General features: G+C 59.3%; 53 protein-coding genes (1 of these 53 cut by a window edge). 32 read left to right on the forward strand and 21 right to left on the reverse strand.

Annotated features, from left to right (window positions below; translation table 11 throughout):
• The 5 genes from dnaA (at position 1) to dinD (ending at position 7251) form a co-directional block, all read left to right on the forward strand.
• Complete coding sequence (dnaA, locus tag QOM10_RS00005) at positions 1-1527, forward strand: chromosomal replication initiator protein DnaA (RefSeq protein ID WP_127925272.1); 1527 nt, start codon at positions 1-3, stop codon at positions 1525-1527.
• A gap of 39 nt (positions 1528-1566) precedes the next feature.
• Positions 1567-2670, forward strand: coding sequence for a DNA polymerase III subunit beta (gene dnaN, locus QOM10_RS00010; protein WP_007911887.1), 1104 nt, complete (start codon positions 1567-1569; stop codon positions 2668-2670).
• A 14-nt stretch (positions 2671-2684) separates the two neighbouring features.
• On the forward strand, positions 2685-3788 hold the full coding sequence (gene recF / locus QOM10_RS00015; protein ID WP_150749918.1) for a DNA replication/repair protein RecF: 1104 nt from the start codon (positions 2685-2687) through the stop codon (positions 3786-3788).
• Between the two features lie 5 nt (positions 3789-3793).
• Positions 3794-6211, forward strand: coding sequence for a DNA topoisomerase (ATP-hydrolyzing) subunit B (gyrB, locus tag QOM10_RS00020; protein ID WP_007911885.1), 2418 nt, complete (start codon positions 3794-3796; stop codon positions 6209-6211).
• A 203-nt stretch (positions 6212-6414) separates the two neighbouring features.
• Positions 6415-7251 (forward strand): DNA damage-inducible protein D, encoded by an 837-nt coding sequence (gene dinD / locus QOM10_RS00025; protein ID WP_150647479.1) that lies wholly within the window; start codon positions 6415-6417, stop codon positions 7249-7251.
• A gap of 14 nt (positions 7252-7265) precedes the next feature.
• Here dinD and QOM10_RS00030 read toward each other — a convergent pair whose 3' ends face one another.
• Positions 7266-7985, reverse strand: coding sequence for a response regulator transcription factor (locus QOM10_RS00030; RefSeq protein ID WP_127925274.1), 720 nt, complete (start codon positions 7983-7985; stop codon positions 7266-7268).
• Positions 7986-8154: 169 nt separating this feature from the next.
• On the opposite strand from QOM10_RS00030, the gene QOM10_RS00035 reads away from it, so the two are divergent.
• The gene (locus tag QOM10_RS00035) at positions 8155-9687 is read left to right on the forward strand and encodes a sensor histidine kinase (RefSeq protein WP_127925275.1); all 1533 of its coding nucleotides are present in this window, start codon (positions 8155-8157) and stop codon (positions 9685-9687) included.
• Between the two features lie 168 nt (positions 9688-9855).
• Here QOM10_RS00035 and QOM10_RS00040 read toward each other — a convergent pair whose 3' ends face one another.
• The 4 genes from QOM10_RS00040 to glyQ all read right to left on the reverse strand — a co-directional run bounded on the left by QOM10_RS00040 (position 9856) and on the right by glyQ (position 14267).
• Positions 9856-10635, reverse strand: a complete 780-nt coding sequence (locus QOM10_RS00040) for a lysophospholipid acyltransferase family protein (protein ID WP_150749920.1) — start codon at positions 10633-10635, stop codon at positions 9856-9858.
• Between the two features lie 83 nt (positions 10636-10718).
• Positions 10719-11258: a D-glycero-beta-D-manno-heptose 1,7-bisphosphate 7-phosphatase gene (gene gmhB, locus QOM10_RS00045; protein ID WP_163004678.1), complete on the reverse strand. Its 540-nt coding sequence runs from the start codon at positions 11256-11258 to the stop codon at positions 10719-10721.
• Between the two features lie 4 nt (positions 11259-11262).
• Positions 11263-13317 carry a glycine--tRNA ligase subunit beta gene (gene glyS / locus QOM10_RS00050; protein WP_316917367.1) on the reverse strand — a complete coding sequence of 685 codons (2055 nt, stop codon included), beginning with the start codon at positions 13315-13317 and terminating at the stop codon, positions 11263-11265.
• Positions 13314-14267, reverse strand: a complete 954-nt coding sequence (gene glyQ / locus QOM10_RS00055) for a glycine--tRNA ligase subunit alpha (RefSeq protein ID WP_025112261.1) — start codon at positions 14265-14267, stop codon at positions 13314-13316. The genes glyS and glyQ overlap by 4 nt, the downstream gene beginning before the upstream one ends.
• Before the next feature lie 81 nt (positions 14268-14348).
• Here glyQ and QOM10_RS00060 point away from each other — a divergent pair, with 81 nt between their 5' ends.
• The 3 genes from QOM10_RS00060 (at position 14349) to QOM10_RS00070 (ending at position 16147) form a co-directional block, all read left to right on the forward strand.
• Positions 14349-14906, forward strand: a complete 558-nt coding sequence (locus QOM10_RS00060) for a DNA-3-methyladenine glycosylase I (RefSeq protein ID WP_064389686.1) — start codon at positions 14349-14351, stop codon at positions 14904-14906.
• A gap of 40 nt (positions 14907-14946) precedes the next feature.
• Positions 14947-15834, forward strand: a complete 888-nt coding sequence (locus tag QOM10_RS00065; RefSeq protein WP_008084359.1) for a lysophospholipid acyltransferase — start codon at positions 14947-14949, stop codon at positions 15832-15834.
• Between the two features lie 73 nt (positions 15835-15907).
• Positions 15908-16147 carry a PilZ domain-containing protein gene (locus QOM10_RS00070; RefSeq protein ID WP_127925277.1) on the forward strand — a complete coding sequence of 80 codons (240 nt, stop codon included), beginning with the start codon at positions 15908-15910 and terminating at the stop codon, positions 16145-16147.
• Between the two features lies 1 nt (position 16148).
• Here QOM10_RS00070 and QOM10_RS00075 read toward each other — a convergent pair whose 3' ends face one another.
• The 5 genes from QOM10_RS00075 to def all read right to left on the reverse strand — a co-directional run bounded on the left by QOM10_RS00075 (position 16149) and on the right by def (position 20825).
• Positions 16149-16463, reverse strand: a complete 315-nt coding sequence (locus tag QOM10_RS00075; protein WP_127925278.1) for a tetratricopeptide repeat protein — start codon at positions 16461-16463, stop codon at positions 16149-16151.
• A 132-nt stretch (positions 16464-16595) separates the two neighbouring features.
• Entirely contained in the window at positions 16596-17972 is a 1377-nt protein-coding gene (trkA, locus tag QOM10_RS00080) for a Trk system potassium transporter TrkA (RefSeq protein WP_034152201.1), read from the reverse strand.
• 22 nt (positions 17973-17994) lie between these two features.
• Entirely contained in the window at positions 17995-19305 is a 1311-nt protein-coding gene (gene rsmB, locus QOM10_RS00085) for a 16S rRNA (cytosine(967)-C(5))-methyltransferase RsmB (protein ID WP_316917368.1), read from the reverse strand.
• Entirely contained in the window at positions 19302-20261 is a 960-nt protein-coding gene (fmt, locus tag QOM10_RS00090; protein WP_150749924.1) for a methionyl-tRNA formyltransferase, read from the reverse strand. The genes rsmB and fmt overlap by 4 nt, the downstream gene beginning before the upstream one ends.
• 57 nt (positions 20262-20318) lie before the next feature.
• Positions 20319-20825 (reverse strand): peptide deformylase, encoded by a 507-nt coding sequence (gene def / locus QOM10_RS00095; protein WP_007911858.1) that lies wholly within the window; start codon positions 20823-20825, stop codon positions 20319-20321.
• 160 nt (positions 20826-20985) lie between these two features.
• On the opposite strand from def, the gene QOM10_RS00100 reads away from it, so the two are divergent.
• The 8 genes from QOM10_RS00100 (at position 20986) to QOM10_RS00135 (ending at position 29147) form a co-directional block, all read left to right on the forward strand.
• Positions 20986-22011 carry a LysM domain-containing protein gene (locus QOM10_RS00100; protein WP_316917369.1) on the forward strand — a complete coding sequence of 342 codons (1026 nt, stop codon included), beginning with the start codon at positions 20986-20988 and terminating at the stop codon, positions 22009-22011.
• Positions 22012-22091: 80 nt separating this feature from the next.
• Positions 22092-23192 (forward strand): DNA-processing protein DprA, encoded by a 1101-nt coding sequence (dprA, locus tag QOM10_RS00105; protein ID WP_150749926.1) that lies wholly within the window; start codon positions 22092-22094, stop codon positions 23190-23192.
• Between the two features lie 55 nt (positions 23193-23247).
• Positions 23248-23805 carry an L-threonylcarbamoyladenylate synthase gene (locus tag QOM10_RS00110; protein ID WP_127925283.1) on the forward strand — a complete coding sequence of 186 codons (558 nt, stop codon included), beginning with the start codon at positions 23248-23250 and terminating at the stop codon, positions 23803-23805.
• A gap of 283 nt (positions 23806-24088) precedes the next feature.
• A complete protein-coding gene (locus tag QOM10_RS00115; protein WP_316917370.1) occupies positions 24089-24742 on the forward strand; it encodes a hypothetical protein in 654 nt (217 codons plus the stop codon).
• A complete protein-coding gene (locus tag QOM10_RS00120) occupies positions 24720-25454 on the forward strand; it encodes an iron-containing redox enzyme family protein (protein ID WP_316917371.1) in 735 nt (244 codons plus the stop codon). Before QOM10_RS00115 ends, QOM10_RS00120 begins: the two co-directional genes overlap by 23 nt.
• Positions 25455-25496: 42 nt before the next feature.
• Positions 25497-26591: a DUF3419 family protein gene (locus tag QOM10_RS00125; RefSeq protein ID WP_150749928.1), complete on the forward strand. Its 1095-nt coding sequence runs from the start codon at positions 25497-25499 to the stop codon at positions 26589-26591.
• A complete protein-coding gene (locus QOM10_RS00130) occupies positions 26588-27856 on the forward strand; it encodes an aminotransferase class I/II-fold pyridoxal phosphate-dependent enzyme (protein WP_160037644.1) in 1269 nt (422 codons plus the stop codon). The genes QOM10_RS00125 and QOM10_RS00130 overlap by 4 nt, the downstream gene beginning before the upstream one ends.
• A complete protein-coding gene (locus QOM10_RS00135) occupies positions 27846-29147 on the forward strand; it encodes a phenylacetate--CoA ligase family protein (RefSeq protein WP_238786312.1) in 1302 nt (433 codons plus the stop codon). The genes QOM10_RS00130 and QOM10_RS00135 overlap by 11 nt, the downstream gene beginning before the upstream one ends.
• Positions 29148-29202: 55 nt before the next feature.
• On the opposite strand, the gene QOM10_RS00140 is transcribed toward QOM10_RS00135, so the two are convergent.
• A complete protein-coding gene (locus QOM10_RS00140; protein ID WP_160037646.1) occupies positions 29203-30180 on the reverse strand; it encodes an NADPH:quinone reductase in 978 nt (325 codons plus the stop codon).
• A gap of 149 nt (positions 30181-30329) precedes the next feature.
• Between QOM10_RS00140 and hemF the strand changes: the two genes are divergently transcribed.
• The gene (gene hemF, locus QOM10_RS00145) at positions 30330-31244 is read left to right on the forward strand and encodes an oxygen-dependent coproporphyrinogen oxidase (RefSeq protein WP_127925289.1); all 915 of its coding nucleotides are present in this window, start codon (positions 30330-30332) and stop codon (positions 31242-31244) included.
• Positions 31245-31253: 9 nt separating this feature from the next.
• Positions 31254-32075, forward strand: coding sequence for a shikimate dehydrogenase (gene aroE, locus QOM10_RS00150; protein WP_316917372.1), 822 nt, complete (start codon positions 31254-31256; stop codon positions 32073-32075).
• 116 nt (positions 32076-32191) lie between these two features.
• On the opposite strand, the gene QOM10_RS00155 is transcribed toward aroE, so the two are convergent.
• The 3 genes from QOM10_RS00155 to betC all read right to left on the reverse strand — a co-directional run bounded on the left by QOM10_RS00155 (position 32192) and on the right by betC (position 36468).
• The gene (locus tag QOM10_RS00155) at positions 32192-33760 is read right to left on the reverse strand and encodes a SulP family inorganic anion transporter (protein WP_316917373.1); all 1569 of its coding nucleotides are present in this window, start codon (positions 33758-33760) and stop codon (positions 32192-32194) included.
• A gap of 256 nt (positions 33761-34016) precedes the next feature.
• Positions 34017-34937 carry a choline ABC transporter substrate-binding protein gene (gene choX / locus QOM10_RS00160; protein WP_316917374.1) on the reverse strand — a complete coding sequence of 307 codons (921 nt, stop codon included), beginning with the start codon at positions 34935-34937 and terminating at the stop codon, positions 34017-34019.
• A 16-nt stretch (positions 34938-34953) separates the two neighbouring features.
• Positions 34954-36468 carry a choline-sulfatase gene (gene betC, locus QOM10_RS00165; RefSeq protein ID WP_316917375.1) on the reverse strand — a complete coding sequence of 505 codons (1515 nt, stop codon included), beginning with the start codon at positions 36466-36468 and terminating at the stop codon, positions 34954-34956.
• Positions 36469-36582: 114 nt separating this feature from the next.
• Between betC and QOM10_RS00170 the strand changes: the two genes are divergently transcribed.
• Positions 36583-37533, forward strand: coding sequence for a choline sulfate utilization transcriptional regulator (locus QOM10_RS00170; protein ID WP_316917376.1), 951 nt, complete (start codon positions 36583-36585; stop codon positions 37531-37533).
• 4 nt (positions 37534-37537) lie between these two features.
• On the opposite strand, the gene QOM10_RS00175 is transcribed toward QOM10_RS00170, so the two are convergent.
• On the reverse strand, positions 37538-38200 hold the full coding sequence (locus QOM10_RS00175; protein WP_316917377.1) for an NAD(P)-dependent oxidoreductase: 663 nt from the start codon (positions 38198-38200) through the stop codon (positions 37538-37540).
• 83 nt (positions 38201-38283) lie between these two features.
• Here QOM10_RS00175 and QOM10_RS00180 point away from each other — a divergent pair, with 83 nt between their 5' ends.
• Positions 38284-38610 (forward strand): DOPA 4,5-dioxygenase family protein, encoded by a 327-nt coding sequence (locus QOM10_RS00180; protein ID WP_316917378.1) that lies wholly within the window; start codon positions 38284-38286, stop codon positions 38608-38610.
• Between the two features lie 15 nt (positions 38611-38625).
• Here QOM10_RS00180 and QOM10_RS00185 read toward each other — a convergent pair whose 3' ends face one another.
• Positions 38626-39027: a GFA family protein gene (locus QOM10_RS00185; protein ID WP_316917379.1), complete on the reverse strand. Its 402-nt coding sequence runs from the start codon at positions 39025-39027 to the stop codon at positions 38626-38628.
• Positions 39028-39350: 323 nt separating this feature from the next.
• Here QOM10_RS00185 and QOM10_RS00190 point away from each other — a divergent pair, with 323 nt between their 5' ends.
• The 9 genes from QOM10_RS00190 to QOM10_RS00230 all read left to right on the forward strand — a co-directional run bounded on the left by QOM10_RS00190 (position 39351) and on the right by QOM10_RS00230 (position 49833).
• Positions 39351-40658, forward strand: coding sequence for a CitMHS family transporter (locus QOM10_RS00190; RefSeq protein WP_095119664.1), 1308 nt, complete (start codon positions 39351-39353; stop codon positions 40656-40658).
• 85 nt (positions 40659-40743) lie between these two features.
• Positions 40744-41511 (forward strand): TerC family protein, encoded by a 768-nt coding sequence (locus QOM10_RS00195; RefSeq protein WP_007911817.1) that lies wholly within the window; start codon positions 40744-40746, stop codon positions 41509-41511.
• A 304-nt stretch (positions 41512-41815) separates the two neighbouring features.
• Complete coding sequence (locus tag QOM10_RS00200) at positions 41816-43474, forward strand: Na/Pi cotransporter family protein (protein WP_316917380.1); 1659 nt, start codon at positions 41816-41818, stop codon at positions 43472-43474.
• Between the two features lie 181 nt (positions 43475-43655).
• Positions 43656-45047, forward strand: coding sequence for a M16 family metallopeptidase (locus tag QOM10_RS00205; protein WP_150776548.1), 1392 nt, complete (start codon positions 43656-43658; stop codon positions 45045-45047).
• Positions 45048-45238: 191 nt separating this feature from the next.
• Positions 45239-46267: a DUF5924 family protein gene (locus QOM10_RS00210; protein WP_127925300.1), complete on the forward strand. Its 1029-nt coding sequence runs from the start codon at positions 45239-45241 to the stop codon at positions 46265-46267.
• Positions 46268-46321: 54 nt separating this feature from the next.
• Positions 46322-47470 (forward strand): ABC transporter permease, encoded by a 1149-nt coding sequence (locus QOM10_RS00215; RefSeq protein WP_127925301.1) that lies wholly within the window; start codon positions 46322-46324, stop codon positions 47468-47470.
• Entirely contained in the window at positions 47467-48270 is an 804-nt protein-coding gene (locus tag QOM10_RS00220; protein WP_007911797.1) for an ABC transporter ATP-binding protein, read from the forward strand. Before QOM10_RS00215 ends, QOM10_RS00220 begins: the two co-directional genes overlap by 4 nt.
• Position 48271: 1 nt before the next feature.
• Positions 48272-49210 carry an MlaD family protein gene (locus QOM10_RS00225; protein ID WP_127925302.1) on the forward strand — a complete coding sequence of 313 codons (939 nt, stop codon included), beginning with the start codon at positions 48272-48274 and terminating at the stop codon, positions 49208-49210.
• On the forward strand, positions 49207-49833 hold the full coding sequence (locus tag QOM10_RS00230; RefSeq protein WP_150749939.1) for an ABC-type transport auxiliary lipoprotein family protein: 627 nt from the start codon (positions 49207-49209) through the stop codon (positions 49831-49833). The genes QOM10_RS00225 and QOM10_RS00230 overlap by 4 nt, the downstream gene beginning before the upstream one ends.
• 117 nt (positions 49834-49950) lie before the next feature.
• Here the strand turns inward: QOM10_RS00230 and QOM10_RS00235 are convergent, their stop codons facing one another.
• From QOM10_RS00235 to QOM10_RS00255, 5 genes are all read right to left on the reverse strand, one after another.
• On the reverse strand, positions 49951-51180 hold the full coding sequence (locus QOM10_RS00235; protein WP_007911793.1) for a nucleoside recognition domain-containing protein: 1230 nt from the start codon (positions 51178-51180) through the stop codon (positions 49951-49953).
• A 198-nt stretch (positions 51181-51378) separates the two neighbouring features.
• The gene (gltP, locus tag QOM10_RS00240) at positions 51379-52710 is read right to left on the reverse strand and encodes a glutamate/aspartate:proton symporter GltP (protein WP_007911792.1); all 1332 of its coding nucleotides are present in this window, start codon (positions 52708-52710) and stop codon (positions 51379-51381) included.
• A gap of 702 nt (positions 52711-53412) precedes the next feature.
• Positions 53413-53877 (reverse strand): inhibitor of vertebrate lysozyme family protein, encoded by a 465-nt coding sequence (locus QOM10_RS00245; RefSeq protein WP_016986435.1) that lies wholly within the window; start codon positions 53875-53877, stop codon positions 53413-53415.
• 2 nt (positions 53878-53879) lie between these two features.
• Positions 53880-54044 carry a DUF1328 domain-containing protein gene (locus tag QOM10_RS00250; RefSeq protein WP_003177151.1) on the reverse strand — a complete coding sequence of 55 codons (165 nt, stop codon included), beginning with the start codon at positions 54042-54044 and terminating at the stop codon, positions 53880-53882.
• A 73-nt stretch (positions 54045-54117) separates the two neighbouring features.
• Complete coding sequence (locus QOM10_RS00255; protein WP_127925304.1) at positions 54118-54402, reverse strand: hypothetical protein; 285 nt, start codon at positions 54400-54402, stop codon at positions 54118-54120.
• Between the two features lie 427 nt (positions 54403-54829).
• On the opposite strand from QOM10_RS00255, the gene algB reads away from it, so the two are divergent.
• Together algB and QOM10_RS00265 are read left to right on the forward strand one after the other, a co-directional pair.
• The gene (gene algB / locus QOM10_RS00260; RefSeq protein ID WP_025112294.1) at positions 54830-56176 is read left to right on the forward strand and encodes a sigma-54-dependent response regulator transcription factor AlgB; all 1347 of its coding nucleotides are present in this window, start codon (positions 54830-54832) and stop codon (positions 56174-56176) included.
• Between the two features lie 10 nt (positions 56177-56186).
• Positions 56187-57325, forward strand: the 5' portion of a protein-coding gene (locus QOM10_RS00265; RefSeq protein WP_316917381.1) for an ATP-binding protein. The gene runs 652 nt beyond the window's last position; 1139 of the gene's 1791 nt are visible here — the first part of the coding sequence; the start codon lies at positions 56187-56189; its stop codon lies off the right edge, out of view.

A 57325-nucleotide genomic window follows, 5' to 3' on the forward strand; every position in this document is an offset into this window, starting at 1 on the left:
GTGTCAGTGGAACTTTGGCAGCAGTGCGTGGAGCTTTTGCGCGAGGAGCTGCCTGCCCAACAATTCAACACCTGGATCCGTCCACTACAGGTCGAAGCCGAAGGCGACGAGTTGCGCGTCTACGCACCGAACCGCTTTGTGCTGGACTGGGTCAACGAAAAGTACCTGGGCCGCGTCCTTGAACTGCTGGATGAGCATGGCAACGGCATGGCGCCGGCGCTTTCCTTATTAATAGGCAGCAAACGCAGTTCGGCACCGCGTGCGGCACCGAATGCACCGCTGGCTGCCGCGCAGGTTTCCCAGGCCCAGGCAAATGCCGCGTCTGTGAGCGCGCCGGCACCTACGCAAGCGCCAGCACCGGCGGCCAAGCGCTCGACACAAAAAAGCCCCGAAGTCAGTGACGAGCCGTCTCGCGACAGTTTCGACCCGATGTCCGGCGCTGCTTCGCAACAGGCCCCGGTCCGTGCCGAACAGCGCACCGTGCAGGTCGAAGGTGCGCTCAAGCACACGAGCTATCTGAACCGCACCTTTACCTTTGAAAACTTCGTCGAAGGTAAATCCAACCAGCTCGCCCGCGCGGCGGCCTGGCAAGTGGCGGACAACCCCAAGCACGGCTACAACCCACTGTTCCTTTATGGTGGTGTCGGCCTGGGTAAAACCCACTTGATGCACGCGGTGGGTAACCACCTATTAAAGAAGAACCCGAATGCCAAGGTCGTGTACCTGCATTCCGAGCGTTTCGTCGCCGACATGGTCAAGGCGCTGCAACTGAACGCGATCAACGAGTTCAAGCGTTTCTACCGTTCGGTGGACGCTTTGCTGATCGACGACATTCAGTTCTTCGCCCGTAAAGAACGTTCCCAGGAAGAGTTTTTCCACACCTTCAACGCCCTGCTTGAAGGTGGCCAGCAGGTAATTCTCACCAGTGACCGCTACCCGAAAGAAATCGAAGGCCTTGAAGAGCGCCTCAAATCCCGCTTCGGTTGGGGCCTGACGGTAGCCGTCGAGCCGCCGGAACTGGAAACCCGCGTCGCGATCTTGATGAAGAAGGCCGACCAGGCCAAAGTCGAGTTGCCGCATGACGCTGCGTTCTTCATCGCCCAGCGCATTCGCTCCAACGTCCGTGAGCTGGAAGGCGCGCTGAAACGCGTGATCGCCCACTCGCACTTCATGGGCCGCGACATCACCATCGAGCTGATTCGCGAATCCCTGAAAGACCTGTTGGCGTTGCAGGACAAACTGGTCTCTGTGGATAACATTCAGCGCACTGTCGCCGAGTACTACAAGATCAAGATTTCCGACTTGTTGTCCAAGCGCCGTTCGCGCTCGGTCGCTCGTCCGCGTCAGGTAGCCATGGCGTTGTCCAAGGAACTGACCAACCACAGCCTGCCGGAAATCGGCGATGTGTTTGGCGGCCGCGATCACACCACCGTGTTGCACGCTTGCCGCAAGATCAACGAACTTAAGGAATCCGACGCGGACATCCGCGAGGACTACAAGAACCTGCTGCGTACACTGACCACTTGATGAACACCAGCGCAGCTTAATAAGGCAAGGGACTAGACCATGCATTTCACCATTCAACGCGAAGCCCTGTTGAAACCCCTGCAACTGGTCGCAGGCGTCGTCGAGCGTCGACAGACCTTGCCGGTACTGTCCAACGTGCTGCTGGTTGTCGAAGGCCAGCAACTGTCGCTGACCGGTACCGACCTGGAAGTCGAGCTGGTCGGTCGTGTGCAACTTGAAGAGCCGGCAGAAACAGGTTCCATCACCGTGCCTGCGCGCAAGCTGATGGATATCTGCAAAAGCCTGCCCAACGATGCGCTGATCGACATCAAGGTCGACGAGCAGAAGCTGGTAGTAAAAGCCGGCCGTAGCCGTTTCACCCTGTCGACCTTGCCGGCCAACGATTTCCCGACCGTTGAAGAAGGCCCGGGCTCGCTGACCTGCAGCCTCGAGCAAAGCAAACTGCGTCGTTTGATCGAACGCACCAGCTTCGCCATGGCTCAGCAGGACGTGCGTTACTACCTAAACGGTATGCTGCTGGAAGTGTCCGAAGGCATCATCCGCGCCGTGGCCACCGACGGTCACCGTCTGGCCATGTGCTCGATGAAAGCCGATATCGGCCAGCCTGATCGCCACCAGGTGATCGTGCCGCGCAAAGGTATTCTTGAACTGGCACGCCTGCTCACCGAGCCGGACGGTAACGTCAGCATCGTTCTGGGTCAGCACCACATCCGCGCGACCACCGGCGAATTCACCTTCACCTCGAAACTGGTCGACGGCAAGTTCCCGGATTACGAGCGCGTGCTGCCGAAGGGCGGCGACAAACTGGTACTGGGCGATCGCCAGGCGCTGCGTGAAGCGTTCAGCCGTACCGCGATTCTGTCCAACGAGAAGTACCGTGGTATCCGTCTGCAACTGGCCAGCGGTCAGTTGAAGATCCAGGCCAACAACCCGGAGCAGGAAGAAGCGGAAGAAGAAGTGGGTGTTGAATACAACGGCGGTTCGCTGGAAATCGGCTTCAACGTGAGCTACTTGCTCGACGTGCTGGGCGTGATGACCACCGAGCAGGTTCGCCTGATCCTGTCCGACTCCAACAGCAGTGCGCTGGTGCAGGAGTCCGACAACGACGATTCGGCTTACGTTGTCATGCCGATGCGTCTGTAATCAGCTGACTCTGGATGTCCTTAAGTCGTGTTTCGGTCACCGCGGTGCGCAATCTGCACCCGGTGACCTTCTCCCCCTCCCCCCGCATCAACATCCTTTACGGCGCCAACGGCAGCGGCAAAACCAGTGTTCTGGAAGCCATTCATCTGCTGGGGCTTGCCCGTTCGTTTCGTAGCACGCGGCTGTTGCCGGTCATCCAGTATGAGCAGCTCGCCTGTACGGTGTTCGGTCAGGTTGAATTGGCCGAGGGTGGCCACAGTGCGCTGGGGATATCGCGTGATCGTCAGGGCGAGTTTCAGATCCGTATCGACGGACAGAATGCCCGCAGCGCCGCGCAACTGGCGGAGATCCTGCCACTGCAGTTGATCAACCCCGACAGCTTCCGCCTGCTTGAAGGTGCGCCGAAGATTCGCCGGCAGTTTCTCGACTGGGGCGTGTTCCACGTCGAACCACGGTTCATGGCCACCTGGCAGCGCTTGCAGAAGGCCCTGCGCCAGAGAAACTCTTGGCTGCGGCATGGTACACTTGACGCCGTTTCGCAAGCGGTTTGGGACAGGGAACTGTGTCAGGCCAGCGCTGAAATCGATGAATACCGCCGCGCTTACATCAAAGCCTTGAAACCAGTCTTTGAACAAACCTTGAGCGAACTGGTTGAGCTCGAAGGTTTGACGCTCAGCTATTACCGAGGCTGGGACAAAGACCGGGAATTGAGCGCCGTACTGGCTGGATCCGTGCAACGGGACCAGCAAATGGGTCATACCCAGGCCGGACCGCAACGGGCTGATTTGCGTCTTAGATTGGGCGCACACAACGCCGCGGATATTTTGTCCCGGGGTCAGCAGAAGTTGGTGGTCTGTGCATTGCGGATTGCCCAGGGGCATCTGGTCAGCCAGGCCCGCCGCGGTCAGTGTATTTATCTGGTGGATGACTTGCCGTCCGAGCTGGACGAGAGCCACCGTCGCGCACTATGCCGCTTACTGGAAGACTTACGCTGCCAGGTGTTCATCACCTGTGTAGATCACAAATTATTGAGGGAAGGCTGGCAGACGGAAACGCCAGTCGCTCTGTTCCACGTGGAACAGGGCCGTATCACCCAGACCCACGACCATCGGGAGTGAAGGCATTGAGCGAAGAAAATACGTACGACTCAACGAGCATTAAAGTGCTGAAAGGCCTGGATGCCGTACGCAAACGTCCCGGTATGTACATTGGTGACACCGACGATGGCAGCGGTCTGCACCACATGGTGTTCGAGGTGGTCGACAACTCGATCGACGAAGCCCTCGCCGGCCACTGCGACGACATCAGCATCATCATCCACCCGGATGAGTCCATCACCGTTAAAGATAACGGCCGTGGCATCCCGGTAGACGTGCACAAAGAGGAAGGCGTTTCCGCCGCCGAGGTCATCATGACCGTCCTCCACGCTGGCGGTAAGTTCGACGACAACTCCTACAAAGTATCCGGCGGTCTGCACGGTGTGGGTGTGTCGGTAGTGAACGCACTGTCCGAAGAACTGGTTCTGACTGTTCGCCGCAGCGGCAAGATCTGGGAACAGACCTACGTCCACGGCGTACCTCAGGCACCGATGGCCATCGTTGGTGACAGCGAAACCACCGGCACCCAGATCCACTTCAAGGCTTCCAGCGAAACCTTCAAGAACATTCACTTCAGCTGGGACATCCTCGCCAAGCGCATTCGTGAACTGTCCTTCCTCAACTCCGGTGTTGGCATCGTCCTCAAGGATGAGCGCAGCGGCAAGGAAGAGCTGTTCAAGTACGAAGGCGGTTTGCGTGCGTTCGTTGAGTACCTGAACACCAACAAGACCGCGGTCAACCAGGTGTTCCACTTCAACATTCAGCGTGAAGACGGCATCGGCGTGGAAATCGCCCTGCAGTGGAACGACAGCTTCAACGAGAACCTGTTGTGCTTCACCAACAACATTCCGCAGCGCGACGGCGGTACTCACCTTGTGGGCTTCCGTTCGGCACTGACGCGTAACCTGAACAACTACATCGAGCAGGAAGGTCTGGCGAAGAAGCACAAAGTCGCCACCACCGGTGACGATGCCCGTGAAGGCCTGACCGCGATCATCTCGGTGAAAGTGCCGGATCCGAAGTTCAGCTCGCAGACCAAAGACAAGCTGGTCTCCTCCGAAGTGAAGACTGCGGTCGAGCAGGAGATGGGCAAGTACTTCTCCGACTTCCTTCTGGAAAACCCGAACGAAGCCAAGCTGGTCGTCGGCAAGATGATCGACGCGGCGCGTGCCCGTGAAGCGGCACGCAAGGCCCGTGAGATGACCCGCCGCAAAGGCGCGCTGGACATCGCCGGTTTGCCGGGCAAACTCGCTGACTGCCAGGAAAAAGACCCGGCACTCTCCGAACTGTACCTCGTGGAAGGTGACTCCGCGGGCGGCTCTGCCAAGCAGGGACGTAACCGCAAGACCCAGGCGATCCTGCCGTTGAAGGGCAAGATCCTCAACGTCGAGAAAGCACGTTTCGACAAGATGATCTCTTCCCAGGAAGTGGGCACCTTGATCACCGCACTGGGCTGCGGTATCGGTCGCGACGAGTACAACATCGACAAGCTGCGTTATCACAACATCATCATCATGACCGATGCTGACGTTGACGGTTCGCACATCCGTACCCTGCTGCTGACCTTCTTCTTCCGTCAGTTGCCGGAGCTGATCGAGCGTGGCTACATCTACATCGCCCAGCCGCCGCTGTACAAGGTCAAGAAAGGCAAGCAAGAGCAATACATCAAAGACGACGACGCCATGGAAGAGTACATGACGCAGTCGGCCCTGGAAGATGCGAGCCTGCACCTGAACGAAGAAGCCCCGGGCATTTCCGGTGAAGCGCTCGAGCGTCTGGTGAACGACTTCCGCATGGTGATGAAGACCCTCAAGCGTCTGTCGCGCCTGTACCCGCAGGAACTGACCGAGCACTTCATTTACCTGCCGGCCGTGAGCCTGGAAAAGCTCGGCGACCACGCAGCAATGCAGGAGTGGCTGGCCCAGTACGAAGCGCGTCTGCGTACCGTTGAAAAATCCGGTCTGGTCTACAAGGCCAGCCTGCGTGAAGATCGTGAACGTGGCGTGTGGCTGCCAGAGGTCGAACTGATCTCCCACGGCCTGTCGAACTACGTCACCTTCAACCGCGACTTCTTCGGCAGCAACGACTACAAAACCGTCGTCACCCTCGGCGCTCAACTGAGCACCCTGCTCGACGAAGGCGCGTACATCCAGCGTGGCGAGCGCAAGAAAGCAGTCACCGAGTTCAAGGAAGCACTGGACTGGCTGATGGCTGAAAGCACCAAGCGCCACACCATTCAGCGATACAAAGGTCTGGGCGAAATGAACCCGGATCAGCTGTGGGAAACCACCATGGACCCAAGCGTGCGCCGCATGCTGAAAGTCACCATCGAAGACGCCATTGGCGCAGACCAGATCTTCAACACCCTGATGGGTGATGCGGTCGAACCTCGCCGTGACTTCATCGAGAGCAATGCGTTGGCGGTTTCGAACCTGGATTTCTAACGAATTCTGTTCGGACTTGAAGTAAAAAATAAACCCCGGTGAGTTTTGGCTCATCGGGGTTTATACGTTTCAAGCATCCCTCCATGCATACAAGTCTGCGTCATGATTTGTATGTACATGTTTTCCGGATTGATAACTCCTCGCGTCAGTGCAACGCTCTGTCTGGCTACTTTCGACTTATTCATTCAGCAGAGGATTTACCGTTGAGCGAACAGCATCAGACGTTTGAAGGCCTCAAATACCGAACCGACAGTGGAGTGGAGTATTGGTCTGCCCGAGACCTTGCTCCGCTGCTGGAATACAGAACGTGGCGTAACTTCGAGAACGTTATCGCCAAGGCTATACAAGCTTGTGAACACGGTGATCATTCGGTATCCGACCATTTTGTTGAAGCCAGCAAAATGGTCTCCTTGGGGTCTGGTTCTCTGCGAGAACTGAAGGATATCCACCTCTCCCGCTATGCCTGCTATCTGGTTGTCCAGAACGGAGATCCATCCAAGCCCGTCATCGCCGCAGGGCAAACCTACTTTGCGATTCAGACCCGACGTCAGGAGCTGACAGACGATTCCGAATTTCAGAGTCTAAGGGACGATCAGAAGCGTTTGCTGCTGCGCAATGAGTTACGCGAGCACAACAAACTTCTGGTTGAAACGGCACAGCAGGCAGGCGTTGAGACAGAATTGGATTTCGCCGTTTTCCAGAATCATGGATATCAAGGGCTCTACGGAGGACTTGATCAGAAAGCGATCCACCAGCGCAAAGGCCTCAAAAAAAGCCAAAAAATTCTTGATCACATGGGCTCGACTGAACTGGCCGCCAATTTATTTCGGGCGACTCAGGCTGAAGATAAATTACGTCGCGACAGTGTTCAGGGCAAGCAACAAGCTAACGACGTTCACCTGCAGGTTGGTCGAAAAGTCAGAGAGACCATTTCCGAACTTGGCGGCACCATGCCCGAGGATCTTCCAATGCCGGCTACCAGCATCAAGCAGTTGGAATCTGCGATCAAAAAATTGAAGGGTCGAGCCGGAGAAGAGTGAAACAGCCAGAAACATTAGTGCGAGTTCGACACCACACTCTCCAACCGATACCCATACCCATAAATCGTCAACAACTGCCACCCTCGATCCGCCGTCAGCCCGAGCTTGTTCCGCAGGCGATAAATATGCGTATCCAGCGGCCGCGACGACGCCATCTCCTCATGCGGCCAAAACCGTTCATACAGATAATCCCGCGACAACGGTCGACCCAGATTGCTGAACAGACACCGCGCCAGCCGGTACTCGCGCTCGGTCATGACAATCGGCTTTCCCTCGCGGGTAACGGTCAATTCAGCGTCATCAAACGTCAGATCATTAAAGCTCAGCACTTCCGTCGCCGCCGCACGTTGCTGGCTGTGCCGCCGCAATACCGCAGCCACCCGCGCCTTCAGTTCATTTGGCCGAAAGGGCTTGCTCACATAATCATCCGCCCCTGCATTCAACGCCTGAACGATATCGCTCTCGCCATCACGGCTGGTGAGCATGATCGCTGCCGGTGGCGCTTCCATGTGTTCGCGGGTCCAGCGCAGCAGGGCCAGGCCGGTGAGGTCGGGCAATTGCCAGTCGAGGATCAGCAGGTCGAAGGTCTCCCGGCGTAGCTGTCGCAACAGGTCTTCACCACGCTCGAAGCTGTGCAGTGACCACGGCTGTTCGCCGGCATCGGCCATTTGCTGCAAGGTTTGCTCGACCCGACGCAGTTCGGCGGGTTCGTCGTCCAGTATCGCAACGCGCATACGCGGTGGTTCCTTGTTGCTTGGGCAGTTGGCGGACAACCATAGTCGCTCGGCCCTCGCAGTGAAAGTAAGCAGCCCGCCGTTGGTCGACGTCCGCTATGATTCTTCGGGTCTACGTCTCAGACCTGTGGCCCATGAAACCATTCACCCTGCCCTGGCGTTTTTCCAAATGAACACTAATCGCCGGCGTGAAAGCCGTGAGCCCAGCCAGGTGCAGCGCCTGTTCCGACAGCTGGTGCGCGAGTGGTTGTGGATAAGTCTAGTGCTGTTGCCGCTGACTGCGCTGTTGTCGTATCGCGCGCAGATCAACCTGCACGGTGCGGCTCCCGTCATGGGAGCCATGCTTTCGGTGGGCCTGGTCGCGTGCGTACTTGGTTTGCTGTTGTGGCGTCCGCGCTGGGCATTGTGGATAACGCTGGTTGGTATGGCCGGCGTGCTGCTGACCAGCGCCGGGCTGGCGGAGATGCGTCGCTGGTGGTCGCCGACGCCGGCGGTGTTGGGCATGTTGTTCGGCTATCTGATCTGGAATTGGCGGCGCCTGAGTGTGGTGCTGACTTATTTCGGCTGGGAGCTGACGCGGCTGGATGGAGAGCCGAAGGTTTTCCCCGAACGCCGTCGTACGCAATTCACCGGCGCCGATCGTTTGCAAGGGCAGATCATGGCCCTCGAGCAAGCCATGAGCCGCACCCGCGATACTCGACGCTTCATCGCAGACGGTTTGGAATACTTGCCGGTCGCCACACTGATCAGCGATCCCAAGGGGCAGATCCTGCTGGGCAATCGCAAGGCCCGCGCGTTGTTCGATACTGCATTAGTGGGCGACGACGTCCGCGATCAACTCGCCCGCCTCGGCTATCCGGAATTATCCACAGAGCCACGTCCAGCGTTATCCGCCCTGCCGCTGCTGGAATTCCGTGACCACAAGGAACGCAGCCTGCGCTTGGAACGTGCCGCCCTGCTGCCGGTGGACGGTGACACGCCGATCGGCTGGCTGCTGAGCCTCACCGACCTTAGCGCGGAACGCGCGGCGGAAGAACAACGCAGCGTATTGCTGCGCTTTCTATCCCACGACCTGCGCGCGCCACACTCGGCGATCCTCGCTTTGCTGGATGTGCATCGCCATCAGGCCGGGGCTGATGCGCCGTTGTTCGAACAAATCGAACGTCAGGTGCGCCGCGCGCTGGATCTGACCGACGGTTTTGTTCTGCTGGCGCGAGCCGAGTCTGAGACTTACCAATTTCAACCGACGTTGTTCGCGATGCTGGTGCTCGACGTGCTGGATCAAGCGTTGCCCATTGCCCAGCAGAAACGCATCGAGTTGCTGCATGACATGGATGAAGAGTCGCAGGAACGTCTGATCAATGCCGATCAAGGCTTGCTGACCCGCGCGCTGTTCAACCTGCTGGAAAACGCGATCAAGTACAGCCCGGCCGACACCACGATCACCCTGCGGGTCCGTTGCCGTGAGGAATGGTTGCACTGTGAATTGATTGATCAAGGCAAAGGCATCGCCGCCGATGAATTGCCGGATCTGTTCAGTCAGTACCGCCGTTTTTCCTCCGCCCAAGGCATCGATGGCGTGGGGCTGGGCCTGTCGATGGTCAAAGCGGTGGTTGATCACCATGGCGGTAAAATCGAATGCCGCAGCGTGGTCGATCAAGGCACCACGTTCCTACTGGAGTTACCGCTGATTCACGAATGATCAGCCACAAAAAAACCGGCTATATCAGCCGGTTTTTTTACATCCGAAAAAAACTTATGCACCTTTTACGGTGTTTTATGAGCTTGAGAAATATATAAGTAAATCAATCACTTATTATCAATATTCAAGCGTTTTCAACAAAACCGTACACAGGTTATCCACAAAATCTCAGACAGCTACCTGATCGCTTGCAGCCGGTGCTTGCGGGGCCGGTGGCAGCGAGCCCATTTCGCGCTGGGTCTTCTCGTTCCAGGCTTGCACGCGGTCGTTCAGCTCGGCGATGGCGCGCGGGCCCGTGCCTTCGGCATACATCGGCTCGCCGATGACTACGGTGATCACCCCGGACTTCTTGCCCCAACCGATTTTCGGCCAGAACTTGCCGGCATTGTGTGCAATCGGCAGCACAGGAAGCGCCGCATTCACCGCCAACGCGCTACCACTGCGAGAGAACTTGCCGACAGTGCCAAACGGCACACGTGTGCCTTCCGGAAAGATCAGCACCCAAACGTTGTCCTTGAGCAGTTCATCACCCTTGGCCGCGACTTGCTTCAGCGCCGCTTTCGGGTTGTCGCGGTCAATCGCGATCGGTCGCAGCATGGCCATGGCCCAGCCGAAAAACGGCACGTAGAGCAGTTCGCGCTTGAGCACCTGGCTCAACGGCGAGAAATAAGCAGAGAGAAAGAATGTCTCCCAAGTGCTCTGGTGGTTCGACTGAATCACGCAGGGCCGGTCAGGCACGTTTTCCGCGCCTTTGATTTCGTAACGGATACCGAGAAACACCTTGGTCAACCACAAGGCGCAACGGCACCAGTACACGTTGATAAAACGATAGCGCGCCTTGAACGGCAGAAACGGCGCGATAAAAAAACTCAAGCTGCACCACAGCAGGGAAGTGGTGCCCAGCAGCAGGTAAAAGAGAAAAATTCTGATGGCCCGCAGTATCGACATAGTGACGTTTACCGTTACAGGGCAATGCCCGAGTGTTCAAGCGCACTCCCGATCAATCCCTGGTCAGGAACTTCAGAAGTACTCTAGTTGTGGATAAGTTCTGCGGCAATCGCCGCCAGATCGTCAAAAATCAGAGTGCCAACCGGCAGGGTTTTGCCCTGAGTCTTTGCGCCTTTTCCGGTCTTTACCAAAACTGGCTGTGAATCGACGGCTTTGGCGGCCTCCAGGTCACCAAGGCTGTCGCCGACGAACCAGACATTGGCCAGCTCGACGTTGTAATGCGCCGCGATGGTTTTCAACATCCCGGGTTTCGGCTTGCGGCAATCGCAGCCTTCGTCCGGCCCGTGCGGGCAATACACGATCAGCCCGACTTCACCGCCCTGCTCCGCCACCAGCTCGCGCAACCGCGCGTGCATGGCATCCAGGGTGGCGAGGTCGTAATAGCCGCGAGCAATGCCCGACTGGTTGGTGGCCACCGCCACCGTCCAGCCGGCCTTGCTCAACTGCGCAATCGCCTCGATCGAGCCGGGCAACGGAATCCACTCCGCCACTGACTTGATGTAAGCGTCGGAGTCGTAATTGATCACTCCGTCCCGATCGAGAATCAGCAGTTTCAACAGCAATCCCTCAACCCAGCAGTGAAATGTCGGCAACACCGAGGAACAGGCCACGCAGACGCGCCAGCAGCGCGTAACGGTTGGCCCGCACATTGGCGTCGTCGGCATTGACCATCACTGCGTCGAAGAACGCATCCACCGGCTCACGCAATGCCGCCAGGCGTGCCAGCGATTCGTTGTACTGACGCGCCGCGGCCATTGGCTGTACGGCCTGATCCGCTTGTTGAATCGCTGAGTACAGCGAGAACTCGTTGGCGTTGTCGAAATACTTGGCTTGCACCTCGGTCGGTACCGCGCCTTCGAGTTTGCTCAACAGGTTCGACACACGCTTGTTCACCGCCGCCAGCGCTGCCGCTTCCGGCAGTTTGCGGAAGGCCTGCACCGCTTGCACACGCTGATCGAAGTCCAGCGCCGAACCCGGCTTCAGGGCACGTACCGACAGGTAAGTGGCGACTTCAACGCCTTCGTCTTCGTAACGTGCACGCAGACGGTCGAAGATGAATTCCAGCACGGACTCGTTGAGGCCGGCAGCCTTGACCTTGGCACCGAACGCGGCCACGGCGAAAGCCACGGCGTCGTTCAGATCCAGATCGAGTTTTTTCTCGATGAGGATACGTAGCACGCCGAGTGCCGCACGGCGCAGGGCATACGGGTCTTTGCTGCCGGTTGGCAGCATGCCGATACCGAAGATACCGACCAGGGTGTCGAGCTTGTCAGCGATCGCGACGGCCGCACCGGTCAGGGTGGCCGGCAGTTCTGCACCGGCACCGCGTGGCATGTACTGCTCGTTCAGCGCCAGTGCGACATCTTCTGGCTCGCCATCATTGAGGGCGTAGTAGTAACCGGCGACACCTTGCATCTCCGGGAACTCGCCGACCATCTCGGTGGCCAGGTCGCACTTCGACAGCAGGCCAGCGCGGGCAGCCCACGAAGCGTTGCCGCCGATGCGAGCGGCGATGTACGCAGCCAGTTTCGATACGCGCTCGGCCTTGTCGTAGACGCTGCCGAGTTTTTCCTGGAACACCACGTTCTTCAGGCGATCATTGAAGGCTTCGAGTTTCTGCTTCTTGTCCTGCTTGAAGAAGAACTCGGCGTCGGTCAGGCGTGGTCGAACCACTTTCTCGTTACCGGCGATGATCTGCTGCGGGTCTTTGCTTTCGATGTTGGCCACAGTGATGAAACGTGGCAGCAACTTGCCGTCGGCATCCAGCAGGCAGAAGTACTTCTGGTTGTCCTGCATGGTGGTGATCAGCGCTTCTTGCGGCACGTCGAGGAAGCGTTCCTCGAACGAACACACCAGCGGCACCGGCCATTCAACCAGTGCGGTCACTTCGTCGAGCAGCGCCGGCGGAACGATTGCCGTGCCTTCCTGACGGGTCGCCAGCTCTTCGGTGCGCTTGCTGATGATCTCGCGACGCTCGTTGGCGTCGGCCAATACATAAGCGGCACGCAGGTCGGCGAGGTAGCTCGACGGCGAACCGATGCGCACGCTTTGCGGGTGATGGAAGCGGTGACCACGGGAATCACGGCCAGCCTTTTGCGCGAGGATGGTGCAGTCGATGACCTGGTCACCGAGCAGCATCACCAGCCATTGGGTCGGACGCACGAACTCTTCCTTGCGCGCACCCCAACGCATGCGTTTCGGGATCGGCAGGTCGTTCAGCGAATCTTCGACGATGGTCGGCAGCAGGCTCGCGGTCGGCTTGCCGGCGATGCTCTGGCTGTAGCGCAGTTTCGGGCCGCTCTGGTCGATTTCGCTCAGATCAACGCCGCATTTCTTGGCGAAACCCAAAGCTGCCTGAGTCGGATTGCCTTCAGCGTCGAACGCCGCCTGACGTGGCGGGCCGTCGAGGTTGATGCTGCGATCCGGTTGCTGGGTGGCCAGCGCGGTGATCAGCACAGCCAGACGACGCGGCGCGGCGTAGACGGTTTTAGTCTCGTAGCTCAGGCCAGCGGCTTGCAGGCCCTTGTCGATACCGGCGAGGAACGCCTCAGCCAAAGTGTTCAGGGCTTTCGGTGGCAGTTCTTCGGTGCCCAGTTCAACCAGAAAATCTTGCGCACTCATTGTGCTGCCTCCAGCTTGGCCAGTACTTCGTCACGCAGGTCCGGGGTCGCCATCGGGAAGCCCAGCTTGGCGCGTGCCAGCAGGTAGGCTTGCGCAACGGAACGCGCCAGGGTGCGTACGCGCAGAATGTATTGCTGACGCGCGGTCACCGAGATCGCCCGGCGCGCATCCAGCAGGTTGAAGGTGTGCGAGGCCTTCAACACCATTTCGTAGCTCGGCAACGGCAGCGGCTGGTCGAGTTCGATCAGGCGCTTGGCTTCGCTTTCATAGAAGTCGAACAGTTCGAACAGTTTGTCGACGTTGGCGTGTTCGAAGTTGTAAGTGGACTGCTCCACTTCGTTCTGGTGGAACACGTCGCCGTAGGTGACTTTGCCCATCGGGCCGTCAGCCCAGACCAGGTCGTAGACCGAATCCACGCCTTGCAGGTACATGGCCAGACGCTCGAGACCGTAAGTGATCTCGCCGGTCACCGGGTAGCACTCGATGCCGCCCGCCTGCTGGAAGTAAGTGAACTGGGTCACTTCCATGCCGTTCAGCCAGACTTCCCAGCCCAGACCCCAGGCGCCGAGGGTCGGCGATTCCCAGTTGTCTTCGACGAAGCGAATGTCGTGAACCAATGGGTCCAGACCGACATGCTTGAGCGAGCCCAGGTACAGTTCCTGGAAGTTGTCCGGGTTCGGCTTCAGGACGACCTGGAACTGATAGTAATGCTGCAGACGGTTCGGGTTTTCACCGTAACGGCCGTCAGTCGGACGGCGGCTTGGCTGCACGTAAGCGGCGTTCCAGGTTTCCGGGCCGATGGCGCGGAGGAAGGTCGCGGTGTGGAAAGTGCCGGCGCCTACTTCCATATCGTAGGGCTGAAGTACCACGCAACCTTGCTCGGCCCAGTATTGCTGGAGCGCGAGGATCAAGTCTTGGAAGGTACGCACGGCTGGCGTAGGCTGGCTCACGAAATTCACCTGTTTCTTGGGCTGCGATTTAAAGAGCGGGAGTATACCCGATTCATTGCTGCGCACGCCCCCTGGAGCCTTATGCCACGCTGCTTTTGGTGTACCGAAGATCCGCTGTACATGGCTTATCACGACCAGGAGTGGGGCACGCCGCTACGCGATGCGCAGGGTTTGTTCGAGTTGCTTTTGCTCGAAGGGTTCCAGGCCGGGCTGTCCTGGATCACCGTGCTGCGCAAACGTGAGCGTTATCGCGAGGTGTTGTTCGGCTTCGACGTGCAGCGTGTGGCGCAGATGAGCGACGCTGAAATCGACGAGTTGATGCTCGATCCGGGGATCATCCGCAACCGCCTCAAACTCAATGCCGCCCGCCGTAATGCCCAGGCCTGGCTGGCGCTGGAGGATCCGGTGGGGTTCCTCTGGTCGTTTGTTAACGACCAACCGATCATCAATCATTTCAAGGATCGCAGCGAAGTCCCGGCGATCACCCCCGAAGCGCTGGCGATGAGCAAAGGCCTGAAAAAGGCCGGGTTCACGTTCGTCGGCCCGACCATTTGCTATGCGCTGATGCAGGCCTCGGGGATGGTCATGGACCACACCCAGGACTGCGACCGCTACGCGCAGCTCGTCAACGGCGGTTAGAATGGCCGCCTCGCGCACCGCACAAAATCAGGAGTGACCTGTGGAAAAGTTTAAAGGCGCCTTGCTGGTAGGCGCTCTGCGGCTGTTTGCCCTGCTGCCATGGCGGGCCGTGCAGGCCGTGGGTTCGGCGATCGGCTGGATCATGTGGAAAACCCCCAACCGCTCCCGCGACGTGGTGCGGATCAACCTTGCGAAATGTTTTCCACAGATGGACCCGGCCGAGCGTGAGCGTCTGGTCGGTCAGAGTCTTAAAGACATCGGCAAGTCGTTGACCGAAAGCGCCTGCGCGTGGATCTGGCCGGCGCAGCGCTCGATCGATCTGGTGCGCGAAGTCGAAGGCCTCGATGTGCTGAAAGACGCCTTGGCCTCGGGCAAAGGCGTGGTCGGCATCACCAGCCACCTCGGTAACTGGGAAGTGCTCAACCACTTCTATTGCAGCCAGTGCAAACCGATCATTTTCTACCGTCCGCCGAAGCTCAAGGCTGTGGATGAATTATTGCGTAAACAGCGCGTGCAACTGGGCAACAAGGTCGCTGCTTCCACCAAGGAAGGCATCCTCAGCGTCATCAAGGAAGTGCGCAAAGGTGGTGCAGTGGGCATTCCCGCTGACCCGGAACCGGCCGAATCCGCCGGGATCTTCGTACCATTCTTCGCCACGCAAGCGCTGACCAGCAAATTCGTGCCGAACATGCTCGCCGGTGGCAAAGCCGTTGGCGTGTTCCTGCATGCGCTGCGCCTGCCTGACGGTTCTGGCTACAAAGTGATCCTCGAAGCCGCGCCCGAAGCCATGTACAGCACCGATACCGCCGAATCCTGCGCCGCCATGAGCAAAGTGGTCGAGCGTTATGTGGCGGCGTATCCGAGCCAGTACATGTGGAGCATGAAGCGCTTCAAGAAGCGTCCGCCGGGCGAAGAACGCTGGTACTGAGCTGATTGGCATGATCTGTGGATAACCTCACTGGCAAGGTTATCCACAACCGTTCATCAAAGGGCGCAACAAGATGTCCGAACAACGCAAATCCTTCCGCATCAAGATTACCCACGACAGCTTTGGCGAATGCCTCGGGCAGACGCGCAACCTGTCGCCTACCGGGGTGTTTGTGCAGCATCCGGTTTTGGCTTCTTTGCCCAAAGGCGCGGTGGTTTACGGCCAGGTGCAGGATTTACCCACAGGCGCGCCACGGGTGCGGATGGAGGTGGTGACGGTAGATGCCGACGGTATCGGTCTTCGCTACCTTTGACTTATTGCGCCTGACGATCGAGCTTCTTCAGAAACACCGTCATTTCCTTCTCGGCCTGCTTGTCGCCGTGGGCGCGGGCCGCTTCCAGACCTTGTTCCCACGCCTGACGTGCGGCGGCGCTATCGCCCAGCGCCAACTGCGCCTTGCCCAACAGCTTCCAGGCTGCCGAATACTTCGGATCAAAACCGACACAGCGCTGGAAATGCTCGGCAGCCTTGGCGTTTTCGCCCAGATCCAGATAACCCTTGCCCAGGCCGAAGCGCAGCAATGAGTTATCCACACCCTTGGCGAGCATTTTTTCCAGGGATTCGAGCATTTTTGCACCCTCGTTAATGTGATCGTTCCCACGCTCCGCGTGGGAATGTAGCCCGGGACGCTCTGCGTCCCAATAGCGGGACGCAGAGCGTCCATTGAGGCATTCCCACGCGGAGCGTGGGAACGATCAACCTCAGAAGAAGCTCAACCCCACATGGAACAGCTTCTCCACATCGCGAATATGTTTTTTATCCACAAGGAACAGAATCACATGGTCGCCCGCCTCGATCACCGTGTCATCGTGGGCAATGATCACTTGTTCATTGCGGATCACCGCACCAATCGTGGTGCCCGGCGGCAGGCCGATCTTCTCGATCGGTTTGCCGATTACCTTGCTCGACTTCGCATCACCGTGAGCAATCGCCTCGATCGCTTCGGCGGCACCGCGACGCAATGAATGCACGCTGACGATATCGCCACGGCGCACGTGGGCCAGCAGCGTGCCGATGGTCGCCAGTTGCGGGCTGATGGCGATGTCGATATCGCCGCCCTGAATCAGATCGACGTAGGCCGGGTTGTTGATGATCGTCATGACCTTCTTCGCCCCCAGCCGTTTGGCCAGCAACGACGACATGATGTTGGCTTCGTCATCGTTGGTCAGCGCGAGGAAAATGTCGGCATCGGCGATGTTCTCCTCCAGCAGCAAATCACGGTCAGAAGCGCTGCCCTGCAAGACTACGGTGCTGTCGAGGGTGTCGGAGAGATAACGGCAGCGCGCCGGACTCATCTCGATGATCTTCACCTGATAACGGCTTTCGATGGCCTCGGCCAAACGCTCGCCAATTTGCCCGCCGCCAGCAATGACGATGCGTTTGTAGGTTTCGTCGAGGCGGCGCATTTCGCTCATCACTGCACGAATATTCTCACGGGCAGCGATGAAGAAGACTTCGTCATCGGCCTCGATCACCGTATCGCCTTGCGGCAGGATCGGCCGATCGCGGCGGAAAATCGCGGCGACGCGGGTTTCGACATTCGGCATGTGCTCGCGCAACTGACGCAATTGCTGACCCACCAGCGGCCCGCCGTAATAGGCACGCACCGCCACCAGTTGCGCCGCGCCTTCAGCGAAGTCGATCACCTGCAAGGCGCCCGGATGCTGGATCAGGCGCTTGATGTAGTTGGTCACCACTTGCTCGGGGCTGATCAGCACGTCGACCGGAATCGCTTCGTTCTGGAACAGCTGTTCCTCGCGATTCAGATAAGACGCTTCGCGCACCCGGGCGATCTTGGTCGGGGTATGGAACAGGGTGTGGGCGACCTGGCAGGCGACCATGTTGGTCTCGTCGCTGTTGGTCACCGCCACCAGCATATCGGCGTCGTCGGCGCCGGCCTGACGCAGCACCGACGGCAGCGAGCCACGGCCTTGAATGGTGCGGATGTCGAGACGGTCGCCGAGGTCGCGCAGGCGCTCGCCGTCGGTGTCGACCACCGTAATGTCGTTGGCCTCGCTGGCCAAATGCTCGGCCAGCGAACCGCCGACCTGTCCCGCACCGAGGATGATGATTTTCATCCAGTCACTCCGTTGAATCCGTTTAGCCGCGCGCGGCAGCGATCTTGATCAGCTTGGCGTAGTAGAACCCGTCATGCCCGCCCTGCTGGGCCAGCAATTGGCGACCATGGGGCTGCTTGATCCCGGCGCTGGTGGCCAGATCCAGTTCGCGGGCACCCGGCGTACGCTCGAGGAACGCGGCGATGACTTCGGTGTTCTCGGTCGGCAGCGTCGAGCAGGTGGCGTACAGCAGGATGCCGCCGACTTCGAGGGTTTTCCACATCGCATCGAGCAGCTCGCCTTGCAGTTGCGCGAGGGCGACGATGTCGTCCGGCTGACGGGTCAGCTTGATGTCCGGATGACGGCGGATCACCCCAGTGGCCGAGCACGGGGCATCGAGCAGGATGCGCTGGAACGGTTTGCCATCCCACCACATCTCGATATCGCGACCGTCAGCGGCGATCAGTTCAGCGTTCAAGCCGAGGCGTTCGAGGTTTTCCTTAACGCGGACCAGACGCTTGGCTTCCAGATCCACCGCGACTACGCCGGCCAGCGCCGGTTCGGCTTCGAGGATGTGACAGGTCTTGCCACCGGGCGCGCAGCAGGCGTCGAGCACACGTTGACCCGGCGCCAGATCGAGCAGGTCGGCAGCCAGTTGAGCGGCCTCGTCCTGCACACTGATCCAGCCTTCGGCGAAACCCGGCAGGCTGCGTACGTCGGCAGCGGCCTCGAGAATGATGCCGTCGCGACTGTAAACACACGGCGTCGCGGCAATTCCGGCTTCAGTCAGCAAGCCGAGGTAAGCGTCACGGCTGTGATGACGGCGGTTGACCCGCAGAATCATTGGCGGATGCGCGTTGTTCGCTTCGCAGATGGCTTCCCACTGTTCCGGCCAGAAGGCTTTCAGGGATTTCTGCAGCCAGCGCGGGTGAGCGGTGCGCACCACCGGATCACGTTCCAGTTCGGCGAAAATCGTTTCGCTCTCGCGTTGGGCATTGCGCAGCACGGCGTTGAGCAGGCCTTTGGCCCATGGCTTTTTCAGCTTGTCGGCGCAACCGACGGTTTCGCCGATGGCGGCGTGGGCCGGCACGCGGGTGTAGAGCAATTGGTAGAGACCGACCAGCAGCAGCGCTTCAACATCGGCGTCGGCAGCCTTGAACGGTTTCTGCAGCAGTTTCTCGGCCAATGCCGAAAGACGTGGCTGCCAGCGCGCGGTGCCGAAGGCCAGATCCTGAGTGAAACCGCGATCGCGATCCTCGACCTTGTCCAGTTGCGTCGGCAGTGAGCTGTTCAGCGAGGCCTTGCCGCTGAGCACGGCGGCGAGTGCCTTGGCGGCGGCCAGACGCGGATTCATTGCGCGTCCACCGCTGCGCCGAGCACGGTGCCAACCGCGAACTTCTCACGACGGCTGTTGAACAGGTCGCTGAAGTTCAGCGCTTTGCCGCCGGGCAGTTGCAGGCGGGTCAGGCACAGGGCTTGTTCGCCGCAGGCGACGACCAAACCGTCCTTGCTGGCGCTGAGGATTTCACCCGGGGCGCCTTTGCCGTCGGCGAGCGTCGCCGCCAGCACTTTCAGCGCTTCACCGTTAAGGGTGCTGTGGGTGATCGGCCATGGATTGAAGGCGCGTACCAGTCGCTCCAACTCAACCGCCGGACGGCTCCAGTCGATGCGTGCTTCGTCTTTGTTAAGCTTGTGCGCGTAGGTGGCGAGTTCGTCGTTCTGCACTTCGCCTTCCAGCGTGCCTGCGGCCAGACCGGCAATCGCTTGCACCACGGCCGGCGGGCCCATTTCGGCGAGGCGGTCATGCAGGCTGCCGCCAGTGTCTTCAGCGCTGATCGGCGTGACGACCTTAAGCAGCATCGGCCCGGTGTCGAGGCCGGCCTCCATGCGCATCACCGTGACGCCGCTCTCGGCATCACCGTGTTCCACGGCGCGTTGAATCGGCGCCGCACCGCGCCAGCGTGGCAGCAACGAGGCGTGACTGTTGATGCAGCCCAGACGCGGAATATCCAGCACCACTTGCGGCAGGATCAGGCCGTAGGCGACCACCACCATCAAGTCTGGTTTCAGCGCAGCCAGTTCAGCCTGGGCGTCGGCGTTACGCAAAGTCGGTGGCTGCAACACCTGGATATTATTTTCCAGGGCCAGCTGTTTGACCGGGCTCGGCATCAGTTTTTGCCCGCGACCGGCCGGACGATCCGGTTGGGTGTAGACCGCAACGATCTCGTAAGGGCTGTTCAGCAGGGCCTTGAGGTGTTCGGCGGCGAATTCCGGGGTGCCGGCAAAAACGATGCGCAGTGGCTCAGTCATGAAGGGCGTCTCATAAAAAGAAAAAGGCTTGCCGCAGCAAGCCTTTGAAGAGGGGCATCAAGCGTTCTGGCGGTGCTGCTTTTCCAGTTTCTTCTTGATCCGGTCGCGTTTGAGCGTGGACAGGTAATCGACGAACAATTTGCCGTTGAGGTGGTCGCATTCGTGCTGGATGCACACGGCGAGCAGGCCTTCGGCGATCAGCTCATAAGGCTTGCCGTCGCGGTCCAGCGCCTTGATCCTGACCTTTTGCGGGCGATCGACGTTTTCGTAGAAACCCGGTACCGAGAGGCAGCCTTCCTGGTATTGGTCCATTTCTTCGGTCAGCGATTCGAACTCGGGGTTGATGAACACCCGCGGCTCGGTGCGGTCTTCGGAAAGGTCCATCACGACGATACGTTTGTGCACGTTGACCTGGGTCGCGGCAAGGCCGATGCCCGGCGCTTCATACATTGTTTCAAACATGTCATCGACCAACTGACGCACTTCGTCGTCCACTACAGCCACAGGCTTGGCGATAGTGCGCAGACGCGGGTCCGGGAATTCGAGGATGTTTAAAATGGCCATAGGCTTTGATTGCTGCACACGTTGAGTAAAGTCGGGCGATGGCCTGGCAGGTCCGAAGATGCAGGCTACCGTTGTGAAGCGTAGCTTGTGCATTTTGCACAAGCGAGCCACGGGGGCTCTGACGGTTCACGCGAATGCACATGATAAAGGGATTCACCGCATGAGGAAAACACTACTCGCCCTGCTGCTGTTGGCTTCGGCCGGCGTGGTGCAAGGGCAAGTGCAACTCAGGGATGGTTTTCCACAGCAATACACGGTGGTTTCGGGGGACACGCTCTGGGACATTTCCGGCAAATATCTGCGCGAGCCCTGGCAGTGGCCACAACTGTGGCGGGCCAATCCGCAGATCGAAAACCCCAACCTGATCTATCCCGGCGACACGCTGACCCTCAGTTATGTCGATGGCCAGCCACGTCTGACCCTCAATCGCGGCGAGTCGCGTGGCACCATCAAACTGTCGCCACGGATCCGCACCAGTCCGGTGGCCGAAGCGATTCCAAGTATTCCACTCAAGTCCATCAACAGCTTTCTGCTGAGTAACCGCATCGTCGACAAGGTCGAAGATTTCGACAAGGCGCCGTACATTGTCGCCGGCGATGCCGAACGCGTGCTCAGCGGCACCGGTGACCGTATCTTCGCACGTGGCCATTTCGACCCGAATCAGCCGGTTTACGGGATCTTCCGTCAGGGCAAGGTCTACACCGATCCTGAGACCAAGGAGTTTCTCGGGATCAACGCCGATGACATTGGCGGCGGTGAAATCGTCGCCACCGAAGGCGACGTCGCCACCCTCGCCCTGCAACGCACCACCCAGGAAGTGCGCCTCGGCGATCGTTTGTTCAGTGGCGAAGAACGCTCGATCAATTCGACCTTCATGCCCAGCGCGCCCACCAGCAGCATCAACGGCGTGATCATCGACGTGCCGCGCGGCGTCACCCAGATCGGCGTGATGGACGTGGTCACGTTGAACAAGGGCAAGCGCGACGGTCTGGCCGAAGGCAATGTGCTGGTGGTGATGAAGACCGGGGAAACCGTGCGCGACCGTGTCACCGGTCAACCGCTAAAGATCCCCGACGAACGCGCCGGGTTGCTGATGGTGTTTCGCACCTACGACAAACTCAGCTACGGCCTCGTTCTCAACGCATCGCGCTCGCTGGCGGTGCTCGACAAGGTACGAAATCCGTAAGCAAGCTTCACAAGTTACCAACAGAGTTATCCACAGCTTGTTCCGAATGGTTCGGGGCTTATAACGATCAAGGATGATCCATGATGATGTCTGCCTCCACGCCGGTTTCCCCGGCGGAACTGGAAGCGCGCCTGCGCCTGCACCGCTTGCCGGATGTCGGCCCGAAGCGCTTTGCCAAATTGCTTGAAGCCTTCGGCTCGGCCTCCAAAGCCATCAGCGCTCCGGCCAGTGCGTGGCGTTCGTTGGGTTTGCCGGCGACGTGCGCCGAAGCGCGGCGCTGTCCAGACGTTCGCGACGGTGCCAGCCATGCAATGCGCTGGCTAGAGCGGCCAGAGCATCATTTGCTGATGTGGGATCAAGCCGATTACCCGGCGCTGCTGGCGCAGATTCCTGATCCGCCGCCAATGTTGTTCGTTGCCGGTGATCCGCTGATTCTTGAGAAACCGCAACTGGCGATGGTGGGTAGCCGTCGCGCGTCGCGTCCGGGAATGGACACCGCCGCAGCGTTTTCTCGCAGCCTCGCCGGGGCCGGTTTTGTCATCACCAGCGGGTTGGCGTTGGGTATCGATGCCGCTGCGCATCAGGCCGCTCTGGATGTTGGCGGGCTGACCGTGGGCGTACTCGGCACGGGGCTGGAAAACTTTTATCCACAGCGCAATCGACGCTTGGCTGATGCGATGATTGCGTCCGGTAGCGCGGTGCTTTCGGAGTTTCCCCTGGACGCCGGGCCGACCGCGAGCAACTTCCCGCGCCGCAATCGCATCATCAGCGGTTTGTCTCTCGGCGTGCTGGTGGTCGAGGCCAGCGTTGCCAGCGGATCATTGATAACGGCAAGGCTGGCGGCGGAACAGGGGCGCGAGGTTTATGCAATTCCCGGCTCCATCCACCACCCCGGCGCGCGGGGTTGTCATCAGTTGATTCGTGATGGCGCGGTATTGGTGGAAACCATCGAACACATCCTCGAAGCACTGCGCGGCTGGCAGCATTTGCCGTTGTCCACAGACGCTCCGAAAGTCGATCATCCGTTACTCGCCTTGCTCCATGCCGCGCCGCATACCAGCGAGGGATTGGCTGACAGCAGCGGCTGGGCTTTACCCAAAGTCCTGGCCGCTCTGACCGAACTGGAAATGGATGGCCGTGCGGTGTGCGAAAACGGTCGCTGGTTGGCCAGGACGCGCTAGGTTTTACAAGGAAGATCGGTAAACTGCGCGAAACCTGTTTGCGGAGAGTTTTTTCATGGTTAACAGTTGGCGTGTGCAACAAGCCGCACGAGAGATTCGCGCCGGGGCGGTGATTGCCTATCCAACCGAAGCCGTCTGGGGGCTGGGTTGCGACCCGTGGAACGAAGAGGCAGTGGATCGGTTGCTGGCGATCAAGAATCGTTCGGTGGTCAAAGGGCTGATCCTGGTCGCCGACAACATTCGCCAGTTCGATTTCCTGTTCGAAGACTTCCCGCAAGAATGGATCGACCGCATGGCCAGCACCTGGCCAGGGCCGAACACCTGGCTGGTGCCGCATCAGGGCTTGTTGCCGGAATGGGTCACCGGCGTGCACGACACCGTGGCACTGCGGGTCAGCGATCACCCGCAAGTGCGCGATCTGTGCTCGATGGTCGGGCCATTGATTTCGACCTCTGCCAACCCGCAGGGTCGCCCGGCAGCGCGTACGCGTTTACGGGTTGAGCAATATTTCCGTGGCCAGGTCGATCTGGTGCTGGGTGGCAGTCTCGGCGGGCGGAAAAACCCTAGCGTCATTCGCGATCTGGCGACGGGTAAGGTCATTCGTCCCGACTGACCTGTTTTTCTGCCTTCTGCTCTTGAACTCCTCGACTGTTTAGGCGAGGAGTTTTTTCTGTCTGCGATTTATCCTTGGTCAATCTCCATAACTTAAACAATCTGTTGTTTATGTTGTACTGCTTCGTGTCAGATAAATCGATAAGTTAGAAGTTTCAGTAACTTTTCCCACGTCATTATCAGAAGTCGCGCAGTGGCGATATTTCTAAAAGCATCCATTATTTCAATGCGCTCAGAAACTTCGATAAGTTAACGTCTGCGGAGAAGGAATGGATACTACGAACTTGCAACTCAAGGATTATCTGCAGGGGCTTCAAGAGACATTAACCAGGCAGCATGCCGATTATCGTATTGTTATTCTCGATGCGGGGTCAGATGCCAGCGAGTTTGAACGATTCATCGGCCGGCAGTTTCGTCTGCGACTAAAGCATTACATGCTGACGTCCAGAGCCCGGGCACTTGAAACAAGGCTGGCGATTTCATCGCGCAGTACGCATTTTCTGTTGTATCAGCGCGATCAACTGACGGCGGTTTTGCGAGTGACCCCTTCGCCGTTCGAATGGGCTTCGCTGGCGCACCAGTATGTTTCTCCGACCGTGGCGCTGGCGCGCCATGTCGAGTTCAGTCGCTTGATCACGCATTCGCAACAGCACCGGCCGGTGCCGACCAATGCGTTGCTTGCAGCCGCCACCGAATGGGCGATCGATCGTGGCTATCAAGGTGTGACGGCCTTGTGTCGATTGCCACAACGGCGACTGTTCCAGCGCTTTGGCCTGACCCCGATCACTTCCAACTCACTGCATATCGAACACCGCGCACGCGGCGATTACTGGCTGCTGTCTGCGCAGTGGCGGCAAATCCTCACAGCGCTGCAACAACCTTTCCCCATGAACGGCACCTACCCGGAGAATCGCGATGAATGCGTCCGTCAGTTTTGAACAACAGCTGATTCTGCTCGATCAGCGCATCGAAAAAGCGTGGGCCGATATTCTGGATAACTCCCGGCTGGTCAAGGCTATCCGCGAGGGCGGTGTTTCCAGAGCGTTATATGCGATCTACATGATCGAAACCTTTCATTACACCGCACACAATGCCCGGAATCAGGGGTTGGTCGGTGTGCGACATGCCGATAATCCTGTTTATGCGAAGTTCTGTTTTGAACATGCAGCACAAGAAGTCGGTCATGAAAAAATGGCCCTGCACGATGTCATGAGTCTGGGATTGAAGAATGAAGTATTTGATATGCCACAGGCACTTCCAGCGACGGAAGTATTGATCGCTTATTTGTACTGGATTTCTTTTACCGGTAATCCGTTACAACGGCTGGGATACAGTTACTGGGCGGAAAACGCTTATCACTTTATTACTCCGCTGATCGACAAGCTGAGTGAAACGCTGGCGCTGAAACCCGCTCAACTGACGTTCTTCATTGCTCATTCGGACATCGATGTCGAGCACTTCAATGAGATCAAACTCATCCTGCAGCGAACCTGCAAGCGTCAGGCTGACTGGGATGCCATTGCCACCGTGATGGAAACCAGTCTGCGCCTGACCGGCAACATGCTCGAAGCCGTTTATGAGCAGTATGAAGCCTGGCAAAACGGCCTCGCGCCCCGTTACGAATTCCTCCATGCCCTGGATAAATCATGACGCCTTCACGTTTATTTTCACGTTGGTCAGGCGGAGGTCAGGATGGCTGATTATTTCGAACGGCTGAACTACGCGTTGGGGGATGAAGACACGGCGCTCGAGTACGCCATTCTGCCCGAGCATGCCAGGCACGTGTTGGGCGTTGCCGGCTGCGGCGGTCGGCTTCTACCGTTGCTGGCCCGCCACCCGGCCCGCATGACTTGCGCTGATATCAGTGGGCCGCAGCTGGCCTTTACCCGCTTGCGTTTAGCTTTGCTTGAGCAGACCGATCGCCAGTCGTTCATGGATTTCATGGGCTACCGGCCGGAAACGTCGGTGACTCGGCGCAAATCCATATTTCGCCTTCTGGATCTGCCTCCGCTTGATCGCCGCTGGCTGGCGGACTTGCTTCATTCCCGTCATTGGCAGGCACCGATTTACCAAGGGGCCTTCGAGCAGACTCTGCAGCGGTTGGCGAAGGTCAATGGATTGTTCACCGGCAAGGCGGGGCGAGCGATTTTCCAGTTTCGTGATCTGGGAGAGCAATCGGCTTATTACCAAAGCCGGTTTCCCCTCAAGCGCTGGAAGGCTGTGATCGCCTTGTTGGGCAACGCAGCGGTGCTCAATTCGCTGTTGTACAAAGGGGCGTTTCCCCGCAACAACCTGGGTATCAGTTCCCGCGAGGTGTATCTGGATATCTTCCATACCTTGTTTACCACCCAGGTGGTGCGCGAAAGCTTTTTCCTGCAGATGCTGTTTTTCGGTGAGCTGCGCTATCCGCAGGGCTTTCCACTGGAGTGCGATCCGCAGGTTTTTCAACAGGCACACAAGGCGCTGCAGCAATGCCAGCTGACCGTGGTGCAGGGCGATATTTTCGACTGTGCTTCCAGGTGCAGGGATGTCGACTTTGTCTCGTTTTCCGACGTGCCTTCATTCCTGCCGGCGGAGGTTGGCATCGATGTTCTGCAGCGGCTCCGACCCGCTCTGGGCGAGGACGCACTGACGGTTATTCGTGGCCATTTGCATGTGATCAGGCCCGATTGCGAAGGCTTCTGCGACGTTACCGCGCAGTTTCAGGACGCGATCGCACGAGAAAAAACTCAACTCTGGCGAGTACAGGTCTACCGCCAGACATCATCTGTGCAGGTATCTCGATGAATACACCTCATCCGACCGTCAATTGGGTCAAGAACCGTGTCCGTCAGGCACGTGACGATCAGCAGCAATTGTTCGACGCCGGGCTCAATGGCCTGAACCTGGTGCAGCGCGATGGCAAGGTCATAGAGTTGAGCAGTGGCGAGCAGTTGACCGAATTTCTCTCGTGCTCCTATCTGGGACTCGAGAGCGATCCCCGTCTGGTTCAAGGCGCAGTACAAGCCGTCGAGTCTTTCGGTGTGCAGTTTGCTGCCGCCCGCACCCGAGCGCTGCTACCGCCGATGCGCGAACTCGATGAGCAGTTGAACCACATATTCCAGGGGCATACGGTGACATTCAACTCGGTGGGCAGCGCACATCTGGGGTGTCTGCCGCTGTTGGGCTCCGGTGAATTGCCGTCGTATCCCTTGCGCCGTGGCCCAGGCTGGATCGTTGACCGCGCGGCCCATGCTTCGATGCAAGTACTGCAAGGCATTCTGTGGCAGTTCGGTCCCGTCCAGCGCTGCGATTGCAGTGATCTTCAGCAAGTCGAGGACGCTTGTTCTGCAGCCGTCGCTGCCGGCAACACACCCATTATGCTGACTGACAGCATCGGTTCGATGCGCGGGCTTTATCCCGTTAACAGGCTGCTGCAACTGGCTGAGCGCTTTGAGGGTTATCTGTATGCGGATGACGCTCACGGCACTTCGATCCATGGCCAGGCCGGGGGCGGTTATGCACTTGATGTCGCTGCTGAGCCGTTGCGTGATCGTTTGATCCTGCTGTCGTCATTGTCCAAAGCCTTCGGTGCTACCGGCGGTGCAATTACGGTGCTGACGTCGGCCGATGCCGAGCTGATTCGGCGCCATGCGTCGACGTATACGTTCGGGGGGCCACTGTCCATGGGCGGTGTCGGTGCGGCAGTCGCCTCGGCAAGCATTCACCTTTCTGCACAGTTGGGGGCGTTGCAGGCGGCGTTATGGAGAAATGTCGAAGCTATAGATGGTCTGCTCGGGCCGGTACTGGGCAACCATCAGATTGCTTCACCCATACGTTTCGTCCGGGTCGGTGCCGAACGAGACGCCATCAGCCTGGCGTTGCACCTGCGTCGGCACGCTATCGCGGTCACCACGGCCTTGTTTCCGGTGGTGGCCAAAGGTGAAGCAATCCTGCGACTGGCCATCAGCGCCAATCACAGCGAGGTTCAGTTGGAGCATCTGGCCAGTGCTGTCAACGAAGGATTCGCTGAGTTGGGCATTCGTCAGGGAGAGCCGCATCATGTGCAGTGACCTGATGCAACGGAGCAGTGCAAAGACGGTTCAGGCTGCAGCCGCCGAGGCCTTCGTGCGTAAATTGGCCTATGCGCGGTCGCTGCCGTGGTTCTGCACGCTATGTCCGCAGATTCAACACATACAGACCGCCGAGGATCTGCATCGGCTGCCAATCCTCGCCGTGGAGGACGATCAGGGCGGGTTGCTGTTTACCCACCTCAGCGAAGCGTCACATTGCGCACCGGGCGGTGGGCTGACCCTGACTTCAGGTGGCAGCACCGGCAATCGCAAGCACATCACCCATTCCTGGGCATTCAACGAAAGCATCGTACCCTTGGGTGCGCGAATGTTTGCTGCGACCGGTGAACTGCCCCGTGTCGTCATCAATTGCCTGACGCCTGGTGAAATGCAGGGAGCCTTTCAATACGCGGCGGCCATCGTCCAGCACATTGGCGCACGCCTGCTGCCTGCAGGCGCGTTGATGGGCATGCAGCGCATAGCCGGGTTGATTCACTCACAAGCAGCCGATGCACTGATCTGCACGCCCTCTTTCGCCGAGGCGCTGTTCAATCATGCCGATGTCGATGGGGTGCAACTGCGCAGTTTGAGATGGCTCTACTACATTGGCGAACCTTGCCGTCAGCCGCTACGCGAGCAACTGGCCCGAGACTGGCCGGCCCTGAGCATTCGATCATTGGGTTATAGCTCGACAGAGACCGGCCCGATCGGTTTCCAGTGCGCGCACCTCGAGCATGGTTTCTACCATTTGCATGCAGACGCCATGTTGCTTGAGGTGGTCGATCCCTTCAGCCTGCAAGCAGTGGTGGACGGTGAAACCGGCGAGTTTCTGCTGACCCCTCTGCTGCCCGATCAGGTGCCTCTGCTACGGTATCGCATTGGCGATCGTGGGCGAGTTTTGGACAGGCAATCCGGTTGTGCCTGTGGCAGCGCTTTGCCAATACTGGAACTGCAGGGTCGAATCGAAGCTTCGATCAAGCTGGGCGGTGCGATCATCACTCAGCGACAGGTCCTGAGTGTGCTCGCAGAAACGTTGCCCGAACTGCACGCTTCGGATGTGCAGGTGCAGATTGATCGACAGGCCGACGGTGCGCACCTGCGGCTGCTTATCGCTAAGGATCGATTACCCGCCGCTGCTGAACGTGTCATCGAACAGGCTTTGCACAACGAGGCGCAAGCGAGCGCATTGCTCAGATTGCCCGGTGTGTTGGGCATGCAGGTACAGCGTCTGCCCCGTGGTGATTTCGCAACCACCCTGGCAGGCAAGACGCCGTTCTTTGTCGAGAGGTGACGTCCCGGGCCAGCCTCGTGAGGCTCGCCCGGGTGCTTTGTTTGATGGCTGCGTTTCAGGGTTGCAGAACGGTGGAGCCGGTAGTGCGCCGCGCCGACAGCTCGGTTTGCGCCTTCGCCGCGTCAGCCAGTGGATACCGCTGGCTGACGTCCACTTTCAATTTGCCGCTGATGATCATCTCGAACAATTCATCGGCCATCCGCTGCAGATTCTCGGCATTGTTGGCATAAGTCGCCAGCGTCGGCCGGGTCACGTATAGCGAGCCTTTGGCGGCCAGAATGCCCAGATTGACCCCGTCCACCGCACCGGAAGCATTGCCGAAGCTCACGACCAGACCGCGCGGCGATACGCTGTCGAGCGAGGTCAGCCAAGTGTCCTTGCCCACGCCGTCGTAGACCACCGGGACTTTTTTACCGCCGGTCAACTCCAGCACGCGTTGTGCAACGTTTTCGTGGCTGTAATCAATGGTTGCCCAAGCGCCATTGACCTTGGCCAGTTCGGCTTTTTCCTTGGAACTGACGGTGCCGATCAGCTTCACGCCCAACGCCTTGGCCCACTGACAGGCCAGCGACCCGACGCCACCGGCCGCCGCGTGAAACAGAATGGTTTCGCCACCCTTGAGTTCGTAGGTCTGGCGCAACAGGTATTGCACGGTCAGACCCTTGAGCATGACCCCCGCTGCCGTTTCGAAACTGATTTCGTCCGGCAGGTGCACCAGATTGTCCTGGGGCAGTACATGCAATTCGCTGTAAGCCCCCAATGGGCCGCTGCCGTACGCCACGCGATCACCGACCTTGAAGCGGGTGACGTCGCTGCCCACTGCATCGACGATGCCTGCACCCTCAGCTCCCAGGCCGGATGGCAAGGCGGGTGGCGCATACAGCCCGCTACGGAAATAGGTGTCGATGAAGTTCAGGCCGATCGCCTTGTTGGCCACGCGCACCTGATTCGGGCCGGGCGCGGCGGGTTCGTAGTCAACATACTCGAGCACTTCGGGACCGCCGTGGGCGCGGAACTGGATACGCTTTGCCATCTGCCTGCTCTCCTTGGGTCTTTCGTGAGCCCCCTATCCAACTCTCATGCTTGATCTTCGTCAACTGCGGCGCGCCGTTGTGCGGTGGTATGCTACGCGCCCATTTGCGTCGCCCGTCCGCGGGGCGCCGCCCGATTCAAGGTGAAGCCATGACGACCCGCACCGACGCCGTAAAGGCCTATCTGCTCGACCTGCAAGACCGTATCTGCGCCGCCCTCGAAAGCGAAGACGGCGGCACGCGCTTCGTCGAAGACGCCTGGACCCGGCCCGCTGGCGGCGGCGGTCGCACCCGCGTGATCGAGAACGGCACGCTGATCGAAAAGGGCGGCGTCAACTTTTCCCACGTCTTTGGCAGCGGTCTGCCGCCGTCAGCCAGCGCCCACCGTCCTGAACTGGCCGGTCGCGGTTTTGAAGCCCTCGGCGTGTCGCTGGTGATTCACCCACACAACCCGCATGTGCCGACTTCCCATGCCAATGTGCGCTTTTTCATCGCCGAGAAAGAAGGTGAAGAGCCGGTCTGGTGGTTTGGTGGCGGCTTCGACCTGACCCCGTATTACGGCAACGAAGAGGACTGCATTCATTGGCACCGCGTTGCCGAGCAGGCTTGCGCGCCGTTCGGCCCGGACGTCTACCCGCGTTACAAGGCCTGGTGCGACACCTACTTCCATATCAAGCATCGTCACGAGCCGCGCGGCATTGGCGGTTTGTTCTTCGACGACCTGAACGAGTGGGACTTCGATACCAGCTTCGCCTTCATGCGCGCCATCGGCGATGCCTACATTGATGCGTATCTGCCAATCGTGCAGCGCCGCAAAAACGATGCGTTCACCGCTCAACAGCGTGAGTTCCAGGAATTCCGCCGTGGCCGCTACGTCGAGTTCAACCTGGTTTATGACCGTGGCACGCTGTTCGGCCTGCAATCGGGCGGGCGTACCGAGTCGATCCTGATGTCGCTGCCACCGCAAGTGCGCTGGGGTTACGACTGGAAGGCCGAGCCTGGCAGCGAAGAAGCGCGCCTGACCGAGTACTTCCTGCAAGATCGCGACTGGCTGGCCCAGGACTGAGGATTTCTGATGGATCGTTACGTCGTTTTCGGTAACCCGATCGGTCACAGCAAATCGCCGATGATTCACAAGCTGTTTGCCGAACAGACCGGCCAGCACCTCGACTACAGCACCCTGCTGGCGCCGCTTGATGATTTCGCTGGCTGCGCCACGGCGTTTTTCCAGGAAGGTCGCGGCGCCAACGTTACTGTGCCGTTCAAGGAAGACGCTTACCGTTTGGCCAACAGCTTGACGGCGCGGGCGCAACGGGCCGGCGCGGTGAACACCTTGAGCAAACTCGCCGATGGCTCGCTACTCGGTGACAACACCGACGGCGCCGGGCTGGTGCGTGATCTGACGGTGAATGCCGGCTTCAGCCTGAGCGGCAAACGCATCCTGTTGCTGGGGGCTGGCGGTGCAGTGCGTGGGGCGCTCGAACCGTTGCTGGCCGAAAAACCCGCATCGGTGATCATCGCCAATCGCACGGTGGACAAGGCTGAGTTGCTGGCGGAGTTGTTCTGCGACCTGGGGCCGGTGTCGGCCAGTGGTTTCAACTGGTTGCGTGAGCCGGTGGACGTGATCATCAACGCCACATCGGCGAGCCTGACCGGCGACGTGCCGCCGATTGCGCCGAGCCTGATCGAGCCGGGCAAGACCCTGTGCTACGACATGATGTATGGCAAGGAACCGACGGCGTTCTGCCGCTGGGCCAGCGAGAATGGCGCAGTGGTGGCGATGGATGGCTTGGGGATGCTTGCTGAGCAGGCGGCTGAGGCATTTTACCTGTGGCGCGGCGTACGCCCGGACACGGCGCCAGTATTAGCCGAACTGCGCCGCCAGTTGGCCCAATAAATAACCCTGTGGGAGCGAGCCTGCTCGCGAAAGCGGTCTGTCTGACACATCAATGTTGGATGTGCCGCAGTCTTCGCGAGCAGGCTCGCTCCCACAAGGATTACCTCGATCGCCAATCAATCCTCAAACCGGATCGGGCACTTCTCCGGCCCCTCAAGCTTGCGCAACTCCTCCACCACCTGCGGCCGCGCCCGGCGCAGGGTCAGGCTGCGATTCTGGCCCAGCAGGCGCCGCGCCTCCTGATGCAGCATCTCCACCCCCGAATAATCGATGAAATTGATCTGCTGCGCCTCGATCACCACCCGCGCGCCATGCATCCGTTGCAGACGCACTTGCAGGTAATGACTGGCGCCGAAAAAGATCGAACCACCGACGCGCAAAATATCGTCCTCGCCATCGCGCCAATGCTGCACGCGCGGTTGCGAGGTGCGCTTGAGATAGAAGAACAGCGAGGCCAGCACACCGGCATAAATCGCCGTCTGCAACTCCAGCAGCAACGTAGCAAGGCAGGTCAGGGCCATGACCACGAACTCGGCGCGACTGACCCGCAGCAATGCGCGGATGCCGCGATGATCGACCAGACCCCAGGCGATCAACAGAATGCTGCCGGCCATTGCCGGGATGGGAATGTGTGAAATCAGCCCGGCGCCGAAAATCGCAAACAACGCCACCCAAATCGCTGAAAACACCCCGGCCAGCGGCGAGCATGCGCCCGCCTCGTAACTGAGGCCCGAGCGGGTAAACGAGCCTGCCGACAATGATCCGGAAAAGAACGCCCCGACAATATTCGATAAACCCTGCGCGCGGACTTCCTGATTGGCATCGAGAAACTGTTGCGACCGCGCCGAAATCGAGCGCGCAATCGACAGGCTGGTGACCAACCCGAGCATGCCCACCGCCACGGCACTTGGCAGCAGGCGCAGAATCAGATCCAGGTCCAGCGGCAACGCACTGAACGGCGGCAAACGCCCGACGAATGCGCTGACCAGATGCACATGGCCGAACATCGCCGGCCACAGCCATACCAGCAGACTGGCCAATGCGAGGGTTATCAACAGCGTCGGCCAGCGCGGTAGCAATTGTTTCAACACCACACCGACGACCACCGTTGCCACACCGAGCACCAGCGAAGGTTTATCCACAGCCCGGAAGTGTTGCAGCAGATCCACCAGACTCGCCAGCGCCGTCGCCTTGGCCGGCAGGTCCAGCCCCAGCAGATTCGGCAATTGCCCAATGGCAATCACCACCGCCGCGCCGAGGGTGAACCCCAGCACCACCGAGTGCGAGACGAAATTCACCAAAGCGCCGAAGCGCAGCAAACCGAGCAGCCACTGGAAAATCCCGGCGAGGAAGGTCAGCAGCAGGATCAGCGTGATGTAGTCCTGCGATGCTGGTACGGCCAAAGGGCTGACACTGGCGTACAGCACGATCGAAATGGCTGCCGTAGGGCCGCAGATCAGATGCCACGATGAGCCCCACAGGCAGGCGATCAATACCGGGATAATTGCGGCATAGAGGCCGTATTCAGGTGGGAGCCCGGCGATCAGCGCGTAGGCAATCGACTGGGGTAACGCGAGAATCGCACCGCTGAGGCCGACGATCAGGTCCCGTCCGACGCTGGCGCGGGTTTGCCGCGGCAGCCAGGTGAGGAAGGGCAAGAGAGAGTGGCGGCTGGGGAAGGCCATGGGTCCTCGCGGTTGGGGTTTTGTTCAAGGTTATCAGGGTGCCAGGGGAAAGGCCCCTCACCCTAGCCCTCTCCCGGAGGGAGAGGGGACTGACCGTGGTGTTTGTCAAAGATTCATCAACCTGCGATTTCACCGTTGAACGCAAGTTTTGAATCCAACAAATATCGGCTCCCTTTCCCCCTCGCCCCCTTGGGGGAGAGGGCTGGGGTGAGGGGGCAAAAATCTCAAGCCGAGCAAAATTCAAAAAAACCCACAATCAAAGCTTCGCTTTCACCGCCGCCAACGCATCCTTCCCGTCAGCCGTCTTCACCCCCGCCAGCCACTTATCCAGCACCGCCGGATTCGCCTTGATCCAGGCCTTCGCCGCCTCGGCATTAGTGACCTTCTTGTTCACCACCTCAGCCATGATGCTGTTCTCCATCTCCTGAGTGAACGACAGATTGCTCAGCAATTTACCCACATTCGGACACGCCTCGGCATACCCTTTACGCGTCAACGTAAACACGCTGCCGGTGTCGCCAAAGTACTTCTCGCCACCCTTCAGGTAATGCATCTTCAACTGCACGTTCATCGGGTGCGGGGTCCAGCCGAGGAAGGTGACGAATTTCTGCTTCTTCACCGCTCGCGACACTTCCGCCAGCATCGCCTGTTCGCTGGATTCGATGAGCTTCCACTGACCCATGTCGAAGTCATTCTTCTTGATGATTTCCTGCAACGAGATATTCGCCGGCGCGCCCGAACCGATGCCGTAAATTTTGCGATCGAACTTGTCCGCGTATTTGTTCAGGTCGGCAAAGTTATGCACACCCGCGTCCCATACGTAGTCCGGCACGGCGAGGGTGAACTCGGTGCCGTCGAGGTTCTTCGCCAGTTGCGTGACGTCACCGGTAGCGACGAACTTGTCGTAGAAGCCCTGCTGCGCCGGCATCCAGTTACCGAGGAAGACATCCACCTGGCCGTCTTTTAAACCGCCAAAGGTGATAGGCACCGCGAGGGTGTCGACCTTGGCCTTGTAGCCCATGCCGTCCAGCAGAAACCCGGTGATGGCGTTGGTCGCGGCGATGTCGCTCCAGCCCGGGTCGGCCATTTTCACCGTGGCGCAACTCTGCTCGGCGAACGCCGAAGCGCTGCTCATCGCGAGCAGGCCGACCGTCACTACTGTGGATAACTTACGCATGGACTTCCCCTTAACATTATTGGTTTTGGCAGGGTTGTGGATAACGTGCTTTGCGTTCCAGATCATCGAGGTCGATGTGGTTGCGCATGTACTGCTGACTGGCGTCCACCAGCGGCTGGTGATCCCAGCTCTTCAGCTTGCCGATGGTTAACGCGTCGGCAACAAAACGCCGACGGCGCTGGCTGGCAAGGACTTCCCGGTGAATCGCCGGAATGTCCCACTTGGCCCGGGCTTCGGCGAGAAAATCGTCGAACAGCTGGCGATGTTGCGGCGATTGACTGAGTTCTTCCAGTTCGCGCGGATCGTTGTCTACATCGAAGAGTAGGCAGGGGTCGCTTTCACTGTAGATAAATTTATAGGCGCCGCGACGGATCATCATCAGCGGGCTGACGGTGCCTTCGGCCATGTATTCGCCGAACACTTCGTCATGACCGCCCTGCCCTTGCAGATGCGCGACCAGTGAGCGGCCATCCAGCGGCAAGCCGGGCTCCAGCGTGCCGCCGGCCAGTTCAACGAAGGTTGGTAACAGGTCAGCGGTCGATACCGCAGCGCTGACACGCCCGGCAGCGAATTGGCCCGGAGCACTTATCAACAGGGGGACTCGGGCCGCCATTTCATACCAGTGCATTTTGTACCAGAGGCCTTTGTCGCCAAGCATGTCGCCGTGGTCACCGGAAAACACGATGATGGTGTCATCGATCAGACCCGTTTCTGCCAGCGTTTGCAGAAGTTTGCCGACGTTGGCGTCGATATAGCTGCACGCACCGAAGTACGCCCGGCGCGCATCGCGAATCTTATCCACAGGCAACGGTTTATCCCACAGGTCATAAACCTTAAGCAGACGCTGCGAGTGTGGATCGAGTTCGTGTTGATCCGGGGGTGTAGGCAACGGGATATCTGCATCGTCGTACAAATCCCAGAACGCCTTGGGAATTGTGTACGGATCGTGTGGGTGAGTCATCGATACAGTCAGGCAGAACGGCTGATCGCCGTCCTCGCGAATATGATCGAACAGATATTGTTGCGCCTTGAACACCACCTCTTCGTCGAAATCGAGTTGGTTGGTGCGCACACACGGACCGGCCTGCAGCACCGACGACATATTGTGATACCAGCTCGGCCGTACATCCGGCTCATCCCAGTTCACCGCCCAGCCATAGTCGGCCGGGTAGATATCGCTGGTGAGGCGCTCTTCGTAGCCGTGCAACTGATCAGGGCCACAGAAATGCATCTTGCCCGACAGCGCCGTGCGGTAGCCGAGGCGGCGCAAGTAATGGGCATAGGTCGGCACATCGGCAGGGAAATCGGCGGCGTTGTCATAGGCGCCGATCTTGCTCGGCAATTGGCCGCTGACCAGGGTGAAACGCGAGGGCGCGCACAACGGGCTGTTGCAGTAAGCGGCATCGAACACCACGCCATGTTCGGCGAGGCGGGAAAGATTCGGCAGTTTGATCGGCGAAGGGCCGTAGAACGGCAACATTGGCGCGGCCATCTGATCGGCCATGATGAAAAGAATATTCTTGCGCTTCATGTGATCGCGGCATTCCATAGTGAATATTTATGCGACATTGCTGCGATCGAGCATGGAGTCCATGCTGTAGTCGGTAAAGCCCGCGCCGGACAATGACTAGGATAAGCACAGCTTATGTATGACGCCTTGGGAAATCTGTCGCTCGACCTGTTGCGCGCCTTCGAAGCGGCAGCCCGCCACCGCAGCTTTACCGCAGCGGCGGTAGAGCTTGGCACCACGCAACCAGCGATCAGTCAGCAGATCAAACGGCTGGAGGAACAACTCGGCACGCGGCTGTTTGATCGCATTTACCGAGGGATTGAGCTGACCGAAGTCGGTGCGATCCTGTTCGAGCAAGTTACCCTCGGTTTGCAGAATATCGACGCCGGATTGAGCGCGATCAGCGCACAGCAGCAACATGAGGTGCTGCAGGTCGCTACCGATTTTGCCTTCGCCGCTTATTGGTTGATGCCCCGTCTGCACCGTTTTCACGAAGCCAATCCGCAGGTCGACGTCAGCCTGGTGACCAGTGAACGCAACCACAACATGCTGCGCACCGATATTGACGTGGCCATCCTGTTTGGCGACGGGCGTTTCAAACAGGGCGAAAGCCATTGGCTGTTCAGCGAAGAAGTGTTCCCGGTGTGCAGTCCGCAATTGCTCAAGGACCGCGCCCTGCCCCTGCCTGCTCAGGCGTTACTGGAGTTTCCGTTGTTGCACCTGCGCGGGGAAAACAGCAGCAACTGGTTTGACTGGAGTGGTCTGTTTCGCCAGCTCGGCATCACCACGCCGCCCGCCCCGGGGCAATTGCGCTTCGACAATTACACGCTGTTGATTCAAGCGGCGATTGGCGGCCAAGGCGTGGCGATTGGTTGGCGCCACCTTGTGGATAACTTGCTGAGTCAGGGTTTGCTGTGTCGTCCCATCGCCGAAACGACCCTGTCGCGCCTCGGTTATTACGTAGTGCTCCCGCAACGCAAACGCCGGGGTGCGTTGATTCAGCAGTTTGTTGATTGGCTGATGGCGGAACAGGCGAGCAGCGCAAAATCCCTCAATGGACTCGCGTTGCCTTCCATCGCCGTATAGCGGCCTATTCGCTGGCCGCCACGAAATTCACATGCTGCCCCACATGCAAATTCAGCCGCAGTTCATCAGCAATCCCTACCGCCACGCGATTCAAACGCTCCAGCGGTTCGGCCAGACCCGGTTCCAGATTGCCGCCGACCTGACTGAAATGCTCAATCGTCAGCCCGGCCACGCCATGGGGCGCATTGACCAGCGTCCAGTGAAGCGGACTGCTTTGCACGGCTTCACGTATTTCCTCGGCGGCGTGACGTTGCAGGCGATCATCGACATCCGGCTCATCCAGCACGGCAAAATCGCCCCCCAGAAACAGCCGCGACACATTGGCCGCTTGCAGCCCATCGACCAGCGCATCGACGGCCAGCACCTGTTCGACCGGGCCGAGCACGACAGCCCGTTCCACCTGATCGCTACTGAACGGCAACCCCGGCGCATCCAATAAACAGATGACCGCCGAACTACCGGCCACGCTCTGATTGATCCGCTCCGAGTCGAACAAATCGCCGGTTTTGGTGCGCAAACCCGGACGCGGTGCGAGTGCGGTCAAATCGTCGAGGATGGCAATGACTTCGTGTTGACGCCGCAGCAACTCAGCCATCAACGCGCTGCCCAGGCTACTCATGGCACCATAGAGCACCACTTTTACCGCCGGGGTTTCGGCATTTTTCATGGCTGATCCCTTTTCTTATCCCTTGTATGGCGTGTGACATACGGGCAACGCCGAGGGTTCGAACCGATTTGCGAGGGCTTCAGATGCAAGCGATCAAGGGCTACCACGCCCACGTCTATTTCGACGCCAGCACCATTGAACAGGCACGGGCCTTGTGCGAGCAGGCCGCGCAATTGTTTGCGCTGAAAATGGGCCGCGTCCACGAACGTCCGGTCGGGCCGCATCCGGACTGGAGTTGCCAATTGGCCTTCGACCCCGAGCTGATCGGCGAGGTGCTGCCGTGGCTGGCGCTCAATCGCCAAGGTCTGGTGGTGTTTATGCACCCGGACACTGGGGATGATTTGCTCGACCACACCGAACACGCGATCTGGATGGGTGCGATCCGGCCGCTGAATCTGTCGGTTTTTTAATCAGGCTCTATAAACCTACAGCGTTTCTTCAGCTTCGCCCGGAAGCTGCTCGTCCAGATGCAGCCAGGGCAATTGGCTGTCCGTCCAGATATGTCGCTCGGCCGGTGCCAGTTGCGGCTGATCCAGCGTGGCGATGGTCACGTCGATGCTCTCGGGGCTGAGCGACGTCACCAACGCCAGTTGCGCACCGCAGTTCGGGCAGAAGAAGCGCGCGCAACTGGCCGACGAGTCGTACCGCGATGGCGCCCCGGCCAGCCACTGGAAATTTGCCGCCGGCACGGTGATCCACGTCGTGACGATTCCACCGCTGACCTTGCGGCAAATCGAACAATGGCAATGGGCGATATCCTGCAACGCCCCGCTGAACTGATAACGAATGTGTCCGCAATGGCAGCCGCCGCTGTGCAATTCGCCCATCTCGAAGCTCCCCCTTCCCGTGTTTATTGACTTTAGATCGCATCCGACGGCCGGTTGACCGTTCATTCAAAGCTTTCTGCAGCGAAAGGTAGCTGAAAGCTTCCGCGATTAGCATCGCCTCCACTTCCGGCAACAGACCGGTTGGCCAACGCGTGTGATGCCTCGCACGAACGGCCCAATTAACAACAACAATGGTGATTCTGATGTCCTCTGTAACCCGCCTCTTCGCTGTCACTCCGCCCGTACGTTTCGAGCTTCCCGTTCTGCGCTGATCCCGTCCGATCCGCTCACTCAACTAGCCGCGCTACGCCTGGAGTATTCCCATGCTGACTTTCCTTGGCTTCGCCATGGTCATCACGTTCATGTTCCTGATCATGACCAAGCGCCTGTCCGCGCTGATCGCTCTGATCATCATCCCGATTGTCTTCGCCCTGTTCGGTGGTTTTGCACCGAAGATCGGTCCGATGATGCTCGAAGGCATCACCAAGCTGGCGCCGACCGGCGTGATGCTGATGTTCGCCATTCTCTATTTCGCCCTGATGATCGACTCCGGCCTGTTCGACCCGGCCGTGCGCAAGATCCTCAAACTGGTCAAGGGCGACCCGCTAAAGGTTTCGGTCGGCACCGCCGTACTGGCGCTCGTCGTTTCCCTCGATGGTGACGGCGCGACCACTTACATGATCTGCGTGGCCGCCATGCTGCCGCTGTACAGCCGCATCGGTATGAGCCCGCGGATCATGGCCGGCCTGATCATCCTCGCCGGTGGCGTGATGAACATGACCCCATGGGGCGGCCCGACTGCCCGTGCCGCCAGTGCGCTGCATGTCGACCCGTCGGATATCTTCGTGCCGATGATTCCGGCGATGGCGGCGGGTGTTTTGGCGATCCTGGTCATCGCCTACTTCTACGGTAAACGTGAGCGTGCACGTCTGGGTGAGTTGCATCTGGTTGGCGATGATGTCGATCACAGCGAAATCAGCGTGTCGCAGTTCCCGGATGCCCGCCGTCCGAAACTGATCTGGTTCAACGGCGCCCTGACCTTCGGCCTGATGTGCACCCTGATCGCCGGCCTGCTGCCATTGCCGGTGCTGTTCATGGTGGCTTTCAGTATTGCCATGATCGTCAACTACCCTTGCCTGCAGATGCAGAAGGATCGCGTCGCCGCTCACGCCGGTAGCGTGCTGGCAGTGGTCGGGCTGATCTTTGCGGCGGGTATCTTCACCGGTATCCTGTCCGGCACCGGCATGGTCGATGCGATGTCGAAGAGCCTGTTGGCAGTGATTCCGGATTTCCTCGGCCCGTACCTGGCCGTGATCACGGCGCTGGTGAGCATGCCGTTCACCTTCTTCATGTCCAACGATGCGTTTTACTATGGCGTGTTGCCGGTGTTGGCCGAAGCCGCCAGCCACTACGGGATCACCGCAGTGGAAATGGCCCGTGCCTCGATCGTCGGTCAGCCCGTCCACTTGCTGAGCCCGTTGGTGCCATCGACGTATCTGTTGGTAGCCCTGGCCGGCATTGATTTCGGTGACCACCAGCGTTTCACCCTGAAATGGGCGATCCTGGTTTGTATCTGCATCCTGATTGCTGCACTGCTGTTGGGGACTTTCCCGGTGTTCAGCACTCTATAAGCCCAAGACTCACCGTTTCGGGTCCTGGCTTCGCGGTTTGAAGCCCGGACCTTTTTCGGTTTAACAATCGCTCAAAGGAATACACATGGAATGGCTGACCAACCCCGAAATCTGGGTTGCCTTCTTCACCCTGACCGCCCTGGAAATCGTCCTCGGCATCGATAACATCATCATGATTTCGATCCTGGTCAGCCGCATGCCCAAACACATGCAGCAGCGCACCCGGATCTTCGGTCTTGGCCTGGCCATGATCACCCGCATCCTGTTGCTGCTGTCGATCACCTGGGTCATGCGCCTCACCGCCGACCTGTTCGAAGTGTTCGGTCAGGGCATTTCCGGCCGTGACCTGATTCTGTTCTTCGGTGGTCTGTTCCTGCTGTGGAAGAGCTCGCAAGAGATGTATCACGCGCTGGAAGGCGAAGACGAAAGCGACGAAACCCCGGGTGGCAAGGGCGGCAACTTCCTCTACACCATCATCCAGATCGCGATCATCGACATCGTCTTCTCGCTGGATTCGGTGATCACTGCAGTGGGTATGGTTTCCCACGTGCCGGTGATGGTTGCGGCGATCGTTGTGGCCGTGCTGGTGATGATGCTGGCCTCGGGCAAGATCAGCGAGTTCATCGACAAGCACCCGTCGCTGAAGATGCTGGCGCTGTCGTTCCTGTTGGTGGTCGGTACCGTGCTGATTGCCGAGTCGTTCGACGTGCATGTGCCGAAAGGCTACGTCTACTTCGCCATGGCGTTCTCGCTGGCGGTGGAAGCGATCAACATCAAGCTGCGCGGCGCAATGGCCAAGAAGCGACAGCAGCAAGACCCGGTGAAACTGCGCAAGGACATTCCGGGCCAGTAACCCGGTAGTCCAGACGCCACACCCCTTGTAGGAGTGAGCCTGCTCGCGATAGCGGTCTGTCAGTCAACATCAATGTTGAGGCTGATGGCCCTATCGCGAGCAGGCTCACTCCTACATTTTTTTGTGTTGGATTCGGGATACGCGTGAATCCATTTTCATGACACTTTTGTTTCAATCGACACTTTAGCTGTGCAATGCTGGCGCCCAGACCGTTAGCCAACTACAGCTTAAGTATCAAAAACGTAGAAACCGCGCGGTACCGTCAACTTGCCTCTCTGAGGCACTGCTAATACAGGGGGTCTGCATGCTCACCCTGCTCAATCTGCTTTCCGCCGTCGCCCTGCTGATCTGGGGCACGCACATCGTCCGAACCGGCATCCTGCGGGTGTACGGCACCAACCTGCGCCATGTGATTGGCCAGAACATGTCCAAGCGCTGGCTGGCCTTTGTCGCCGGCATCGTCGTCACCGCCATGGTGCAGAGCAGCAACGCCACCGCCATGCTCGTCACCTCCTTCGTCGGCCAGGGCCTGATGGCGCTGACCCCGGCGCTGGCGACCATGCTCGGCGCCGACGTCGGTACCGCGCTGATGGCGCGGGTGCTGACGTTCGACCTGTCGTGGCTGTCGCCGCTGCTGATTTTTCTCGGGGTGATTTTCTTTCTGTCGCGCAAACAGACGCGGCTCGGACAGATGGGCCGGGTGTCCATCGGTCTGGGGCTGATCATTCTCGCGCTGCAATTGATCGTCGAGGCCGCCGCGCCGATCACCCATGCCCAAGGTGTGAAGGTGATTTTCGCCTCGTTGACTGGCGACATCCTGCTCGACGCCTTGGTCGGCGCGCTGTTCGCGATGATTTCCTATTCCAGCCTCGCGGCCGTGCTGCTCACCGCGACGCTGGCCGGTGCTGCGGTCATCAGTTTGCCGGTGGCAATTGGTCTGGTGATCGGCGCCAATATCGGCAGCGGCGTGCTGGCGTTCATGAGCACCAGCATGCAGAACGCCGCCGGCCGGCAAGTGGCGCTGGGCAGTCTGTTGTACAAACTCATTGGCTTGCTGCTGATCATCCCGGTGCTCGACCCGCTGGTGCACTGGATCGACAGCCTCGATTTCAGTCCGCAGGAAATGGTCATCGGTTTTCACCTGCTCTACAACACCGTGCGCTGCCTGATTCTGCTGCCAAGCGTCGGGCCGATGGCGCGCCTGTGTGCGTGGTTGCTGCCGGAGCGGCCGGAGGTCAACGGCACCGCCAAACCCCGTCATCTCGACGCCACCGCACTGGTCACGCCGAGTCTGGCGCTGGCCAACGCCGCGCGGGAAACCCTGCGCATGGGTGATCTGCTGGAGAACATGCTCGACGCCACCCTTGATGTACTGCGCGGCAAGCAGACCGCTGTCACCCAGGAAATACGTCGGCTGACCGATGACATCGAATCCTTGTACAGCGCGATCAAGCTCTACCTGGCGCAGATGCCCCGCGAAGACCTTGGCGAGCAGGACAGTCGGCGCTGGGCCGAGATCATTGAACTGGCGATCAACCTGAAACTGGCCAGCGACCTGATCGAACGCATGCTGCGCAAGATCCAGCAGCAGAAGACCTCGCAGCGCCGCTCGTTTTCCGAGGAAGGCCTGGAGGATCTGGCCGGATTGCAGCAGCAATTGATTGCTAACCTGCGTCTGGGCCTCTCGGTATTCCTCAGCGGTGACCGCGAAAGTGCCCGCCAGCTACTGCGCGAGAAACGCCGCTTTCGCGCACAGGAGCGCCGTCTGGCGCATGCGCATGTCAGCCGTTTGCAACGCAAGATCGTCCAGAGTCTGGAAACCAGTTCGTTGCACCTGGAGTTGATTGCCGACATGAAGCGCTTGAATTCACTGTTTTGCGGCAGTGCGTATGTGGTGCTGGAAACGGCCGACACCGGAGCGCTGGCGGCGGATGATATTGCCGACATTACGCATTCGCCTTGAACGACTGGGGCTGGGTTTAGTCAGTTACATTGATTCAGCCTTAAGACCTTCGCGAGCAGGCTCGCTCCCACAGGGGAATGCGTTTCGAATGTGGGAGCGACGGTGCGACGATTCGACCTGCTCGCGAATGGCGGCCTGAATAGCGACACGGATCTCCAAATCAGCCGTATGGAAGCCTGTTATGCGTTGCCTGTTGTTCGCCTGTCTGTTGCTCGGTTCCCTGCCCGCCTTTGCCCTGGATCGTTTTCAGGTCGAAGGCTATGCGCTGCCCAACGGTTTGCAGTTGCTGCTCAAGCCCGGCACCGAGCGCGGGCATGTGGCGATCCGGCTGGTGGTCGGCGTCGGCCTCGATGATTTCGATTGCGATGACAAGGAGCTGCCGCACCTGCTTGAGCATTTGTTGTTCAGCGGCATCGACGCCACCGGCGAAGGCGGTTTAGAGGAGCGCATGCAGGCACTGGGCGGTGACTGGAATGCCTTCACCAGCAACGCCGACACCACGTTTGTCATTGAGGCCCCGGCGAAAAACCAGCGCAAAGTGCTCGACCTGCTGCTCGCTCTGCTGACGCAAACGCGCATCGACGACAACGCGATCAACGCCGCCAAACGGGTGGTCGAGCGCGAGGACGGTGGCCATTACACCCGGCTACAACGTTTTCTCGATCGTCAGGATCTCGGCCACACCGCGGCCAATCAACTCGCCGTCGAACTGGGCCTGAAATGCCCGCAGCGTGCCGAAGTCGGTCACCTGACTCAGGAGCAGTTGGAAAAGGTGCGCAAGGCCTGGTACGCGCCGAACAACATGACCCTGATCGTCGTCGGCGAACTCGACAAACTGCTGCCGGCTTACCTGGAACGCACCTGGGGGGCACTCGAAGCGGTTGAGCCGAGCGAACACCGTGCACTGCCAGACATCAGCACCAGCGCCGCCCATGAGCGCACCCTCACCCGTGGTTTTATCGGCGACAGCGCCAAGCTGCACTGGCTGGTGCCGGAGCCGGTGATCGATGATCAGTACGACCAGACCTTCGACATTCTCAAGGATTATCTGGACTGGGCGCTGTACCGGCAGATCCGCCTCAATCACGGTTTGTCCTATGGACCTTGGGCCGAGCGCGAAGTGTTTGGCGGTGTCGGCTTCATGAGCCTGAATGCCGATCTGGATCGCGACGATGTCGACGAAGCCATCCAGGTGCTGGAAGACCTCAAGGCCGATCTGCTGAAAAACGGCCTCGACCCGGACACCTTTGCGCGGATCAAACAGGCTTCAATCGCCCATCAAGCCTGGGCGGTGCAAGGCAACAGCGCGATGGCGGATTACTACTGGAGTGCGCTGAGTGATTACGAGGATGGCCGTTTCGCCAACCCGGCGCGCGAGCTGCAAGGGGTGACGCTGGAGGCGGCGAACAAGGCCATGCGTGAGTTGCTGCTGCAACCCGGGTATCTGCGGATCGAGAAGCCATTGATCAGTGATGATCAGGTGTTGTGGTTGAGTGCGGGTGGCTTGGGTCTGGTGTTGTTGATCCTGATCGGTTGGCGTTTGCATCACCGCCGAAAATCCGCCGAACACTAACCCCTGTGGGAGCGAGCCTGCTCGCGAAAGCGGTGGGTCATACAACAAATGTGGTGACTGACCCACCGCATTCGCGAGCAGGCTCGCTCCCACAGGGTGAGTGGTGAATTTACTGACCGGCAGCCTCGCCACAGCGCCCGGCGGGCGCTACTCTGTCGAGGTTTTTTCCTATCCAGTTGTGAACCGCCCAAATGCCAAAAATACAGCTCCTGATCCAGCGCCTTCTCGAACTGATGAAGCGCTATCCCGGGGTCATTGCGCTTGGCGGTTTCATCTCCGGAGTCGGCAGTTTCATCATGGTCGATCGTCAGCAAGGGCTGGCGAGCTGGATCACCGTGATCATGCTGCTCAGCTGGATCTGGCTGATGCTGGAAAACACCCTGACCGGCCTCTTCACCCGCATCTTCAAACGCGAGATTCCCCAGCCGCTGCTGCGTTACGCAACGCAGATGATCCATCAGGAAAGCCTGTTTTTCGTCCTGCCATTCTTCTTCATCACCACGACATGGAACAGCGGCCAGTTGTTCTTCACCGGTCTGCTCAGCGTTGCCGCACTGATCTCCATCGTCGATCCGCTCTACTACAAATGGCTGGCGCCCCGGCGCTGGGCGTTTCTCGCGCTGCACACGCTGACCCTGTTCGCCGCCCTGCTCACTGCGTTGCCGGTGATCATGCACCTGACCACCGCGCAGAGCTTCAAATGGGCACTGGGCATTGCCGTGCTGTTGTCGTTCCCGAGTCTGGCGTCGATCTTCCCGATCCGTACACTGCGCAACGCGCTGGCGATCCTGTGCATCACCGTCGGTATCGGCGGCGTCGGTTGGGCGCTGCGTTCGTGGGTGCCGCCGGCGACGCTGTGGATGACCGATGTGGCGATCAGCACGCAAATGCAGGATCGCACCCCCGGTGCCAGCCTCGACACGGTCAGCGCCGAACAGATTCGTGGTGATGGCCTCTACGCCTACACCGCGATCAATGCGCCGCGCGGGCTCGATGAGCGGATTTATCACGTCTGGCAATTCAACGGCAAAGAGGTCGACCGCATTGCCCTCGACATCCATGGCGGGCGCAAGGAAGGCTACCGGGCGTGGACGCACAAGCAGAACTTCCCCGGCAATCCGGCGGGCAAGTGGCAGGTGCGGGTGCTGACCGAGGATGGCCAGGTGATCGGCGTGCTGCGTTTCGAAGTCACGGACAGCACAGCGATCAAAGAAAAGTAACCGCGTTCGTGCTATTACGTTAGTTCGCCTAATAGCCGAACAAGCACGGAGCTTATGACCAGCAGCTCGATCAGCGGCAATGCCCAACTGGACACGTCGATCAGCCCTGCCCGCCTGCGGGTCACGGGGGACTGGACGCTTGTCCATTACGCCGAGCTCAAGCACCTGAGCGAAAAGCTCCACGGCCAGTACGACGCCAACACGCCGATTGATCTGAATAGCCTCGGCGCCCTCGACACGGCTGGCGCTTCGTTGCTGGTCGAACTGCTCGGCTCCGAGCGTCTCGGCAAATCCGCCGAACACCCCGATTGCACGCTCTCCTCCGCCGACCGCGCGCTGCTGCAAACCGTGTATCAATCGATGACTGATTTCTGCGTGCCGATCAAGGAGGCGGAAGTCAGCGTCAGCGTGCAACTGCTGACCCGGATCGGTCGCGCCGTGGAAACGGTCTGGCAAGACACCCTGCAAGTGCTGGGTTTCATCGGCCTGATCCTGGAAACCATCGCCCGTGGCCTGTTCCGGCCCAAACGCTGGCGCATCACGCCGATGATCGCGCACATCGAACAGACCGGCCTCGACGCCGCGCCGATCGTGGCGTTGCTCACCTTTCTGGTGGGTGCGGTGGTGGCGTTTCTCGGGGCTACGGTGCTGGCGAGTTTTGGCGCGACGATTTTTACCGTGGACCTGGTGGGCTTCTCGTTTTTGCGTGAATTCGGCGTGCTGCTCACGGCGATCCTGATGGCCGGGCGCACCGCCAGTGCCTTCACCGCGCAGATCGGCTCGATGAAGGCCAATGAAGAAATCGACGCGATCCGCACCCTCGGCCTCGACCCGATGGAGCTGCTGGTGGTGCCGCGTGTGCTGGCGATGCTGGTGGCGCTGCCGATGCTGACGTTTCTTGCGATGCTCTGCGGGATTATTGGCGGCGGTGTGGTCTGCGCGGTGTCGCTGGATATTTCGCCGGCGATGTTCCTGACACTGTTGCAATCGGACATCGGCATCCAGCATTTTCTGGTGGGGTTGGTGAAAGCGCCGATCTTCGCTTTCCTGATCGCCGCGATTGGCTGCCTGGAAGGCTTCAAGGTCAGCGGCAGTGCCGAGTCGGTCGGCGCACACACCACGTCTGCCGTGGTGCAATCGATTTTCGTGGTGATCGTGCTCGACGCGGTGGCCGCGCTGTTCTTCATGGAGATGGGCTGGTGAGTCGTCTACCCCGCGCGCCCTCGGAGGCGGTGATCGAAGTCCGTGGCCTGTGCAATCGTTTCGGCAGCCAGAGCGTGCACGAGAATCTCGATCTGGATTTGTACAAAGGCGAGATTCTCGCCGTGGTTGGCGGCTCCGGCAGCGGCAAATCGGTGTTGCTGCGCAGCATCGTCGGTTTGCGCCGGCCCAGCGAAGGCATGGTCAAAGTGTTTGGCAAGAACCTGCCGAGCCTGTCCGAGCATGAGCGTTCGCTGGTCGAGCGACGCTTCGGTGTGCTGTTCCAGAAAGGCGCGCTGTTCTCCTCGCTGACGGTCACCGAGAACGTCGCCCTGCCCCTTATCGAACATGCGGGCCTCAGCCGCAACGATGCCGAGCACCTGGCGGCAGTGAAACTGGCTTTGGCCGGATTACCGCTGTCAGCGGCGGACAAATACCCGGCGTCGCTGTCCGGCGGCATGATCAAGCGTGCTGCGCTGGCGCGGGCCTTGGCGCTGGATCCGGATATTCTGTTTCTCGACGAGCCGACTGCCGGCCTTGATCCGATAGGCGCTGCGCAGTTCGATCAACTGATTCTGACCCTGCGCGATGCACTCGGCCTCAGCGTGTTTCTGGTGACTCACGACCTCGACACGCTCTACACCATTACCGACCGCGTGGCGGTGCTGGCGCAGAAAAAGGTCTTGGTCGCGGGGCCGATCGATGTGGTTTCGGAAACCGATGACGCATGGATTCACGAATACTTCCACGGCCCGCGCGGCCGCTCGGCGCTGGACGCCGCCAAATTGCTCAACGAGGTCTGACATGGAAACCCGAGCCCATCATGTGTTGATCGGCCTGTTCTCAGTGATTGTCGTGGCAGGCGCCCTGCTCTTCGGCCTGTGGCTGGCCAAGTCTAGCGTCGACACTGAGTTCAAGGATTACGAAATTGTCTTCAGCGAGGCGGTCAGCGGTTTGTCCAAGGGCAGCCCGGTGCAGTACAGCGGGATCAAGGTCGGCGACGTGATCAACCTGCGCCTTGATCCGAAAGATCCACGGCGCGTGCTGGCGCGGATTCGTTTGGCCGGTGACACGCCAGTCAAAGAAGACACACAGGCCAAACTGGCACTGGCCGGGATCACTGGCACATCGCTCATCCAGCTCAGCGGTGGCACGCCCGAGAGTCCGCAGCTCCGTGGTCACGACGGCAATCTGCCAACCATCGTCGCCTCACCCTCGCCTATCTCGCGACTGCTTAATGACTCTAACGATTTGATGACCGGGATCACCGCGCTGCTGCAGAACGCCAACCAGATGTTCTCCGCCGAAAACGTCGACCGCGTCAGCAAGACGCTCGCCCATCTGGAGCAAACCACCGGGACGATCAACGATCAGCGCGGCGATATCAAGCAGGCCATGCAGCAACTGGCGACCGTCGGCAAACAGGCCGGCAGCATGCTCGAACAGACGTCGCTGCTGATGCGCAACGCCAACGGTTTGATCAACGACCAGGGCAAACAGGCACTGGGCAGCGCCGAGCAGGCGATGAAGTCGCTGGAACAAAGCACGACCACCATCAGCACTTTGCTGAGCAAAAACGAAAACTCCCTCGACAACGGCATGCAGGGCCTCAATGGCCTGGCCCCGGCGATCCGCGAACTGCGTGAGACGCTGACCTCGTTGCGCGCTATTTCCCAACGCCTTGAGGCCAATCCCAGCGGTTACCTGCTGGGCCGTGACAAGAACAAGGAATTCACGCCATGAAGCTGACTCGACTCGCCCTCTTCGCTGCCGGTTTTTCCTTGATCAGCGCCTGTTCGATTCTGCCCAAGTCCGAGCCGGCGGATGTCTATCGCCTGCCAACCGCACAGACGCCCGCCTCGGCCAGTTCGGCGTCGGCTCAATCGTGGTCGCTGCGGCTGAACAAGTTGCAGGCCAGTGAGGCTTTGAACCGGCCGACAATTGCGGTGATTCCTCAGGGCGATGTGATCAGCAGCTACAAGGGCTCGCGCTGGAGTGATCCGGCGCCGGTGCTGGTGCGTAATCGCTTGCTCGACGGGTTTGCGCGTGATGGTCGGGTGACGTTGCTGAGTACCGATGACAGCAACTTTGCCGCGGATCTGGAATTGGGCGGGAGCTTGCAGGCGTTTCAGACCGAGTATCAGGGCTCGCAGGCCAGCGTCGTGGTGCGGGTCGATGCGTTGTTGGTGCGCGGTTATGACCAACGGATTCTCGCCAGTCGCCGCTTTGAAGAGCGCCAGCCGTTGAGTGATGTTCAGGTGCCGGCGGTGGTCGCCGGGTTTGGCCAGGCCAGTGATCGCCTGACCACCAAGGTCGTCGCGTGGGCCGTCGACCAAGGCCAAAAGCTCGCCCCTCAAAGACCTTAAGCCCCAACACCAATCCCTGTGGGAGCGAGCCTGCTCGCGAAGGCGTCGTGTCAGACACATCAACGTGAATGACAAACCGCTTTCGCGAGCAGGCTCGCTCCCACATTGGATATTTGTTCAGCCGAAGAACCAGTAGCAGACGAAAATAGCCCCGACCACACCGGCAAACTCTGCCAACAGTGCACAGCCCACCGCATGCCGCGCCCGCTGAATGCCCACCGCGCCGAAATACACCGCGAGCACATAGAACGTCGTCTCGGTACTTCCCTGAATCGTCGCTGCGACCAGCGCCGGGAAGCTGTCGACGCCTGAAGTCTTCATCGTTTCGATGAGCATCGCCCGCGCCGCGCTGCCGGAAAACGGTTTGACCATCGCCGTCGGCAACGCATCGACAAACCGCGTGTCCCAGCCAGCCCACTCGACCAGATGACGAATGCCATCCAGACCGAAGTCCAGCGCCCCCGATGCGCGCAGTACGCCCACCGCACAGAGCATCGCCACCAGATACGGCAGCAGGTTCTTCGCGACGTCGAAGCCTTCCTTCGCGCCCTCAACGAACGCCTCGTAGACCTTCACTTTCTTTAACGCGCCGATCAGCAAGAACAGCATGATCAGCCCGAACAACGTGAGATTGCCGAGGATCGACGACAATCCCGCCAAAGCGGTTGCTGACAGGGTGCCCAGCAGCGCCATGAAGCCACCGAGAATCAACGCGCCGGGAATCAGATAGGCCAACACCACCGGATCCCAGATCCGCAGACGCTGCATGAACGCCACCGAGAGAAAGCCGACAATCGTCGAGCAACTGGTCGCCAGCAGGATCGGCAGGAACACCAGCGTCGGATCCGGCGCGCCTTGCTGGGCGCGGTACATGAAGATCGTTACCGGCAGCAGGGTCAGGGAAGAGGCGTTGAGCACCAGGAAGAGGATTTGCGCGTTACTGGCGATGGTGGCACTGGGATTGAGCTCCTGCAGCGCCTTCATGGCTTTCAGGCCGATGGGCGTGGCCGCGTTGTCGAGGCCCAGACCGTTGGCGGCGAAGTTCAACGTGATCAGGCCGAGGGCAGGGTGTCCGGCCGGGACTTCCGGCATCAGCCGCAGAAACAGAGGGCCGAGCACCTTGGCCAGCCATTCGACGATCCCGGCCTTTTCGGCAATGCGCAGGAAGCCCAGCCACAAGGTGAGGGTGCCGAACAGCAGCACCATGACCTCGACCGAGAGCTTGGCCATGGCGAAAATGCTTTCCACCATCGCCGCAAAGATCCCGGCGTTGCCGCCGATCAGCCACTGCGCCAGCGCCGACACGGCTGCCACGATGAAGAAGCCAAGCCACAGGCCATTAAGCATCAGTCAAATCCCCCGAAGAATGCGGCGAATGATAGCGGGGTCGCCAGAAACGACAAACCCCGGATTTCTCCGGGGTTCGTATGGCTGACTCGGTCCACTGTAGGAGTGAGCCTGCTCGCGATGGCGGTGTATCAGACAACAGAGATGTTGAACGTACAGCCCTCATCGCGAGCAGGCTCACTCCTACAGGGATTTGTGTCAGTTCTTGGAAATTTCGCCAGCTGGCAGTTTTTCCTTGCTGCGCCAGTGCGGCAGGGAGTTCCAGTAGCGCTCGCCTTTGGCATCGTCGTACATGCCTTCCCAACGTGCGATTACCAGCACAGCCAGCGCGTTACCGATCACGTTCAGAGCGGTACGGGCCATGTCCATAACGCGGTCGACACCCGCGATGAACGCCAGGCCTTCCAGCGGGATACCGACGCTGCCCAGGGTCGCCAGCAGCACCACGAAGGACACGCCCGGTACACCGGCGATGCCTTTGGAGGTAACCATCAGGGTCAGGACCAGCAGCAGCTGCTGGCTGATCGACAGGTCGATGCCGTACAGCTGAGCGATGAAGATCGCGGCGATGGACTGGTACAGGGTCGAACCGTCGAGGTTGAACGAGTAACCGGTCGGCACGACGAAGCTGCAGATGGCTTTCGGTGCGCCGTAGGCTTCCATCTTCTCGATCACGCGTGGCAGCACGGTTTCCGACGAGGCGGTGGAGTAGGCCAGTACCAGCTCATCCTTGAAGATGCGCATCAGCTTGAACACCGAGAAACCGAACATCTTGGCGATCAGGCCCAGCACCACAAAGGCGAAGAAGGCGATGGCGAAGTAAACCAGGATGACCAGTTTGGCCAGCGGCACCAGCGAGGCGAAGCCGAAGTTGGCCACGGTCACCGCGATCAGGGCGAACACGCCGATAGGCGCGTAGTTCATGATCATGTGGGTGACTTTGAACATGCTTTCCGAGACGCCCTGGAACATCTTCACCAGCGGTTCGCGCAGGTCCGACTGCAGGCTCGACAGACCGAGACCGAACAGCACGGAGAAGAAGATGATCGGCAGCATTTCGCCGCGGGCCATGGCCGCGAAGATATTCGACGGGATCAGGTTGAGGATGGTCTCGATGAACGCGTGTTCATGCTGTACTTCGGCGGCGGTCGCCTGGTACTTGGAGATATCCACTGTGCCCAGGGTGCTCATGTCGATGCCGGCGCCCGGATGGAACACGTTTGCCAATACCAGACCAACGAGGATGGCGATGGTGGTGACGATTTCGAAATAGATAATCGTCTTCAGGCCGATACGCCCGAGCTTCTTGGCGTCACCCACGCCGGCAATGCCGACGATCAGGGAGGAGATGACGATCGGGATCACGATCATCTTGATCAGACGGATAAAGATATCGCCTGCTGGTTGCAGGACGTTGCTGATCCACCAGGCTTTCTCGGCACTGAAGTGGTTGAGCAACGCACCAATTGCAATACCCAATACCAGACCGATGAGGATCTGCCAGGCGAGGCTAAGTTTTGCCTTCTTCATTATCTTTACCCTTACTTGCGTTTGACTCAGGCACATGCAGGAACTGGAACGCTCTTTAGCGGAAAAGTTTGTGCATCTGCCTCCGTATAAGGTGCCCCGAAGCGCGTGATTACGGCTCTTCGGCAGGCGAAAAAAGGCGCAACTATTCCGATGCAAGGTTGCGCCGTCTAATGCCGTAAACGCCTACCCTATGCCGAATCGGCATGAGCTTTTTTAAATGAAACTGGCGTCCCAACCGGTTCGATTGTGACATTTCGGCCGGCATAAGTGCCGTGAACCGGCCATCACAGAGCAGGTTGATTATTTTTTGAACGAGAAAAATCGACAAAAATCTTGGGAAAAAGCCTACGCGGCAAGACTAGAAGTCCTACTGTTCAAGCGGTTTTTTTGTCGATATACGGTCGCCAGGAAACACCGCGTAATGTTTTCGCGCGCAGTGTCAGCGATAAAAACAACGAGCTGGACGCTCTGGATCAATGTTTTGTCTGATTGAAAGCTCAGCGCAAGTCGGTCGAACCGCTGTGGGTCGGCGAACCTGCGGCGCAGCTTTTACCCTGACCCGGCCCTTGCGCAGGCACTCCCTGTACCCGTAGGTCACTCCGACCCTGCAACAGTCAGAACGTCCCGGCCCCCTGGTCATGCGCCAGCCTTCCTCAGGTCGGCGCAATGGAAAGCAGCGGGGCTGCTGCCTTCATGTTCAGATCAGTACCACTTCGGATCTTTCTTCAGGGTTTCCATCAAAAGATCCTGCATGCCCTGGTCGGGTTTGCCGAGGAAGCGGTAGGTGGCATGTCGCGTTGGCGACTTGTCCGCTGGCAGTCCCTCGGGCACATCAACGAGCATGGCGTAAGCATCTTTCTTGTCGAAACTGAACGCGACGATCAAGCGGTGGTTCAAGCACTTGTCTGCGGATTCGCAGAGCGGGCCGACCAGATACTGGTCGCCATCTTCAGTCACGGCATTCATCTGTTGGTCAGGCGTGCCGGACAGGTTCATCACCCATTCCGGCAGGCGCTCTTCCTTCTTCACCACGCCTTCCCAGGTTTCCCGGTATTGCGGGTCTGAACTCAACAGTTCGTTGACCCGCGTCTGGCCGTCATTGGCCGCCATCGCCATGGCACTACCGCCCAGAAGCAGGGCGGCTGCCAGTGTCTTCAAAGCACTCATCGTTAACCTCGGCCGCGACGGCCAAAGAAGAAGGAAGCGATGAACATCACCAGGAACACGACAAAGAGAATCTTGGCGATACCCGTGGCGGTGCCCGCGATACCACCGAAGCCCAGTACTGCAGCGATGATGGCAATGATCAAGAATGTAATTGCCCAGCTCAACATGGTGATTCTCCTTACTTCTCTATTTAGGGGTGTTGCGTGTCCCGGCGCTGCGCGCCCGAATTCATTCAATCAGTCAGAAAACCCAACGCTCTTCACGTGGCAGTTGATCGAGCGGCTGCGCCTGATCGACATCCATCATGCGCATCGAGGCGCTTTCGGCCTGGCTGCTGCTGACGGCGCTGAAGTGCGTTTGTGTGCTGTGCTGGATCGAGATCAGCGGCTCAACCTGCTGGCTGTTTTCCCAGCGCAGGTATTGCTGGCAGGCGATCAGGGTGATCAACAGCGCAAGTACGCCAAACAGACCTTGCTGGATATGCAGTGGCGAGATACGCACTTGGGCGGCACGTTGGCGAGTCATCCTGGGTTCCTCACTCTTATTCGGTGGGGGCAGTTCGTATCTGCCCGGGCTGAATGAGGTATTGCAGCCTGCATGCCAGTTTTTTAAATGAAAAATATTCAATAAAATCAATATGTTACAAGCTTGGCGAAAAGCGTTAGCGACGCATCCTGCACGATGGGTCATCTGGGATCGTGCGCAATGCACGATTTTTTCGTAGGAGATTTCATTCTTATGGAATTGAGAGCAGGGCGCAGATGTCAGAAAAGTACGCAGGGAATGCCCTGCAAATCGGAATTTGTTTAAAAAACCAACAAAATCAACGTATTGGCCGTAAAGGCAGGAGAGGGCTACCCTCCTATGGCTGGCATCGTTCAGAATCAACCATGCAACTTGCCCGATTTTTCCGGGACTAACCCAAGACCAATCACTATGGAGCGTAGGAAAAATGGAATCTGCCACTGAGCATCAAGGCCGCATTCTGCTGGTGGACGACGAATCCGCCATCCTGCGTACCTTCCGTTATTGCCTCGAAGACGAGGGCTATACGGTTGCCACCGCCAACAGCGCGGCTCAGGCCGACGCCCTACTGCAACGGCAGGTTTTCGACCTGTGCTTCCTTGATCTGCGTCTGGGCGAAGACAACGGTCTCGACGTGCTGGCGCAGATGCGTATTCAGGCGCCTTGGATGCGTGTAGTGATTGTGACCGCGCATTCGGCCGTCGATACTGCTGTGGATGCGATCCAGGCCGGCGCTGCTGATTATCTGGTCAAGCCATGCAGCCCGGATCAACTGCGTCTGGCCACCGCCAAGCAATTGGAAGTGCGCCAACTGTCGGCGCGCCTCGAGGCGCTGGAAGGAGAGATCCGCAAGCCGAAAGACGGTCTCGATTCCCACAGCCCGGCGATGAAAGTGGTACTGGAAACGGCCCGCCAGGTCGCCAGCACTGACGCCAACATTCTTATTCTTGGCGAGTCCGGCACCGGTAAAGGTGAGCTGGCCCGAGCGATTCATGGCTGGAGCAAACGCGAGAAGAAATCCTGCGTAACCATCAACTGCCCGTCGTTGACCGCCGAACTGATGGAAAGCGAGCTGTTCGGTCACAGCCGTGGCGCCTTTACCGGGGCCAGCGAAAGCACTTTGGGTCGGGTCAATCAAGCGGACGGCGGTACGCTGTTTCTCGACGAGATCGGCGACTTTCCCCTGACATTGCAACCAAAGTTGCTGCGTTTCATTCAAGACAAGGAATATGAGCGGGTAGGGGATCCGGTCACCCGTCGCGCTGACGTGCGCATTTTGGCGGCGACCAACCTCAACCTTGAAGACATGGTTCGCGACGGACGATTCCGTGAGGATCTGCTCTATCGCCTGAACGTCATCACTCTGCACCTGCCACCACTGCGTGAACGTGCCGAGGACATCCTGACTCTGGCCGACCGTTTCCTCGCGCGCTTCGTCAAAGAGTACGCGCGTCCGGCACGAGGCTTCAGCGACGAGGCTCGTGAAGCACTGCTCGGCTACCGCTGGCCGGGCAACATTCGCGAGTTGCGCAACGTGGTCGAGCGGGCGAGCATCATCTGCCCGCAGGAACGCGTGGAAATCAGCCACCTCGGCATGGCCGAACAACCGGCCAACAATGCGCCAAGAGTCGGTGCGGCATTGAGCCTCGACGAATTGGAGAAAGCCCACATCGGCGCGGTTCTCGCCACCGCCGGTACGCTGGATCAGGCGGCGAAAACCCTCGGCATCGATGCTTCGACCCTGTACCGCAAGCGCAAGCAGTACAACCTGTGAGCGATCGACGATGAAACTGGCGATGAAGTTGCGGACACGCTTGTTCCTGAGCATTTCCGCGCTGATCACTGTGGCCTTGCTCGGGCTGCTGCTCGGGCTGGTCAGCGTGATGCAGATGGCCGGTACTCAAGAGGCCTTGGTGCGCAGCAACTTCGTCACTCTGGATCTGGGGCTCAAGTTGCGGCAGACGCTGGGTGATCAACTGATCATCATGCTCGCGGAAAAGCCTGATCCCGTGGCGTTCGAAGCGTCGAAGCAGCATTACTTCGAGTTGCTGGACCAGGGCATCGCCCAAGAGCAAAAGGGCGATGGCCGGTTATACGGCTTCAGTCGGGCAAAAGCGGATTATCTGAGCTTCCTGGAAGCTTTCGATTTGTCCCGAGACCCGGCCAGCTCGATGAGCAGCAGCGCCGAATTCCGGGAGCGCTTCAACACGTTGCGCAACGGACTGATCACCGAACACAAGCATGCACTGGACAATATCAACGCGGTACAGCGTGAGGCGCGTGACCGTGCCTTGCTGATTGCGGGTCTGCTGGGATTTGTCGGATTGGCGGTGCTGATCATCGGTTTCATTACGGCCCACGGCATTGCCAGGCGTTTCGGCGCGCCGATCGAGGCGCTGGCGAAAGCGGCGGACAATATCGGCCAAGGCAATTTTGAAGTAACCCTGCCGATTTCCTCGGCGATGGAGATGAATCTGCTGACCAAACGCTTCGGCCTGATGGCCGAAGCGCTGCGTGAGCATCAGGCGACCAACGTCGATGAATTGCTCGCTGGCCAGCAACGCTTGCAGGCGGTGCTCGACAGCATCGATGATGGCTTGCTGATGATCGACCGTCAGGGGAATCTGGAGCACCTCAATCCCGTCGCCCAGCGGCAGTTGGGTTGGGATGATGATCGTCTCGGCCAGGGACTGGGTACGGCGCTTGGGCGGCCCGAGCTGGATGCGCAACTGCAACTGGTCTTGCGCGGCGGCACTCTGGAGCGGGCGCCGGAAGATTTGAGCATCGAGGTCGATGGCGAATCACGGTTGTTGACCTACAGCCTGACGCCCGTCAGCCACACGCAAGGTCATATCCTCGGCGCTGTGATGGTCTTGCACGATGTCACCGAGCAGCGCGCCTTTGAGCGGGTGCGCAGTGAATT

Source organism: Pseudomonas sp. P108 (assembly GCF_032613195.1).
Taxonomy (GTDB): Bacteria; Pseudomonadota; Gammaproteobacteria; order Pseudomonadales; family Pseudomonadaceae; genus Aquipseudomonas.

Excerpts from the sequence above, each read along its gene's own strand:
- dnaN (WP_007911887.1), top strand. The coding sequence starts at position 1,567 with ATGCATTTCACCATTCAACGCGAAGCCCTGTTGAAACCCCTGCAACTG.
- recF (WP_150749918.1), top strand. The coding sequence starts at position 2,685 with ATGTCCTTAAGTCGTGTTTCGGTCACCGCGGTGCGCAATCTGCACCCG.
- QOM10_RS00030 (WP_127925274.1), bottom strand. The coding sequence starts at position 7,985 with ATGCGCGTTGCGATACTGGACGACGAACCCGCCGAACTGCGTCGGGTC.
- QOM10_RS00035 (WP_127925275.1), top strand. The coding sequence starts at position 8,155 with ATGAACACTAATCGCCGGCGTGAAAGCCGTGAGCCCAGCCAGGTGCAG.
- QOM10_RS00040 (WP_150749920.1), bottom strand. The coding sequence starts at position 10,635 with ATGTCGATACTGCGGGCCATCAGAATTTTTCTCTTTTACCTGCTGCTG.
- glyS (WP_316917367.1), bottom strand. The coding sequence starts at position 13,317 with ATGAGTGCGCAAGATTTTCTGGTTGAACTGGGCACCGAAGAACTGCCA.
- QOM10_RS00060 (WP_064389686.1), top strand. The coding sequence starts at position 14,349 with ATGCCACGCTGCTTTTGGTGTACCGAAGATCCGCTGTACATGGCTTAT.
- QOM10_RS00070 (WP_127925277.1), top strand. The coding sequence starts at position 15,908 with ATGTCCGAACAACGCAAATCCTTCCGCATCAAGATTACCCACGACAGC.
- QOM10_RS00075 (WP_127925278.1), bottom strand. The coding sequence starts at position 16,463 with ATGCTCGAATCCCTGGAAAAAATGCTCGCCAAGGGTGTGGATAACTCA.
- trkA (WP_034152201.1), bottom strand. The coding sequence starts at position 17,972 with ATGAAAATCATCATCCTCGGTGCGGGACAGGTCGGCGGTTCGCTGGCC.
- rsmB (WP_316917368.1), bottom strand. The coding sequence starts at position 19,305 with ATGAATCCGCGTCTGGCCGCCGCCAAGGCACTCGCCGCCGTGCTCAGC.
- fmt (WP_150749924.1), bottom strand. The coding sequence starts at position 20,261 with ATGACTGAGCCACTGCGCATCGTTTTTGCCGGCACCCCGGAATTCGCC.
- def (WP_007911858.1), bottom strand. The coding sequence starts at position 20,825 with ATGGCCATTTTAAACATCCTCGAATTCCCGGACCCGCGTCTGCGCACT.
- QOM10_RS00100 (WP_316917369.1), top strand. The coding sequence starts at position 20,986 with ATGAGGAAAACACTACTCGCCCTGCTGCTGTTGGCTTCGGCCGGCGTG.
- dprA (WP_150749926.1), top strand. The coding sequence starts at position 22,092 with ATGATGATGTCTGCCTCCACGCCGGTTTCCCCGGCGGAACTGGAAGCG.
- QOM10_RS00110 (WP_127925283.1), top strand. The coding sequence starts at position 23,248 with ATGGTTAACAGTTGGCGTGTGCAACAAGCCGCACGAGAGATTCGCGCC.
- QOM10_RS00120 (WP_316917371.1), top strand. The coding sequence starts at position 24,720 with ATGAATGCGTCCGTCAGTTTTGAACAACAGCTGATTCTGCTCGATCAG.
- QOM10_RS00125 (WP_150749928.1), top strand. The coding sequence starts at position 25,497 with ATGGCTGATTATTTCGAACGGCTGAACTACGCGTTGGGGGATGAAGAC.
- QOM10_RS00130 (WP_160037644.1), top strand. The coding sequence starts at position 26,588 with ATGAATACACCTCATCCGACCGTCAATTGGGTCAAGAACCGTGTCCGT.
- QOM10_RS00135 (WP_238786312.1), top strand. The coding sequence starts at position 27,846 with ATGTGCAGTGACCTGATGCAACGGAGCAGTGCAAAGACGGTTCAGGCT.
- QOM10_RS00140 (WP_160037646.1), bottom strand. The coding sequence starts at position 30,180 with ATGGCAAAGCGTATCCAGTTCCGCGCCCACGGCGGTCCCGAAGTGCTC.
- hemF (WP_127925289.1), top strand. The coding sequence starts at position 30,330 with ATGACGACCCGCACCGACGCCGTAAAGGCCTATCTGCTCGACCTGCAA.
- aroE (WP_316917372.1), top strand. The coding sequence starts at position 31,254 with ATGGATCGTTACGTCGTTTTCGGTAACCCGATCGGTCACAGCAAATCG.
- QOM10_RS00155 (WP_316917373.1), bottom strand. The coding sequence starts at position 33,760 with ATGGCCTTCCCCAGCCGCCACTCTCTCTTGCCCTTCCTCACCTGGCTG.
- choX (WP_316917374.1), bottom strand. The coding sequence starts at position 34,937 with ATGCGTAAGTTATCCACAGTAGTGACGGTCGGCCTGCTCGCGATGAGC.
- betC (WP_316917375.1), bottom strand. The coding sequence starts at position 36,468 with ATGAAGCGCAAGAATATTCTTTTCATCATGGCCGATCAGATGGCCGCG.
- QOM10_RS00170 (WP_316917376.1), top strand. The coding sequence starts at position 36,583 with ATGTATGACGCCTTGGGAAATCTGTCGCTCGACCTGTTGCGCGCCTTC.
- QOM10_RS00175 (WP_316917377.1), bottom strand. The coding sequence starts at position 38,200 with ATGAAAAATGCCGAAACCCCGGCGGTAAAAGTGGTGCTCTATGGTGCC.
- QOM10_RS00180 (WP_316917378.1), top strand. The coding sequence starts at position 38,284 with ATGCAAGCGATCAAGGGCTACCACGCCCACGTCTATTTCGACGCCAGC.
- QOM10_RS00185 (WP_316917379.1), bottom strand. The coding sequence starts at position 39,027 with ATGGGCGAATTGCACAGCGGCGGCTGCCATTGCGGACACATTCGTTAT.
- QOM10_RS00190 (WP_095119664.1), top strand. The coding sequence starts at position 39,351 with ATGCTGACTTTCCTTGGCTTCGCCATGGTCATCACGTTCATGTTCCTG.
- QOM10_RS00195 (WP_007911817.1), top strand. The coding sequence starts at position 40,744 with ATGGAATGGCTGACCAACCCCGAAATCTGGGTTGCCTTCTTCACCCTG.
- QOM10_RS00200 (WP_316917380.1), top strand. The coding sequence starts at position 41,816 with ATGCTCACCCTGCTCAATCTGCTTTCCGCCGTCGCCCTGCTGATCTGG.
- QOM10_RS00205 (WP_150776548.1), top strand. The coding sequence starts at position 43,656 with ATGCGTTGCCTGTTGTTCGCCTGTCTGTTGCTCGGTTCCCTGCCCGCC.
- QOM10_RS00210 (WP_127925300.1), top strand. The coding sequence starts at position 45,239 with ATGCCAAAAATACAGCTCCTGATCCAGCGCCTTCTCGAACTGATGAAG.
- QOM10_RS00215 (WP_127925301.1), top strand. The coding sequence starts at position 46,322 with ATGACCAGCAGCTCGATCAGCGGCAATGCCCAACTGGACACGTCGATC.
- QOM10_RS00225 (WP_127925302.1), top strand. The coding sequence starts at position 48,272 with ATGGAAACCCGAGCCCATCATGTGTTGATCGGCCTGTTCTCAGTGATT.
- QOM10_RS00230 (WP_150749939.1), top strand. The coding sequence starts at position 49,207 with ATGAAGCTGACTCGACTCGCCCTCTTCGCTGCCGGTTTTTCCTTGATC.
- QOM10_RS00235 (WP_007911793.1), bottom strand. The coding sequence starts at position 51,180 with ATGCTTAATGGCCTGTGGCTTGGCTTCTTCATCGTGGCAGCCGTGTCG.
- gltP (WP_007911792.1), bottom strand. The coding sequence starts at position 52,710 with ATGAAGAAGGCAAAACTTAGCCTCGCCTGGCAGATCCTCATCGGTCTG.
- QOM10_RS00245 (WP_016986435.1), bottom strand. The coding sequence starts at position 53,877 with ATGAGTGCTTTGAAGACACTGGCAGCCGCCCTGCTTCTGGGCGGTAGT.
- QOM10_RS00250 (WP_003177151.1), bottom strand. The coding sequence starts at position 54,044 with ATGTTGAGCTGGGCAATTACATTCTTGATCATTGCCATCATCGCTGCA.
- QOM10_RS00255 (WP_127925304.1), bottom strand. The coding sequence starts at position 54,402 with ATGACTCGCCAACGTGCCGCCCAAGTGCGTATCTCGCCACTGCATATC.
- algB (WP_025112294.1), top strand. The coding sequence starts at position 54,830 with ATGGAATCTGCCACTGAGCATCAAGGCCGCATTCTGCTGGTGGACGAC.